62 protein-coding genes (1 of these 62 running past the window's edge) are annotated in these 55838 nt (G+C 68.4%); 59 read left to right on the forward strand and 3 right to left on the reverse strand.

The window, feature by feature from the left end; all coding sequences use genetic code 11:
• A partial coding sequence (locus AC3A3H_RS11290; RefSeq protein WP_487614659.1) for a 5-oxoprolinase subunit C family protein occupies positions 1 to 821 on the forward strand: 821 nt, incomplete at its 5' end.
• 21 nt (positions 822 to 842) lie between these two features.
• On the opposite strand, the gene AC3A3H_RS11295 is transcribed toward AC3A3H_RS11290, so the two are convergent.
• Complete coding sequence (locus AC3A3H_RS11295; protein ID WP_487614660.1) at positions 843 to 1718, reverse strand: spermidine synthase; 876 nt, start codon at positions 1716 to 1718, stop codon at positions 843 to 845.
• 166 nt (positions 1719 to 1884) lie between these two features.
• Here AC3A3H_RS11295 and AC3A3H_RS11300 point away from each other — a divergent pair, with 166 nt between their 5' ends.
• From AC3A3H_RS11300 to AC3A3H_RS11405, 22 genes are all read left to right on the forward strand, one after another.
• On the forward strand, positions 1885 to 2403 hold the full coding sequence (locus AC3A3H_RS11300) for a hypothetical protein (RefSeq protein ID WP_487614661.1): 519 nt from the start codon (positions 1885 to 1887) through the stop codon (positions 2401 to 2403).
• Between the two features lie 7 nt (positions 2404 to 2410).
• Positions 2411 to 3577 carry a sensor histidine kinase gene (locus AC3A3H_RS11305; RefSeq protein ID WP_487614662.1) on the forward strand — a complete coding sequence of 389 codons (1167 nt, stop codon included), beginning with the start codon at positions 2411 to 2413 and terminating at the stop codon, positions 3575 to 3577.
• Positions 3574 to 4248 (forward strand): response regulator, encoded by a 675-nt coding sequence (locus tag AC3A3H_RS11310; protein ID WP_487614663.1) that lies wholly within the window; start codon positions 3574 to 3576, stop codon positions 4246 to 4248. The genes AC3A3H_RS11305 and AC3A3H_RS11310 overlap by 4 nt, the downstream gene beginning before the upstream one ends.
• Before the next feature lie 43 nt (positions 4249 to 4291).
• Positions 4292 to 5323 carry an SDR family oxidoreductase gene (locus tag AC3A3H_RS11315; protein WP_487614664.1) on the forward strand — a complete coding sequence of 344 codons (1032 nt, stop codon included), beginning with the start codon at positions 4292 to 4294 and terminating at the stop codon, positions 5321 to 5323.
• A gap of 330 nt (positions 5324 to 5653) precedes the next feature.
• Positions 5654 to 9151, forward strand: coding sequence for a DNA-directed RNA polymerase subunit beta (rpoB, locus tag AC3A3H_RS11320; RefSeq protein ID WP_487614665.1), 3498 nt, complete (start codon positions 5654 to 5656; stop codon positions 9149 to 9151).
• Positions 9152 to 9201: 50 nt separating this feature from the next.
• Positions 9202 to 13077, forward strand: coding sequence for a DNA-directed RNA polymerase subunit beta' (rpoC, locus tag AC3A3H_RS11325; RefSeq protein ID WP_487614666.1), 3876 nt, complete (start codon positions 9202 to 9204; stop codon positions 13075 to 13077).
• Between the two features lie 89 nt (positions 13078 to 13166).
• Complete coding sequence (locus AC3A3H_RS11330) at positions 13167 to 13397, forward strand: hypothetical protein (RefSeq protein ID WP_487614667.1); 231 nt, start codon at positions 13167 to 13169, stop codon at positions 13395 to 13397.
• Between the two features lie 179 nt (positions 13398 to 13576).
• On the forward strand, positions 13577 to 15247 hold the full coding sequence (locus AC3A3H_RS11335) for a GspE/PulE family protein (RefSeq protein ID WP_487614668.1): 1671 nt from the start codon (positions 13577 to 13579) through the stop codon (positions 15245 to 15247).
• Between the two features lie 13 nt (positions 15248 to 15260).
• Positions 15261 to 17078 (forward strand): type IV pilus twitching motility protein PilT, encoded by a 1818-nt coding sequence (locus AC3A3H_RS11340; protein ID WP_487614669.1) that lies wholly within the window; start codon positions 15261 to 15263, stop codon positions 17076 to 17078.
• Entirely contained in the window at positions 17078 to 18307 is a 1230-nt protein-coding gene (locus AC3A3H_RS11345; RefSeq protein ID WP_487614670.1) for a type II secretion system F family protein, read from the forward strand. Before AC3A3H_RS11340 ends, AC3A3H_RS11345 begins: the two co-directional genes overlap by 1 nt.
• Positions 18308 to 18461: 154 nt before the next feature.
• On the forward strand, positions 18462 to 18953 hold the full coding sequence (locus tag AC3A3H_RS11350) for a type II secretion system protein (protein WP_487614671.1): 492 nt from the start codon (positions 18462 to 18464) through the stop codon (positions 18951 to 18953).
• Between the two features lie 234 nt (positions 18954 to 19187).
• Complete coding sequence (locus tag AC3A3H_RS11355; protein WP_487614672.1) at positions 19188 to 19673, forward strand: type II secretion system protein; 486 nt, start codon at positions 19188 to 19190, stop codon at positions 19671 to 19673.
• A gap of 114 nt (positions 19674 to 19787) precedes the next feature.
• Positions 19788 to 20207 (forward strand): prepilin-type N-terminal cleavage/methylation domain-containing protein, encoded by a 420-nt coding sequence (locus tag AC3A3H_RS11360; protein WP_487614673.1) that lies wholly within the window; start codon positions 19788 to 19790, stop codon positions 20205 to 20207.
• Entirely contained in the window at positions 20207 to 20818 is a 612-nt protein-coding gene (locus AC3A3H_RS11365) for a PulJ/GspJ family protein (protein ID WP_487614674.1), read from the forward strand. The genes AC3A3H_RS11360 and AC3A3H_RS11365 overlap by 1 nt, the downstream gene beginning before the upstream one ends.
• Positions 20809 to 22419 (forward strand): bactofilin family protein, encoded by a 1611-nt coding sequence (locus AC3A3H_RS11370; RefSeq protein WP_487614675.1) that lies wholly within the window; start codon positions 20809 to 20811, stop codon positions 22417 to 22419. The genes AC3A3H_RS11365 and AC3A3H_RS11370 overlap by 10 nt, the downstream gene beginning before the upstream one ends.
• 9 nt (positions 22420 to 22428) lie before the next feature.
• Positions 22429 to 23238, forward strand: coding sequence for a prepilin peptidase (locus tag AC3A3H_RS11375; RefSeq protein ID WP_487614676.1), 810 nt, complete (start codon positions 22429 to 22431; stop codon positions 23236 to 23238).
• A 24-nt stretch (positions 23239 to 23262) separates the two neighbouring features.
• Positions 23263 to 24315, forward strand: coding sequence for a type IV pilus assembly protein PilM (gene pilM / locus AC3A3H_RS11380; protein ID WP_487614677.1), 1053 nt, complete (start codon positions 23263 to 23265; stop codon positions 24313 to 24315).
• On the forward strand, positions 24312 to 25106 hold the full coding sequence (locus AC3A3H_RS11385) for a PilN domain-containing protein (RefSeq protein WP_487614678.1): 795 nt from the start codon (positions 24312 to 24314) through the stop codon (positions 25104 to 25106). Before pilM ends, AC3A3H_RS11385 begins: the two co-directional genes overlap by 4 nt.
• A gap of 1 nt (position 25107) precedes the next feature.
• Positions 25108 to 25857: a hypothetical protein gene (locus tag AC3A3H_RS11390; protein ID WP_487614679.1), complete on the forward strand. Its 750-nt coding sequence runs from the start codon at positions 25108 to 25110 to the stop codon at positions 25855 to 25857.
• 100 nt (positions 25858 to 25957) lie between these two features.
• Entirely contained in the window at positions 25958 to 27142 is a 1185-nt protein-coding gene (locus AC3A3H_RS11395) for a hypothetical protein (protein WP_487614680.1), read from the forward strand.
• 33 nt (positions 27143 to 27175) lie between these two features.
• On the forward strand, positions 27176 to 27667 hold the full coding sequence (locus AC3A3H_RS11400) for a DUF6121 family protein (RefSeq protein ID WP_487614681.1): 492 nt from the start codon (positions 27176 to 27178) through the stop codon (positions 27665 to 27667).
• An 80-nt stretch (positions 27668 to 27747) separates the two neighbouring features.
• The gene (locus AC3A3H_RS11405; RefSeq protein ID WP_487614682.1) at positions 27748 to 28806 is read left to right on the forward strand and encodes a hypothetical protein; all 1059 of its coding nucleotides are present in this window, start codon (positions 27748 to 27750) and stop codon (positions 28804 to 28806) included.
• Here the strand turns inward: AC3A3H_RS11405 and AC3A3H_RS11410 are convergent.
• Entirely contained in the window at positions 28791 to 29576 is a 786-nt protein-coding gene (locus AC3A3H_RS11410) for a WecB/TagA/CpsF family glycosyltransferase (protein WP_487614683.1), read from the reverse strand. The genes AC3A3H_RS11405 and AC3A3H_RS11410 overlap by 16 nt on opposite strands.
• A gap of 411 nt (positions 29577 to 29987) precedes the next feature.
• Here AC3A3H_RS11410 and rpsL point away from each other — a divergent pair, with 411 nt between their 5' ends.
• The 5 genes from rpsL to AC3A3H_RS11435 all read left to right on the forward strand — a co-directional run bounded on the left by rpsL (position 29988) and on the right by AC3A3H_RS11435 (position 36020).
• Complete coding sequence (rpsL, locus tag AC3A3H_RS11415; protein ID WP_055913929.1) at positions 29988 to 30362, forward strand: 30S ribosomal protein S12; 375 nt, start codon at positions 29988 to 29990, stop codon at positions 30360 to 30362.
• A complete protein-coding gene (gene rpsG, locus AC3A3H_RS11420; RefSeq protein WP_179604991.1) occupies positions 30362 to 30832 on the forward strand; it encodes a 30S ribosomal protein S7 in 471 nt (156 codons plus the stop codon). Before rpsL ends, rpsG begins: the two co-directional genes overlap by 1 nt.
• Before the next feature lie 87 nt (positions 30833 to 30919).
• Positions 30920 to 33034, forward strand: a complete 2115-nt coding sequence (gene fusA / locus AC3A3H_RS11425) for an elongation factor G (RefSeq protein ID WP_370054603.1) — start codon at positions 30920 to 30922, stop codon at positions 33032 to 33034.
• Positions 33035 to 33148: 114 nt separating this feature from the next.
• Positions 33149 to 34342, forward strand: coding sequence for an elongation factor Tu (tuf, locus tag AC3A3H_RS11430; protein ID WP_487614684.1), 1194 nt, complete (start codon positions 33149 to 33151; stop codon positions 34340 to 34342).
• A 202-nt stretch (positions 34343 to 34544) separates the two neighbouring features.
• Positions 34545 to 36020 carry a choice-of-anchor L domain-containing protein gene (locus tag AC3A3H_RS11435; protein ID WP_487614685.1) on the forward strand — a complete coding sequence of 492 codons (1476 nt, stop codon included), beginning with the start codon at positions 34545 to 34547 and terminating at the stop codon, positions 36018 to 36020.
• Positions 36021 to 36308: 288 nt separating this feature from the next.
• On the opposite strand, the gene AC3A3H_RS11440 is transcribed toward AC3A3H_RS11435, so the two are convergent.
• A complete protein-coding gene (locus AC3A3H_RS11440) occupies positions 36309 to 37154 on the reverse strand; it encodes a hypothetical protein (RefSeq protein ID WP_487614686.1) in 846 nt (281 codons plus the stop codon).
• Between the two features lie 216 nt (positions 37155 to 37370).
• Here AC3A3H_RS11440 and AC3A3H_RS11445 point away from each other — a divergent pair, with 216 nt between their 5' ends.
• The 31 genes from AC3A3H_RS11445 to AC3A3H_RS11595 form a co-directional block, all read left to right on the forward strand.
• A complete protein-coding gene (locus AC3A3H_RS11445; protein WP_487614687.1) occupies positions 37371 to 38372 on the forward strand; it encodes a glycosyltransferase family 2 protein in 1002 nt (333 codons plus the stop codon).
• Complete coding sequence (locus AC3A3H_RS11450) at positions 38369 to 39289, forward strand: glycosyltransferase family 2 protein (RefSeq protein WP_487614688.1); 921 nt, start codon at positions 38369 to 38371, stop codon at positions 39287 to 39289. The genes AC3A3H_RS11445 and AC3A3H_RS11450 overlap by 4 nt, the downstream gene beginning before the upstream one ends.
• Complete coding sequence (locus tag AC3A3H_RS11455; RefSeq protein ID WP_487614689.1) at positions 39286 to 40365, forward strand: glycosyltransferase; 1080 nt, start codon at positions 39286 to 39288, stop codon at positions 40363 to 40365. Before AC3A3H_RS11450 ends, AC3A3H_RS11455 begins: the two co-directional genes overlap by 4 nt.
• Before the next feature lie 351 nt (positions 40366 to 40716).
• Positions 40717 to 41025 (forward strand): 30S ribosomal protein S10, encoded by a 309-nt coding sequence (gene rpsJ, locus AC3A3H_RS11460; protein ID WP_005050520.1) that lies wholly within the window; start codon positions 40717 to 40719, stop codon positions 41023 to 41025.
• Between the two features lie 14 nt (positions 41026 to 41039).
• A complete protein-coding gene (rplC, locus tag AC3A3H_RS11465) occupies positions 41040 to 41699 on the forward strand; it encodes a 50S ribosomal protein L3 (RefSeq protein ID WP_055913953.1) in 660 nt (219 codons plus the stop codon).
• Between the two features lie 4 nt (positions 41700 to 41703).
• On the forward strand, positions 41704 to 42354 hold the full coding sequence (rplD, locus tag AC3A3H_RS11470; protein ID WP_487614690.1) for a 50S ribosomal protein L4: 651 nt from the start codon (positions 41704 to 41706) through the stop codon (positions 42352 to 42354).
• Complete coding sequence (rplW, locus tag AC3A3H_RS11475) at positions 42354 to 42653, forward strand: 50S ribosomal protein L23 (RefSeq protein WP_382459492.1); 300 nt, start codon at positions 42354 to 42356, stop codon at positions 42651 to 42653. The genes rplD and rplW overlap by 1 nt, the downstream gene beginning before the upstream one ends.
• 24 nt (positions 42654 to 42677) lie before the next feature.
• Entirely contained in the window at positions 42678 to 43517 is an 840-nt protein-coding gene (gene rplB / locus AC3A3H_RS11480; RefSeq protein ID WP_370054598.1) for a 50S ribosomal protein L2, read from the forward strand.
• Between the two features lie 12 nt (positions 43518 to 43529).
• Entirely contained in the window at positions 43530 to 43811 is a 282-nt protein-coding gene (gene rpsS, locus AC3A3H_RS11485; RefSeq protein WP_018191964.1) for a 30S ribosomal protein S19, read from the forward strand.
• A 24-nt stretch (positions 43812 to 43835) separates the two neighbouring features.
• Entirely contained in the window at positions 43836 to 44228 is a 393-nt protein-coding gene (gene rplV / locus AC3A3H_RS11490) for a 50S ribosomal protein L22 (protein ID WP_487614691.1), read from the forward strand.
• Positions 44228 to 45007: a 30S ribosomal protein S3 gene (rpsC, locus tag AC3A3H_RS11495; protein ID WP_487614692.1), complete on the forward strand. Its 780-nt coding sequence runs from the start codon at positions 44228 to 44230 to the stop codon at positions 45005 to 45007. The genes rplV and rpsC overlap by 1 nt, the downstream gene beginning before the upstream one ends.
• Positions 45008 to 45009: 2 nt before the next feature.
• Positions 45010 to 45429 carry a 50S ribosomal protein L16 gene (gene rplP, locus AC3A3H_RS11500; RefSeq protein WP_055894786.1) on the forward strand — a complete coding sequence of 140 codons (420 nt, stop codon included), beginning with the start codon at positions 45010 to 45012 and terminating at the stop codon, positions 45427 to 45429.
• Entirely contained in the window at positions 45429 to 45761 is a 333-nt protein-coding gene (gene rpmC, locus AC3A3H_RS11505; protein WP_208041273.1) for a 50S ribosomal protein L29, read from the forward strand. The genes rplP and rpmC overlap by 1 nt, the downstream gene beginning before the upstream one ends.
• Positions 45761 to 46066, forward strand: a complete 306-nt coding sequence (gene rpsQ, locus AC3A3H_RS11510) for a 30S ribosomal protein S17 (protein WP_487614693.1) — start codon at positions 45761 to 45763, stop codon at positions 46064 to 46066. The genes rpmC and rpsQ overlap by 1 nt, the downstream gene beginning before the upstream one ends.
• Complete coding sequence (rplN, locus tag AC3A3H_RS11515; RefSeq protein ID WP_018191958.1) at positions 46063 to 46431, forward strand: 50S ribosomal protein L14; 369 nt, start codon at positions 46063 to 46065, stop codon at positions 46429 to 46431. The genes rpsQ and rplN overlap by 4 nt, the downstream gene beginning before the upstream one ends.
• Positions 46432 to 46434: 3 nt before the next feature.
• Complete coding sequence (gene rplX, locus AC3A3H_RS11520) at positions 46435 to 46794, forward strand: 50S ribosomal protein L24 (protein WP_487614694.1); 360 nt, start codon at positions 46435 to 46437, stop codon at positions 46792 to 46794.
• The gene (gene rplE, locus AC3A3H_RS11525; protein ID WP_487614695.1) at positions 46794 to 47381 is read left to right on the forward strand and encodes a 50S ribosomal protein L5; all 588 of its coding nucleotides are present in this window, start codon (positions 46794 to 46796) and stop codon (positions 47379 to 47381) included. Before rplX ends, rplE begins: the two co-directional genes overlap by 1 nt.
• Positions 47382 to 47493: 112 nt before the next feature.
• Positions 47494 to 47892 (forward strand): 30S ribosomal protein S8, encoded by a 399-nt coding sequence (rpsH, locus tag AC3A3H_RS11530; protein ID WP_185276504.1) that lies wholly within the window; start codon positions 47494 to 47496, stop codon positions 47890 to 47892.
• Between the two features lie 7 nt (positions 47893 to 47899).
• Positions 47900 to 48436 (forward strand): 50S ribosomal protein L6, encoded by a 537-nt coding sequence (gene rplF, locus AC3A3H_RS11535; protein WP_487614696.1) that lies wholly within the window; start codon positions 47900 to 47902, stop codon positions 48434 to 48436.
• A gap of 2 nt (positions 48437 to 48438) precedes the next feature.
• Entirely contained in the window at positions 48439 to 48810 is a 372-nt protein-coding gene (rplR, locus tag AC3A3H_RS11540; protein ID WP_487614697.1) for a 50S ribosomal protein L18, read from the forward strand.
• Positions 48807 to 49526, forward strand: coding sequence for a 30S ribosomal protein S5 (gene rpsE / locus AC3A3H_RS11545; RefSeq protein WP_487614698.1), 720 nt, complete (start codon positions 48807 to 48809; stop codon positions 49524 to 49526). Before rplR ends, rpsE begins: the two co-directional genes overlap by 4 nt.
• On the forward strand, positions 49526 to 49711 hold the full coding sequence (gene rpmD / locus AC3A3H_RS11550) for a 50S ribosomal protein L30 (RefSeq protein WP_185276507.1): 186 nt from the start codon (positions 49526 to 49528) through the stop codon (positions 49709 to 49711). The genes rpsE and rpmD overlap by 1 nt, the downstream gene beginning before the upstream one ends.
• Positions 49711 to 50370: a 50S ribosomal protein L15 gene (gene rplO / locus AC3A3H_RS11555; protein ID WP_487614699.1), complete on the forward strand. Its 660-nt coding sequence runs from the start codon at positions 49711 to 49713 to the stop codon at positions 50368 to 50370. Before rpmD ends, rplO begins: the two co-directional genes overlap by 1 nt.
• Positions 50371 to 50449: 79 nt before the next feature.
• Positions 50450 to 51772, forward strand: a complete 1323-nt coding sequence (secY, locus tag AC3A3H_RS11560) for a preprotein translocase subunit SecY (protein ID WP_434318381.1) — start codon at positions 50450 to 50452, stop codon at positions 51770 to 51772.
• Complete coding sequence (locus AC3A3H_RS11565) at positions 51769 to 52377, forward strand: adenylate kinase (protein WP_487614700.1); 609 nt, start codon at positions 51769 to 51771, stop codon at positions 52375 to 52377. Before secY ends, AC3A3H_RS11565 begins: the two co-directional genes overlap by 4 nt.
• 7 nt (positions 52378 to 52384) lie before the next feature.
• Positions 52385 to 53215: a type I methionyl aminopeptidase gene (gene map, locus AC3A3H_RS11570; RefSeq protein ID WP_487614701.1), complete on the forward strand. Its 831-nt coding sequence runs from the start codon at positions 52385 to 52387 to the stop codon at positions 53213 to 53215.
• Between the two features lie 177 nt (positions 53216 to 53392).
• Positions 53393 to 53614 carry a translation initiation factor IF-1 gene (gene infA, locus AC3A3H_RS11575; RefSeq protein ID WP_011186713.1) on the forward strand — a complete coding sequence of 74 codons (222 nt, stop codon included), beginning with the start codon at positions 53393 to 53395 and terminating at the stop codon, positions 53612 to 53614.
• A gap of 79 nt (positions 53615 to 53693) precedes the next feature.
• A complete protein-coding gene (rpmJ, locus tag AC3A3H_RS11580; protein WP_021759549.1) occupies positions 53694 to 53807 on the forward strand; it encodes a 50S ribosomal protein L36 in 114 nt (37 codons plus the stop codon).
• Between the two features lie 141 nt (positions 53808 to 53948).
• Positions 53949 to 54323, forward strand: a complete 375-nt coding sequence (gene rpsM, locus AC3A3H_RS11585; RefSeq protein WP_055914002.1) for a 30S ribosomal protein S13 — start codon at positions 53949 to 53951, stop codon at positions 54321 to 54323.
• A gap of 29 nt (positions 54324 to 54352) precedes the next feature.
• Positions 54353 to 54751, forward strand: coding sequence for a 30S ribosomal protein S11 (rpsK, locus tag AC3A3H_RS11590; protein WP_018191944.1), 399 nt, complete (start codon positions 54353 to 54355; stop codon positions 54749 to 54751).
• 118 nt (positions 54752 to 54869) lie between these two features.
• Positions 54870 to 55838 carry the 5' portion of a DNA-directed RNA polymerase subunit alpha gene (locus AC3A3H_RS11595; RefSeq protein WP_345834060.1) on the forward strand. The gene runs 30 nt beyond the window's last position, so 969 of the gene's 999 nt are visible here — the first part of the coding sequence; the start codon lies at positions 54870 to 54872; the stop codon falls past the right edge of the window.

A 55838-nucleotide genomic window follows, 5' to 3' on the forward strand; every position in this document is an offset into this window, starting at 1 on the left:
GCCCGTCCGGCGCGCTCGACCGCGGCGCGCTCGGCCTCGCGAACCGGCTCGTCGGCAACGCCGCGGACGCCGCCGGGCTGGAGCTGCTGCTCGGCGGCTTCACGGCACGGTTCGAGTCGCCCGCCTGGTTCGCCGTGACGGGAGCGGCGTCCCGCGTCACCCTCGACGGCCACCCCGTCGACCCCGACACCGCGGTGCACGCATCCGGCGGTGCGGAGCTGCGGATCGCCGCGCCGGCCGCGGGCGTCCGCAGCTATCTCGCGGTGCGCGGCGGCTTCGCAGTGGAGGCCGTGCTCGGCTCCCGCTCGCGCGACACCCTGTCCGGCCTGGGCCCGGCGCCGCTCGCCGAGGGCGACCTCCTCCCGTTCGGCCCCGAGCCCTCCGCTCCGGTGCCCGCCGTGGACTTCGTGCCCGTCGCCGACCTCGGCGACGGCCCGATCGACGTCCGGGCCCACCGCGGGCCGCGTGCCGACTGGTTCACGCCCGCCGCGCTCGACGCCTTCTTCGCGGTGGAGTGGCGGGCCAGCGCCGACGGCGACCGGGTCGGAGTGCGGCTCGACCCTCCGCACCTCCCCGCGCACGCGCGCGGCGTGGACCCGGCGCCGCCGCTGCTGCTCGCGCGCGCCGTGCACGACGAGCTCCCGAGCGAGCCGATGGTCGCGGGCGCCGTGCAGGTCTCGCCGGACGGCCGCCCCACCGTGCTGCTCGCCGACCACCCGGTGACCGGGGGCTACCCCGTCATCGCCGTGGTCGCCGCCCGCTCCCTCGACGCCTTCGCGCAGCTCCGCCCCGGCCAGGCCGTCCACTTCCGGCACGCCTGACCCGCACGCGACAGTTGCACGTCAGTCGCGGCGGGTGCCCTGCTGGAAGATGCTGCGCGCGGGCGGCGGCGAGGGCACGCTCGTCGCGTCCGTGACGATCGGCGCGCCCGCGGCGAACGTGCGCAACTCCTCGCCGGCGACGGCCTTGGCGGGATGCGGCCCGCTCGCGAGCAGCCGCGGCAGCCACTCCAGCGGCAGCGGCGAGTCCGACCCGACCAGCACGACGTTCCCGAACCGGCGTCCCTTGAGCACCTGGGTCTCCGCGAGCGCCGCCACGTTCTCCACCACGGCGCCGAGCGTGGAGACCTGGCTGCGCGCGAACGTCAGCGGCGGCCCGTCGGCGACGTTCACGAGCACCACGCCGTCCGGCTTCAGCAGGGACACCGCCGAGCGGTAGAACTCCACGCTCGTCACGTGCGCCGGGGTGCGCGAACCGCTGAAGATGTCGATCACCAGCAGGTCGACCTCCCCGCGCAGGCCGGCCGGCAGCTTGCCGACGACCTCCCGGGCGTCGCCGTGCCGGATGCGGATCTGGGCGTAGCGCGGCAGCGGCAGGTTCTCGCGCACCAGGTCCACGAGCCGGCTCTCCAGCTCCACCACCTGCTGACGCGAGCCCGGCCGGGTGTGGGCGACGTAGCGCGGCAGTGTCAGCGCGCCGGCGCCCAGGTGGACGGCCGTGATGGGCTGACCCGGCTCGCCGATCAGGTCGATGACGTTGCCCATCCGCTGCACGTACTCGAAGAACAGCCGGCTCGGGTCGTCGAGGTCGACGTGCGATTGCGGTGTGCCGTCGACGATCAGCTGGAACGCCCCCGGCACGAACCGGTCGGGCTCGATGCTGGCGAGGTAGCCGCTCTCGGCGAGGACGACCGAGGGGAGCAGCGGGTTCTGTGGCACGGCGACCAGCGTAGCCGCGCCCGCCTCCGCCCGCTGAGGGCCACAGCCTCCACCCGATCTCCACCCGATCTCCACCCGGTCTCCGCCGCCGGGCGGTCCCGATCCGGCGGCCGTCCCGCGACGCTGGAGAAGTGGCCGGACGTCCCGGCCGGAAGGACTCGGACCCATGACCGTGCAGACGCTGACCAACGCCCTCCTCATCCTGCTGCTGATCTGCTGGGTGGGCTACCGGCAGCTGACCTGGCGGCCGGTGTCGATCGCCAAGATGTGGCGGTTCCCGGCGATCATGTCCGTGGTCGGCATCGTGCTGATCGTGCAGCAGGTGAAGCCGTCGGCGGTCACCCTGCTCGACATCGCCGTGGTGGCGGGCGAGCTCGTGCTCTCCCTCGCCGTGGGCGCGTGGATGGGTGCCATCGCGCACTTCCGTCCTCTGGAGTCCCCGGTCCAGCTGGGCAGCGACGCCCGCTACATCGCGAGTTACGAGTCGCGCACCGGCGTGCTCGGGATGGTGCTGTGGGTGCTCGTGATCGCCGTCCGCGTCGGTGTGGACGTGCTGGCCTCGATGGCCGGCTCGCACCTGGTGACCGCGACCGGCGTCATCTTCCTGGTCTTCGCCGCCAACCGCGCCGCCCGGACCGCCGTCTTCGCGGCGCGTCTCGATCGGCACGCCGCGCTCGCCGCATGATGGTCTCGTGGACTTCTGGACCAGACCGGGCCTGCTGGCGCTCGTACTGAACATTCTCGGTGCGGGCGCCGTCGGCCTGTCACTGCTGCGCACCCACACCCTGGAGCGTCCGGTGTGGGTGCTCGTCGTCGCGCTGTTCTCGGTCGCGGCGTGGCTCGCCCGGGCGTTCCTCTCCTTCGCGGGCCGGCGCCGCACGGCGCTCGTGCTGTGCGTGCTCTCGGCGGTCACCGGGGCCTTCACCGCCCCCGCCACCGAGGGGATCGCGATCGTGCCGGCGGCGGTGGCGGTGCTCTATCTGGTGGGGGACCCGGAGTGGCCGCTGCCGCTCGGCGGGGCGCTGGCGGCGGTCTCCGCAGCGCTGGTCGCCATCGGCGCCCTCCCGTTCGGCTCGCCCGTCGCCGCGGTGCTCGGCGAGATGGCCGGCATCGTGCTGGCGGCGTTCGCCGGTCTCAGCCGCCGGCAGTTCCGGTTCACCGAGGAGCAGAGCGCGCTGCTGCGGGAGCGGGAGCTCGCCATGCGCGAGGAGGCCGCGCGGGTGGCGATCGCGCGCGACCTCCACGACGTGCTCGCGCACAGCCTCGGCGGGCTGGTCATCCAGCTCGACGCGGTGGACGCGCTGCTGGAGGCCGGGGACGGCGAGGCCGCCCGGCAACGCGTCGTGGCGGCGCGCGGGCTCGCGGCCGACGGACTCGCCGAGGCACGGCGGGCGGTCGCCGCACTGCGCGATCCGGACGGCGCGCCGGGCACGACCACGGTAGCGCCGGTCGAGGTCGGCGCCACGCTCGACGCTCTCGTCGCCGCCCACCGCACGCTCGGCGGCAGCGCCGTGCTCCGGCAGACCGGCGAACCGAGGGCGCTCGGCTCCGCCCAGGCGACCGCCCTGCAGCGCGCTCTGCAGGAGGCGCTGAGCAACGCGCGCAAGCACGCGCCGGGCGAACCCGTCGACGCCGTGCTCTCCTGGCAGACTGATCGGGTGCTGCTCACCGTGTCCTCGCCACTGATCGAGCCGTCCGCCGCCGTCCCGGCGAACGCCGCCGAGCTGGCGACCTCCGGAGGCGGCCACGGCCTCGAGGGCATGCGCGAGCGGTTCGCCGCCCTGCCGCTCGGCGGCTCGGTGGCCACGAGCGCGGACGACGGCCGGTTCACCGTGACCGCCGAGGCGAGGCTGGCGTGAGCGCGGAGGCTGCGCAGGGGGACCGCATCCGCGTCGTCGTCGCCGACGACCAGGCGATCATCCGCGACGGCCTGGTCACGGTACTCGGCCTGCTGCCCGACGTGGAGGTCGTGGGCGCCGCGGCCGACGGAGCGGAGGCGGTCGCGCTCGCCGTGGCCGAGCGTCCCGACGTGGTGCTGATGGACCTGCGCATGCCCGTACTCGACGGCGTCGGCGCCACCGAGCGGATCGCGCGCGAGGCGCCGGGTTGCGCCGTGCTCGTGCTCACGACCTTCGCCGACGACGACTCGATCCTGACCGCGTTGCGCGCCGGCGCCCGCGGCTACCTCACCAAGGACGCCGGACGCGCCGAGCTGGCCTCCGCCGTGCGGGCGGTCGCGCGCGGCCAGGCGACGTTCGCACCGGAGGTCGGCGCCCGCATCATCGGTTCGCTGACCTCGGCCGCGCCGGTCACGCCGGAGGACCCCGCCGTCGCGCTCGTGGAGCGCTTCCCGACGCTGACCCGCCGGGAGGCCGAGGTGCTCCGCCTGGTGGCCGACGGCCTCAGCAACGGCGAGATCGCCGCCGCCCTGTTCGTCGGCGGCGCCACGGTGAAGACGCACATCAACGCGATCTTCGCCAAGCTCGGGGTCACCTCCCGCGCGCAGGCCATCGCGCTCGTCCGCCGCTAGCGGGCAGTCGCGTCATCGACCGCGGAGGGGGAGGATGGAGCGCATGAGCGATCGCGTACTCGTCACCGGCGGCTCGGGTTTCGTGGGGGCGCACTGCGTGCTCGCGCTGCTGGAGGCGGGCTACTCGGTCAGGACGACGATCCGCTCGCCGCAGCGCGCCGCGGACGTGCGGTCACAGCTGGCCGCCGGAGGAATCGAAGATGCGGGCGACCGCCTGGAGTTCGCCGTGGCCGACCTCCTGGACGACGCCGGCTGGGCGGACGCCGTCGCGGGCTGCCGGTACGTGCTGCACGTGGCGTCGCCGTTCCCGATGACCGAGCCGAAGGACCCGGACGAGCTGGTGCGGCCGGCGAGGGAGGGCGCCCTGCGCGTGCTCCGCGCTTCCCGCGACGCCGGTGTGGAGCGCGTCGTGCTGACCTCCTCGTTCGCCGCGATCGGCTACGGCCACGCCCCGAGCCGCCAGCCGTTCACCGAGGTGGACTGGACCGAGCTCGACAGCGGCCGCCCGATCAGCGCGTACGTCCGCTCGAAGACCCTCGCCGAGCATGCCGCCTGGGACTTCATCGCGAAGGAGGGCGGCGCCCTCCAGCTGGCCACCGTGAACCCCGTCGGCGTCCTCGGCCCGGTGCTCGGCCCCGACTATTCCAGCTCGGTCGAGCTGGTGCGGCTCGTGCGGGAGGGCCGCCTCCCGCGCCTGCCCGACGTCTACTTCGGAGTCGTGGACGTGCGCGACGTCGCCGGCCTCCACCTGCTCGCCATGACCCGCCCGGAGGCCGCGGGCGAGCGCTTCCTCGCCACCGCGGGCGACGCCCTCAGCGCATCGGAGCTCGCCCTCATCATCCGCGGCCACCTCGGCTCGCCGGCCGGCGACCGCGTGCGCACCGGCGTGATGCCGTCGTGGGTGCTGAAGGCCGCCGCCCCGTTCAGCCGCCGGGTGCGCGGATCCTTGCCGGACATCGGCGTCTACCGCAACGGCTCGTCGGCCAAGGCCCGAACGCTGCTCGGCTGGCGCCCGCGCTCCCGCGAGGAGGCCGTCACTGCGACGGTCGACTCGCTCCCGCCGCGGCTGCACTAGCCTGACAATCTCCCGCGAGAATCGGCCCGCGGATCAGCGCCGATAACCGGGAATACCTGCCGCTCCGCGCGGTTATACACCGAGACTGCGCCTCCGGTCAAGAAAAGACTGGACACGGCGCGTCAGTTTGACATATAGTGGTTCTTTGCGCTCCCACGCACACCCTTGCCTTCATATTGCGGTCGGCTCTGACTCAACTCGCGCGCGTCTGGGCCCGGTTCACCGGGTCAGATACGGCGGCACGCGACGTGTCTGGGAGTCCTCGTCCCTCACAAAACCACATCTCGACCGACAGTAACTGGCCCGACGGGGCCCACGGAGGTTATTTCCTTGGCTGCTGCGCGCAACGCAACCAACACTGACAAGACACCCAAGAACGGACGAGCCGCATCTCGTCTTTCGTTCGCCAAGATCACGGACACCCTCACTGTTCCCGATCTGCTCGCATTGCAGACGGAGAGCTTCGACTGGCTGGTCGGAAACGACGCGTGGAAGGCACGCGTCGTGGAGGCCGAGGCCCAGGGTCGCCAAGATCTGCCCGCCAACACGGGCCTCGAGGAGATCTTCGAGGAGATCTCGCCCATCGAGGACCTCGGCGAGACCATGCAGCTCTCATTCACGAACCCGTTCCTCGAGGAGAAGAAGTACTCGATCGACGAGTGCAAGGAGAAGGGCAAGACCTACGCGGCCCCGCTCTACGTCGAGGCCGAGTTCATGAACCACCTCACCGGTGAGATCAAGACCCAGACGGTCTTCATGGGCGACTTCCCGCTCATGACCGAGCGCGGAACCTTCATCATCAACGGCACCGAGCGTGTCGTCGTCTCCCAGCTCGTCCGCTCGCCGGGCGTCTACTTCGAGGCCGCCGCCGACAAGACCTCCGACAAGGACATCTACTCGGCGCGCATCATCCCGAGCCGCGGTGCGTGGCTCGAGTTCGAGATCGACAAGCGCGACCAGGTCGGCGTCCGCATCGACCGCAAGCGCAAGCAGTCCGTCACCGTGTTCCTGAAGGCCCTCGGGCTCACCAGCGAGGAGATCCTCGCCGAGTTCGCCGGCTTCCAGTCGATCGAGCTGACCCTCGAGAAGGACGCCATCCTCACCAAGGAGGAGGCGCTGAAGGACATCTACCGCAAGCTGCGTCCGGGCGAGCAGGTCGCCGCCGAGGCCGCGCGTGCGCTGCTGGACAACTTCTACTTCAACCCGAAGCGCTACGACCTCGCCAAGGTCGGCCGTTACAAGATCAACCGCAAGCTCGGCCTCGAGGCCCCGCTGTCGGACTCGGTGCTGACCGTCCAGGACATCATCGCGACGATCAAGTACCTGGTCTCCCTGCACGACGGCCAGACCACCTTCCGGGGCCTGCGCGGCGGCGTCGAGACCAACATCCGTCTCGACACCGACGACATCGACCACTTCGGCAACCGTCGCATCCGCGCCGTCGGCGAGCTCATCCAGAACCAGGTCCGCACGGGCCTGAGCCGCATGGAGCGCGTCGTCCGCGAGCGCATGACCACGCAGGACATCGAGGCGATCACCCCGCAGACCCTGATCAACGTGCGACCCGTCGTCGCGGCGATCAAGGAGTTCTTCGGCACCTCGCAGCTCTCGCAGTTCATGGACCAGAACAACCCGCTCGCGGGCCTGACCCACAAGCGCCGCCTGTCGGCGCTGGGCCCGGGTGGTCTGAGTCGTGAGCGCGCGGGCGTCGAGGTCCGTGACGTCCACCCGTCGCACTACGGCCGCATGTGCCCGATCGAGACGCCGGAAGGCCCGAACATCGGTCTGATCGGCTCTCTCGCGTCGTTCGCGCGGATCAACTCGTTCGGCTTCATCGAGACGCCGTACCGCAAGGTCGTCGAGGGCCGGGTCACCGACCAGATCGACTACCTGACCGCCTCCGAGGAGGACGACTTCGTCGTCGCGCAGGCCAACGCCCCGCTCGACCCGAGCGGCCACTTCACCGAGGAGCGCGTGCTCGCCCGTCAGAAGGGCGGCGAGGTCGACCTGATCCCCGCCGAGGAGATCGGCTACATGGACGTCTCCCCGCGCCAGATGGTCTCGGTGGGCACCTCGCTCATCCCGTTCCTCGAGCACGACGACGCCAACCGAGCCCTCATGGGTGCGAACATGCAGCGCCAGGCGGTGCCGCTGCTCCGCTCGGAGAGCCCGGTCGTCGGAACCGGTATGGAGGGCTACGCGGCCATCGACGCCGGTGACGTGGTCACCGCCGAGAAGTCCGGTGTGGTCACCGAGGTCTCCGCCGACGCCGTCACGGTCCAGGCCGACGACGGCACGGTCAAGTCCTACTACCTGCGCAAGTTCGACCGCTCCAACCAGGGCACGTCCTACAACCACCGCGTGGTCGTGGACGAGGGCGACCGCATCGAGGCCGGAGAGGTCGTCGCCGACGGCCCCGCCACCGAGAACGGCGAGCTCGCGCTCGGCAAGAACCTGCTCGTGGCGTTCATGCCGTGGGAGGGTCACAACTTCGAGGACGCGATCATCCTCAGCCAGAACCTGGTGAAGGACGACACCCTCTCCTCGATCCACATCGAGGAGTACGAGGTCGACGCCCGCGACACCAAGCTCGGCAAGGAGGAGATCACCCGCGACCTGCCGAACGTCAGCCCGGACCTCCTGGCCGACCTCGACGAGCGCGGCATCATCCGCATCGGCGCCGAGGTCCGCCCCGGCGACATCCTCGTCGGCAAGGTCACCCCGAAGGGCGAGACCGAGCTGTCGGCCGAGGAGCGCCTGCTCCGCGCGATCTTCAACGAGAAGAGCCGCGAGGTGCGCGACACCTCGCTCAAGGTTCCTCACGGTGAAGAGGGCACGATCATCGGCGTCAAGGTCTTCGACTCGCAGGACGGCGACGACGAGCTCGGCTCCGGCGTCAACCAGCGCGTCGTGGTCTACATCGCCCAGAAGCGCAAGATCACCGCGGGCGACAAGCTCGCCGGCCGTCACGGCAACAAGGGCGTCATCTCCAAGATCCTTCCGGTCGAGGACATGCCGTTCCTCGCGGACGGCACGCCGGTCGACGTCATCCTGAACCCGCTGGGTGTCCCCGGACGAATGAACTTCGGTCAGGTCCTGGAGATCCACCTCGGCTGGATCGCCAAGAACGGCTGGGAGATCAAGGGCAAGCCCAAGTGGGCCACCGACCTCCCCGAGGCCGCGTTCAGCGCCGCCCCGAACACCAAGGTCGCGACCCCGGTGTTCGACGGTGCGAAGGAGGAGGAGATCGCCGGCCTGCTCGACGCCACCCTCCCGACGCGCGACGGCGACCGCCTGATCGGCTCGTCCGGCAAGACGCAGCTGTTCGACGGCCGTTCCGGCGAGCCCTACCCGGACCCGGTGTCGGTCGGCTACATGTACATCCTGAAGCTGCACCACCTGGTCGACGACAAGATCCACGCGCGTTCGACCGGCCCGTACTCGATGATCACCCAGCAGCCGCTCGGTGGTAAGGCGCAGTTCGGTGGCCAGCGCTTCGGTGAGATGGAGGTGTGGGCCCTCGAGGCCTATGGAGCCGCGTACGCGCTCCAGGAGCTCCTGACCATCAAGTCGGATGACATCCTCGGTCGCGTCAAGGTCTACGAGGCCATCGTCAAGGGTGAGAACATCCAGGAGCCGGGCATCCCGGAGTCCTTCAAGGTCCTCATCAAGGAGATGCAGTCCCTCTGCCTGAACGTGGAGGTCCTCTCGGCCGACGGCCAGACGGTCAGTCTGCGCGACGCCGACGACGAGGCCTTCCGCGCTGCGGAAGAGCTCGGCATCAACATCTCCTCCCGGTTCGAGTCGTCGTCGATCGACGAGATCTGACCCGGTAGCCAGACCCAACTGACGAATCTTCTACAGGAGAGAGTGAAACATTGCTCGAATCGACAACTTTCGATGAGCTGCGTATCGGCCTGGCCACCGCCGACGACATCCGTCGCTGGAGCTACGGCGAGGTCAAGAAGCCCGAGACGATCAACTACCGCACGCTGAAGCCCGAGAAGGACGGCCTCTTCGGAGAGCAGATCTTCGGCCCGTCCCGCGACTGGGAGTGCTCGTGCGGCAAGTACAAGCGCGTCCGGTTCAAGGGCATCGTGTGCGAGCGCTGCGGCGTGGAGGTCACCAAGTCCTCCGTCCGCCGCGAGCGCATGGGCCACATCGAGCTGGCCGCGCCGGTCACGCACATCTGGTACTTCAAGGGTGTGCCCAGCCGTCTCGGCTACCTGCTCGACATGGCGCCGAAGGACCTCGAGAAGGTCATCTACTTCGCCGCCTACATGGTGATCGAGGTGGACGAGGACGGCCGTCACGCCGACCTCCCCGGCCTCGAGAACGAGCTGCGCCTGGAGATCAAGACGCTGGCCGACCAGCGCGACGCCCGCGTCGCCGAGCGTCTGCAGCGCCTGGAGACCGATCTCGCCGCCCTCGAGGAGGAAGGTGCCAAGGCCGACCAGAAGCGTCGCGTCAAGGACACCTCCGAGAAGGAGATGGGCCAGATCCGCAAGTCCTACGACGAGGACATCGCCCGCCTGGAGCGCGTGTGGGAGTCGTTCCGCACCCTCAAGGTCGGCGACCTCAAGCCGGAGGACGCGGACTTCAACGAGCTCGTGGACCGCTACGGGCTGTACTTCGAGGCGTTCATGGGCGCCGAGGCGATCAAGCGCCGCCTGCTGGCGTTCGACCTGACCGCTGAGGCCGAGCTGCTCCGCGAGCAGATCGCGAACGGCAAGGGCCAGAAGAAGATCCGCGCCATCAAGCGCCTGCGCGTGGTGTCGTCGTTCCTCGCGACCGGCAACTCGCCGGCCGCGATGGTCCTGGACGTCGTCCCGGTCATCCCGCCGGAGCTGCGCCCGATGGTCCAGCTCGACGGTGGCCGCTTCGCGACCTCCGACCTGAACGACCTCTACCGTCGTGTGATCAACCGCAACAACCGTCTCCGCCGCCTGCTCGACCTCGGTGCTCCCGAGATCATCGTGAACAACGAGAAGCGCATGCTCCAGGAGGCCGTCGACGCGCTGTTCGACAACGGTCGCCGCGGCCGCCCGGTCACGGGCACCGGCAACCGCGCGCTCAAGTCCCTCAGCGACATGCTGAAGGGCAAGCAGGGCCGGTTCCGCCAGAACCTGCTCGGCAAGCGCGTGGACTACTCGGGCCGTTCGGTCATCATCGTGGGTCCGCAGCTCAAGCTGCACCAGTGCGGTCTGCCCAAGCAGATGGCGCTGGAGCTGTTCAAGCCGTTCGTGATCAAGCGCCTGATCGACCTGAGCCACGCTCAGAACATCAAGGCCGCCAAGCGCATGGTGGAGCGTTCGCGCCCGCAGGTCTGGGACGTCCTCGAGGAGATCATCCGCGAGCGCCCCGTCCTGCTGAACCGCGCTCCCACCCTGCACCGTCTCGGCATCCAGGCCTTCGAGCCGCAGCTCGTCGAGGGCAAGGCCATCCAGCTCCACCCGCTGGTGTGCGCCGCCTTCAACGCGGACTTCGACGGCGACCAGATGGCCGTGCACCTTCCGCTGTCGGTGGAGGCCCAGGCCGAGGCCCGCATCCTGATGCTCGCCTCGAACAACATCCTGAAGCCGTCCGACGGCCGCCCGGTCACCCTGCCCTCGCAGGACATGATCATCGGTCTGCACCACCTCACCACCGTCCGCGAGGGCGCCGTGGGCGAGGGTCGCGCGTTCTCCTCGGTCTCCGAGGCGATCCTCGCGAAGGACCAGGGCTCGCTGCACCTCAACGCCAAGGTGAAGATCCGCCTGGACGACTACGTGCCGTCCGACGCGGCCGACACCGGCGCGCAGCCCGTCACCGCGATCGTGGAGACCACGCTCGGCCGCGCCCTCTTCAACGAGGCGCTGCCGGCGGACTACCCCTACGTGGAGGAGGTCGCCGACAAGGGCCAGATCTCGTCGATCGTCAACGCCCTGGCGGAGCGCTACCCGAAGGTGGAGGTCGCCGCGGCGCTCGACCGGATCAAGGACGCCGGCTTCTACTGGGGCACCCGCTCGGGCGTCACGGTGTCGCTGAGCGACATCCTGACCCCGCCGAACAAGGCGCAGATCGTGGCCGGCTACGAGAAGAAGGCAGCCAAGATCACGGCGGAGTTCGAGAAGGGTCTCACGACCGACCTCGAGCGTCGCCAGGAGCTGGTGAAGATCTGGACCGAGGCGACCAACGAGGTGGCCGAGGCCATGCGCGCCAACTTCCCGGCCGACAACACCATCAACCGCATGGTGACGTCGGGCGCCCGTGGTAACTGGCTGCAGGTGCGCAACATCGCCGGTATGCGTGGTCTGGTGAACAACCCGAAGGGTGAGATCATCCCGCGCCCGATCATCTCCTCGTACCGCGAGGGGCTGTCGGTGGCGGAGTACTTCATCGCGACGCACGGTGCCCGTAAGGGTCTGGCCGACACGGCTCTCCGTACGGCCGACTCGGGCTACCTGACCCGTCGTCTGGTGGACGTCTCGCAGGATGTCATCATCCGCGAGGACGACTGCGGCACGACCAAGGGCCTCGAACTGCCGATCGCGACCGTGGGCGCCGACGGCGTCCTCACCCGCGACCCGAACGTCGAGAACTCCGTGTTCGCGCGGACCCTCGCGTCCGAGGCGGTCGGTTCCGACGGCTCCGTCGTGGCGAACGCCGGCGAGGACGTGGGCGACGTGCTCATCGACAAGCTGGTGGCCGCCGGCGTGACCGACATCAAGGTCCGCTCGGTGCTCACCTGCGAGTCGGCGGTCGGCGTCTGCGCCGCCTGCTACGGCCGTTCGCTCGCGACCGGCAAGCTGGTGGACATCGGCGAGGCGGTCGGCATCATCGCCGCCCAGTCGATCGGTGAGCCCGGCACGCAGCTGACGATGCGTACCTTCCACACCGGTGGTTCGGCCTCCGCGGACGACATCACCCAGGGTCTGCCGCGCGTGCAGGAGCTGTTCGAGGCGCGCACCCCCAAGGGTGCGTCCCCGATCGCCGAGGCCGCCGGCCGCATCGTCATCGAGGAGACGGACAAGTCCCGCAAGGTCATCCTGACCCCGGACAGCGGCGACGAGCCGCACGTCTACCCGGTGCTGAAGCGCTCGACCCTCCTGGTGGAGGACGGCCAGCACGTCGAGCTCGGCCAGCAGCTGATCGTCGGCACCGTCGACCCGAAGGAGGTCCTCCGGGTCAAGGGCGTCCGCGAGGTGCAGAAGCACCTGGTGGGCGGCGTCCAGGGCGTCTACCGCTCGCAGGGCGTGCCGATCCACGACAAGCACATCGAGGTCATCGTCCGTCAGATGCTCCGCAAGGTCACCGTCGTCGACCACGGCGACACCGACCTGCTGCCGGGTGAGCTCGTCGACCGGTCGAAGTACAACGAGATCAACCGCGCTGCGCTGACCGAGGGCAAGAAGACGGCGTCCGCCCGTCAGGAGGTCATGGGTATCACCAAGGCCTCGCTGGCGACCGAGTCGTGGCTGTCGGCCGCGTCCTTCCAGGAGACCACCCGCGTCCTGACGCAGGCGGCCATGGAGGGCAAGTCCGACCCGCTGATCGGTCTCAAGGAGAACGTCATCATCGGTAAGCTCATCCCGGCCGGCACGGGCCTGTCCCGCTACCGGAACGTCTCGGTGGAGGCGACGGAGGAGGCCAAGGCGGAGCGGTACCCCAACCGCATCTTCGCCGACGACTCCGCGTTCAGCGAGAACGACCTGAGCTTCGTCGACTTCGACAGCTTCAGCTCGGACGACTACACCCCGGGCACCTACAACTGAGTTCGTAGGTAGTCCGTACCACGAAGGCCCCCGGCGCATGCCGGGGGCCTTCGTCGTTCCCGCGCTCACACGTACGCGACAATAGAACGGTGTGGAGACAGCTGCTGCAGTACACGGACACGGTCGGCCGTTCGATGGTCGGCTTCGCCGCCGTCGCGCTCGTCGTGGCCGTGGTGAGCTTCGTCGTCGGCATCGCGCAGGCCGTCTCCGGCCACGCCGCGGGCATGCTCCCGTTCTGGGCGACGACGATGGGCTGCGCCGTCCTGGCCGGCGTCCTCGTCTACCTGGCGAGCCGCCGCGGCGACCTCCGCCGGCGCTGATCCCGGCGCAGGGGCTCGGTGGCCCCCGTTGATGGGGCACCCGCAAGCGGGACTGTTGAGCGAGCCTCAGCGGAAGTTAGGGTGACAGGGCTTCGCCCCTTCCGGACTCTCGCCCGGGCGACGGCGACGCTCTGCCGGTGACCCGACATCGGTAGGCCTGCTATCCGAGGAGGTCCCCCGTGGCGTCCATGACCGAGATCCTCATCCTTCACGGCCACCTGCCCATCGAGTACCTCGACTCGGTGAGTGAGCCGGCGTCGGAGGAGTCCGTCGTGCGCGAGCTGATCGAGCGCGGCGCAATCACACCGCTCCAGCTCGCACGCGCCCGCGCGGCCCAGGCTGGTGCGCCCTTCGTCGAGCTGGTCGACTATCCCGTCGACCGTACGGCCGTCGCACTCGTGAACGGCGCGATCTGCAAGCGGCACAACGTGCTGCCGATCGGCGTCGTGGACGGGGCGCTGCTGCTGGCGTCCGCCGACCCCGGCGACGTGCTGGCGCTGGACGACGTCCGCGCCGCCGCCCGGATGCCCATCGTCGCTGTCGTGGCGGAGCCGGCCGACCTCGCCGCCGCCATCGACCGGTACATCCGGGCCGACGACGAGCTCAACGACCTGACCACGACGCTCGAGGACGAGGCCGCCCCCGAGGAGTTGAGCTCGGCGGCGATCACCGACGAGCTGGCCGACGACGAGGCGCCGATCGTGCGCTTCGTGAACCTGATCGTCAGCCAGGCCATCCAGGACCGCGCCTCCGACATCCACATCGAGCCGGGGGAGCACAGCCTCCGCGTGCGATACCGCATCGACGGTGTGCTGCACGAGATGCAGTCCGCGCCCAAGACCGTGCAGAACGGCGTCATCTCCCGCCTCAAGATCATGAGCGACATCGACATCGCCGAACGGCGGAAGCCGCAGGACGGCCGCATGTCGGTGGTACACGGCGGCCGCCAGATCGACCTGCGCGTCGCGACCCTCCCCACGGTGTGGGGCGAGAAGGTCGTCATGCGCATCCTCGACAACACCAACACCTCGCTCACGCTGCGGGACCTCAATCTGCTGGGCCGCAACCTGGAGACCTTCCAGACCGCGTACTCCAAGCCGTACGGGATGATCCTGGTCACCGGCCCCACGGGCTCCGGCAAGTCGACCACGCTGTACACGACGCTGAACGCCGTCTCCAAGCCGGAGATCAACGTCATCACCGTCGAGGACCCGGTCGAGTACCGGATGCCCGGGATCAACCAGGTGCAGGTGAACCCGAAGGCGGGTCTCACCTTCGCGAGCGCGCTGCGCAGCATCCTCCGCAGCGACCCGGACGTGGTGCTGCTGGGCGAGATCCGTGACCACGAGACGGCGCAGATCGCGATCGAGGCGTCGCTCACCGGCCACCTGGTGCTCTCCACCTTGCACACGAACGATGCTCCTAGCGCCGTGACCCGTCTCACCGAGATGGACATCGAGCCGTTCCTCGTCGGCTCGGCCCTCGACTGCGTGGTCGCCCAGCGCCTCGCGCGGCGGCTGTGCGAGCGCTGCAAGCAGCCGCTCGCCTACGAGACGGAGGACCTCGTCCGCATGCGCTTCGCCGTCGACGCCGACGCGGAGCCGCCGGTCATCTTCGGCCCGGTGGGCTGCCAGGCGTGCTCGAACACCGGTTACCGCGGACGGCTCGCCGTCCACGAGGTCATGGCCGTCAGCGAGGAGATCGAGCGGCTCACCGTCGAGCGCGCCTCGAGCGCCGAGATCGGCCGTGCCGCCCGCGAGCAGGGGATGTTGACCCTGCGCGAGGACGGCTGGGAGAAAGTCAGGCTCGGACAGACCTCGGTCGACGAGATTCTGCGTGTGGTCGCCTAGGGAAGGGGTTCAGATGGCAACGGACGCGACGAACGAGGGTTGGAACGCGGCGAAGGCCGCGGAGGGCCGCCCGATCTACGAGATCCCGGTGACTCCGCCGGAGGCGCCTGGCTGGGCGCGCCCGGTCTCCGGGCCGTTCGACGCGTTCTCGGACACCCTGCCGACCTCGTTCCTGCCCCCGCAGGCGACGCCGGCCGCCGCTGAACCCGCGTACGAGGCGCCAGCGCCCGCATACGAGTACACGCCCACCTCGGGGTACGAGTACACTCCGGCGCCAGCGGATCCGCCGGCCTACACGCCGCCGACGAGCGGGTACGAGTCGCCCTCGTACGAACCGCAGCCTCCGTCGTACCAGGCGCCCGCGGCTGCGTACGAGCCGCCCGCGGCATACGAGCCGCCCGTGGCCTACGAGCCGCCCGCCGCATACGAGCCGCCCGCGGCATACGAGCCGCCCGCCGCCGCGTATGAGCCACCGGCTGCCGCGTACGACGCGCCGCCCGCCGCGTACGAGACGCCCGCCTACCAGCCTGACGCGTCCTACCAGCCTGACGCGTCCTACCAGCCCCCGACCTCCCCACCGGTCGCGGTCTCGCCGCCCGCCCCCGGAGCGCCCACCCCTGCCGACGAGGCCGACGACGACCTCCACACTCTTACGCCCGCCGAGCGAGAGGCCCTGGCCGCGGCCGACCAGGAGCTGGTCGCCGCCCTGCGCGCGGTCGTCAACCTGCGCGCCTCCGACCTCCACGTGACGGTGGGAGCGCCGCCGATGGTCCGCATCGACGGCGCGCTCACCCCGGCCGGTGGCGCGCAGCCGTGGGGCCACGAGCGGACGAAGGAGGCCCTGTTCAGCCTCCTCGACGACCGGCAGAAGGTGACGTTCGAGCGGGAGCTCGAGCTCGACTTCGCGTTCACCATCTCGGCGAACTCCCGCTTCCGCGTCAACCTGTACCAGCAGCGCGGCGCGGTCGGCGCGGCCTTCCGTCTCATCCCGACCGAGATCAAGGGGCTGGACGAGCTCGGCATCCCGGAGAGCGTCTCCAAGCTCTCGCAGCTGCCGCGCGGCCTGGTGCTGGTCACCGGCCCGACTGGTTCCGGCAAGTCGACCACGCTGGCCGCGCTCATCGACCTCGTCAACACGACCCGCGCCGACCACATCGTGACGGTCGAGGACCCGATCGAGTTCATGCACACCCACAAGAAGGCGCTGGTCAACCAGCGCGAGGTGGGGCACGACACGCACAGCTTCAACAACGCCTTGAAGCACGTCCTGCGCCAGGACCCCGACGTCATCCTGATCGGTGAGCTCCGCGACCTGGAGACCATCTCGGTCGCCCTCACCGCCGCCGAGACCGGCCACCTGGTGTTCGCCACCCTGCACACGCAGGACGCGCCGCAGACCATCGACCGAGTGATCGACGTGTTCCCGCCGCACCAGCAGCAGCAGGTGCGCGCCCAGCTCGCCGCGACGCTCCAGGGCGTCATCTGTCAGACCCTCGTCAAGAAGGCGTCCGGCCGCGGCCGCGCCGTCGCGACCGAGGTCATGCTGACGACGCCGGCCATCGCGAACCTCATCCGCGAGGGCAAGACCTACCAGATCGGCTCCATGATGCAAGCGGGCCGCGACCTCGGGATGCACACCATGGACCAGCACCTCGCCGACCTCGTCGACTCGGGCCAGATAACGCGCGCCGCCGCGTTCGAGAAGGCGCACGACTCGCAGGGCCTCGACCGCCTCATCCAGCGCGTGGAGTCGCCGACGGCGGCCTCCGCGTGGGCCATCGCCGAGAGCGGCCCCGACTTCGGCGACCGCTACTCGGGGACGGTGCGCTGATGGTCGGCTCGGCGACCTTCGCGTACGCGGGCCGCACCACCGGGGGAAAGCTCGTCAAGGGCAAGCTCGACGCCCCCAGCGAGGGCGCCGTGGTCGTCCGCCTGCGCGCGATGGGCCTCAGCCCAGTCTCCATCCAGGAGTCCTCGGCCGGAACGGGACTCCAGAAGGAGCTCTCGATCCCGGGCTTCAAGAAGGTCGTGAAGCTGAAGGACCTCGCCGTGATGAGCCGCCAGATGGCGACCATGATCGGCTCGGGCCTGTCGCTGCTGCGCACGCTGAACATCCTGGCCGACCAGACCGACTCCAAGCGGCTGAAGGAGATCCTCGGCCAGGTGCGCGACGACGTGGAGGACGGCACGTCGCTGTCGGCGGCGATGGCCAAGCACGACGTGGACTTCCCACCGCTGATGATCAGCATGGTGCGGGCCGGTGAGACCGGCGGGTTCCTCGACAGCGCGCTGTCGTCGGTCGCGGAGAACTTCGAGAAGGAAGTGAAGCTCCGAGCCACGATCAAGTCGGCGATGACGTATCCGGTCGTCGTGCTGGTGATGTCGCTTGTCTCCGTCGTCATCATGTTGATCTTCATCGTCCCGATCTTCAAGAACATGTTCCAGAGCCTGGGCGGTCAGCTTCCGCTGCCGACACAGATCCTGGTGAACCTGTCCGCCGCGATGGTCTGGCTCGGCCCGCTGCTGGCCGTCCTTATCATCGGCAGCTGGATGTGGTGGCGCGTCAACAAGAACAACGAGAACGTCCGGAAGCACACCGACCCGATCCGGTTCCGGATCCCGGTGTTCGGCGCGCTCAATAAGAAGATCGCCATCGCGCGGTTCTCCAAGAACCTGTCGAACATGATCGGCGCGGGCGTGCCGATCCTGCAGGCCCTGCACATCGTCGGCGCGACTTCCGGCAACTGGGTCATCCAGAACGCCCTGGAGGAGGTCGCGGACTCCGTGCGCAAGGGCGAGTCCATCGCCAAGCCGATGTCGCGTGTCGACGTCTTCCCGCCGATGGTCACCCAGATGATCGCTGTGGGCGAGGATGCCGGTTCGCTGGAGACCATGCTGGACAAGATCGCGGTCTTCTACGACAACGAGGTCGAGTCCATGACCGAGGCGTTGACGTCTCTCATCGAGCCGCTTCTGATCGCCTTCTTGGGCGTCGTGATCGGCGGCATGATCATCGCGCTCTACATGCCGATCTTCCAGATCGCGACGCTCATCCACTAGGGCGCAGGGTGGATCTCCGCCCGAAAGCCCCTCAACTGGGGCCACAAGTATGATAAATACCCCCCACATGCGGGATTATCTTGCATCTTTCCTCAGAAATAGCATCGGGCTCGATCGGGAAGACTCCTAGCCCGGTCTCCCGACACCCGACCGAATGGACACTGCAATGTACTTCCGACTCATGGGCAAGCTGAACGACCGTCGTAAGGCCCTCCTGCAGGGCGAGGAGGCCGAGAAGGGCTTCACCCTCATCGAACTCCTCGTCGTCGTGATCATCATCGGCATCCTCGCCGCGATCGCGATCCCCGTGTACCTGGGCATCCAGGACAACGCCAAGGACGCGTCCGCGCAGTCCGACGTGGTCAACCTGAAGACCGCCGTCGTCAGCATGCAGACCAGCACGGGCTCGTTGCCAGCCGCAGGCACGGTCATCGCGAGCGGTGCTCCGACATCGGCGGCCTCGACCGCCGGTGCCAGCAAGAGCAACAACACCGTGAGTCTCAGCTACGCGTTCACCGGCAACGCCTTCTGCGTCGCAGCGAAGAGCGGCAGCTCCGGCAACACCGTCTTCTACGCGACCGACTCCTCCGGCGCGACCAAGGTGACGACGACCAACTCGCTCCCCAGCGGCTGCACCGCCCCGTAACACCGTCTGCCGGATGGATGGCTGCGTCTGCAGCCGTCCATCCGGTTTTCGCTGTCCTGGCCGCAGCGGGGCGATCCGACGCGCCGGTGCCAGCCCCTAACTGGGGTCAACGAAATACGAAATACCCCCCACTCGCGGGATTATCTTGTGAATTTGCCGCGAATTAGCATCAAAGCCGACCGGGCAGGACTCGCGGGCCTGGTCTCCCCGCCAATCCGACCGAATGGAACTGCAATGTACTTCCGACTCATGGGCAAGCTGAACGACCGCCGTAAGGCCCTCCTGCAGGGCGAGGAGGCCGAGAAGGGCTTCACCCTCATCGAACTCCTCGTCGTCGTGATCATCATCGGCATCCTCGCCGCGATCGCGATCCCCGTGTACCTGGGCATCCAGGACAACGCCAAGGACAGCTCGGCTCAGTCCGATGTCGTCAACCTGAAGACCGCCGTCGTCAGCATGCAGACGAGCACCGGCGCACTCCCGGCCGCGACCGACGTCGTCGTGAGTGGCGCTCCGACCGCGAACGCCAAGACGGCGGGCGCCAGCCAGAGCAACAACACCGCCAGCCTGAGCTACCTGCCCGCCTCCTCTGGAAGCGCGTTCTGCGTCGCAGCAAAGAGCACCAGCTCCGGCAACACCGTGTTCTACGCGACCGACTCCTCCGGCGCGACCAAGGTGACGACGACCAACCCGCTCCCCAACACCTGCACCGCCCCGTAACGCCCTCCCGGGTGGACGGCCGCGACTCGCTCGGCCGTCCACCCGGCATTCGCCTTTCTAGGCGCAACTCCTAGCCCCACCCCGAGAGACCCGAAATCGAAGGGAGGTGAACCCGTGAAGAAGCCTTTCCGCCTCGACCGAGACGACGCCGGATTCACACTGATCGAAGTGATGGTCGCCATGCTGCTGCTGGTCGTCGTCGCGCTGGCTCTGATCCCGGCGTTGGTCGCCCAGATGCGGGCCACCTCCACGAATACCACCATCGCGCTGGCGAGCCAGCTCGTCGGCCAGCAGGTCGACGACGCGCAGAGCCGCGCCTCTACCTGCGCGGCGCTCCAGGCCTACCAGTCCGAGACCGTCGCCCCGGTGGTCGACGCCCGCGGAGTGAGCCTCCAGCCGCGGCGCACCGTCAGCCTCCCGTGCCCCTCGACGTATCCCAGCACCATCCAGGTGCAGGTGACGGTGACGCAGACCGGGAGCTCGACCGTCCTCGCCTCGGCGACCACTATCGTCCTCCTCAAGGCCGCGTCATGATGCGGCGCGAGACTGAGCAGGCGGAGAGCGGCTTCACGCTGATCGAACTCATCGTCGCCTCGGCGCTCACGATCCTCGTCCTCGTCGCTGTCGGCGGCCTGCTCATCAGCTCCAACAAGGCGCAGGCCGGCACGAAGGCGGCCACGGCGTCGGCGACGCTCGGCCAGCTCGTCTCCCGCTCGGTGACCCAAGGCGTCGCGAACGCGACAGCGGTGACCGTGACCACGGACTCCGTCTCCGGCGCCCAGCTCCTGCAGGCGCGTGTGTACTCGATGACCGCGGCGAGCGACCCGACGCAGGCGAGCGCCTCCGTCGGCTGCGCCGCCTGGTACTACAACCCGGCAGGCGGTGGCGCCATCTACGTCAAGAAGGTCTTCCCGGCGGCGGCGATCACGATGCCGACAGGCACGCCCGACTCCACCTGGGAACTCATCGGCAGCGGCCTGGGCGCCAACGTCTCCGCCGCACAGGCGTCTACTGTCTTCGCCACTCCGAACGGCACCCGCGTGGACCTCAAGTTCGACGTGGTCAACGGCTCGCAGAAAGCCGTCCACATCGAGACGACCGTCCACATCCCGAACACGACCCCTGTGAGCGCGCCATGCTTCTGATCCGTCGCCTTGCTGTCCGCCTGCCCCGTCGTGGCGATGACCGGGGCGGCGCGCTCGTCGCCGTCGTCGGCCTGGCCGCTGTGCTCATGGCGTTCCTGCTGCTCGGCAGCAGCATGGTCGTGACCTCGTTCCGCTACAGCGACACGAGTCGCGCCGCGATCCAGGCGCAGGCGGCCGCTCAGGCAGGCGTCGCAGTCGTCGCGGCGCAGATGTCCCAAGGGAACTGCACGCTGCCCTACACCAGCAGCACCACGCCGAAGTATTCGGTGTCCCTCGCCTATCAGCGCACCATCACCGGCACGACCTGGATCACCGGCTGCCCCTCCAACGCCAGCGATGTCAACAAGGTCAAGATCGTCTCGGTGGGGAGTGCGTCGGCCTGGTCAGCAATCACCCGCACCGTCGAGACCATCTACAACTACATCCCGACCACGCCCGGACATTCGATCCAAGGGTCGGGCGCCGCAGTCTACGGCTACAGCGTCACCGACGGCACGATCACCAACCTGACGATCACCCAGAGCGGAACGACGAGCCCTGGTATCGAGTTCAAGACCGGCAGCGCGAGCTGCCAGACCGGCGGCTCCATCCAGGGCGACGTGATCCTGGGCTCCGGCATCTACCGCTCTCCCAGCGGCTGCACGATCAACGGCGACCTCTGGGCTTCCGCGACCGTGCAGGTCGGCAACAACAGTGTCATCACCGGCAACGTGCACGCCTCCGGCACCTCGTCGCCGGTCGTCACGATCTCCAACGGCGCGCAGGTCTACGGCAACGTCACGTCGAGCGGGCCGGTGAGCATCTCCGGGAGCGTCGGCGGAAGCGTGATCGCGGGCCCGACGGGCGGCGCATCCTCCGTGTCCGGAACCGTGGCGGGCACCTTCAAGACGACCGGCACCGTCTCCGTCTCCGGGTCGGGCCTGCCGGCGTCGCGCGTCTTCCAGAATCAGACCGGCATCGTCACCCCTGCGCCCCCCGTCGTCCCGAACTGGGTGGACTTCGCTTACAACCACGCGGACTGGACCAACGCCGACAACTCGCTCTGGCCCGAGACCGTCCCGGCCTCGTGCACGGGGTCCGTGGTCGCCGCCGCCATCAACGCCGCTCTCGTCCCGACCGTCGTCCGCGCGAACGCGACCTGCCCCGCCGGGATGGTGAGCCTGACCGGCAGCAACAGCAACATCACCTTGAAGAGCGATGTCGCGCTCATCGTCGACGCGTTCGACCTCAAGAACATGACAATCACCTCCGCAGCCGGCACCGGCACCCACCGGCTCTACATCATCACCCCGGACACGGTGGCGGACGCCGCACCGACCTGCCCGACTCAGAGCCTCACGACCAAGATCGAGAACCAGGTGAACGACGACGCAACGGCGCCCGTCATGATCTACACGCCGTGCGGTCTGAGCAACTCCGGAAGCACGTGGTGGGGCCAGATCTATTCGTCGAACATCTCGTTCAACAACAGCTACACGCTCAACTTCGTCTCGATGGGCCTCCCCGGCGTGAACTTCGACAACGGCACATACACCCCGCCGACGCCGCCCATCCCCGGACACCTCGACACAGTGTTCTCGACCAGGAATATCGCAGGGTAGGTGCCGCTCATGGTCGTCGTCGTCGCCGTGTTCGGCTCGCTCATCGGGTCGTTCCTCAACGTGGTCGTGTACCGCGTCCCCGCAGGGCTCTCGATCCTGCGGCCGGCCAGCGCGTGCCCGTCGTGCCATAGCGCCATCCGGCCGTACGACAACATCCCCGTGCTGTCGTGGTTGCTGCTGCGGGGCCGGTGCCGGGACTGCCGCGTGCGCATCCCGGTGCGGTATCCGCTGGTCGAGCTTGGCACCGCGCTCCTGTTCGCGGTGGTGGCCTTCGCCTTCCTCGGTCCGCTCCGCGTTCCGGGACGGCCACTCGCCGCGACCGTCCTCGAGTTGCTCGCCTACCTGTGGCTCGCGGCCGTGAGTGTCGCCCTCGCCATCATCGACGTGGAGACGCACCGCCTCCCCGACCGGATCGTCTACCCGACGGCCATCGCCGTCGTCGCGCTGCTCGCGTCGGCGGCGGTCGCCGACGGCGACGGGATGCGTCTCGTGCAGGCGGTGGTCGGCGGCGCCGCTCTCTTCAGCTTCTACTTGGTCCTCGCCCTGGTCCGGCCTGGCGGTATGGGCTTCGGCGACGTCAAACTCGCCGCCGTGCTCGGCTTCGCGCTCGCATGGACCGGCTGGGCGCAGCTCGTCGTCGGTGCTTTCGCCGCCTTCGTGCTCGGCGGGATCTTCAGCGTCGCCCTGCTCGCCGCGAAACGCGTGAAACGCTCCGGAGGCATCCCCTTCGGCCCGTGGATGCTCGCAGGCGCGTGGGTCGGAATCCTCTTCGGTGCGGCTGTGGTCGCGTCGTACTTCGCGATGATCGGCGTCCAGTGATGGCGTCGGAAGGGAGACAGCTCGATGGCTAAGACGATCGTGGGTGTGGACATCGGATCGACGATGATCCGCGCCGTCGAGCTCGGCGACCCCGGCAAGCCCCGGCCGACCCTGCTGCGCTACGCAGAGCTCCCGCTCTCCGAGGGCGCGGTCAGCCGCGGCGAGGTGCTGGAGCCGAACACCGTCGGCGGACTGCTCAAGCAGCTCTGGAGCATCGGCGGCTTCAAGACCCGCAAGGTGGTGCTCGGGATGGGCAACCAGCGGGTGCTCGCCCGCGACCTGAGTGTCCCCACGGCGTCGCGCCAGCGCATCCGGGAGTCCCTCCCGTTCGTCGCGCAGGAGATGCTCCCGGTGCCCGTGCAGGACGCGCTGCTCGACTTCTATCCCGTCTCCGAGTCGATGACCGAGAACGGACCGATGACGCACGGCCTGCTCATCGCGGCTGTCAAGGACGCCGTCGTCGGCAACGTCAAGGCGGTCCAAGCCGCGGGGCTCACCCCGGTGGAGGTCGACCTCATCCCGTTCGCGCTCGACAGGCTACTGCTCGCCCGACCCCGCGTACGGGGGACGATCGCCCTCGTGGACGTCGGCGCCAGCACGACTACGGTCGTCGTCGCAGCCGACGGCGTCCCGCAGTTCGTCCGGATCATAGCGGCGGGCGGCTCGGACCAGACGGCCGGCCTCGCGGCGAGGCTGGGCGTCACGCCGGAGGAGGCAGAGCGTCTGAAGCGCACGCACGGGATCGCACCGGACCCGTCCGCCGTCGAGGGCCAAGCGGTCGCCACCGTCCTGCTGGAGATCGTGTCCGACCTCCTCGTGAGCCTGCGGAACACGATCTCGTACTACTCCAACACCCGGCCGACCCATCCGGTCGCCGGAGTGATGCTCACTGGGGGCGGCTCCCAACTCGCCGGCTTCGCTTCCGCGGTGGCGGACTACACCCGGGTCCCGGCAGCTCTGGGCGACCCGTTCACTTCGGTCGCGCTCTCCCGCGGCCTCGACGCACAGCGACTGCGTCATGACCAGGCGGCGATCACCGTCGCCCTCGGACTGGCGATTGGAAGTGAGGCGGCATGACAACCGAACTGACGCGCCAGGGTGACTCGGCGCCCGAGCCCGAAGGCGGCAAGCGCGCCCGCCGGTCCACCAAGGCCACGGCGCCCTCCGGTGCCGCGCCCAAGCCGAAGGGCAGGGCCGCCGCGAAGGGCAGGGCCCCTGCCACGCCTCCGGGACCATCGGCTCTGCAGCGAGAGCCCAGGGTCGACCTTCTCCCTCCCGAAGTGAAGACCTCGCGGCGCCACGATGCGATCGCCCGCCGCCTGGTCCTTGCGCTAGTCATCGTGATGATCGTCGTCGCGGGAGCGATCGGTGGGAGCACCTTCATCGCAGTGCAGGCCAACGCCACTCTCGCTTCGGCGCAGCAGCAGACCACCGATCTGGCTGCCCAGCAGACGAAGTATGTCGGCGTCCGCCAGATTCAGAGCCAGATCGCGCTCGCGAAGGCCGGCCAAGAGGTCGGGGCGTCGACCGAGGTTGACTGGACCGCGTTCCTCACGAAGGTGCGGGGCACGATCGGCGGTGGCCTGTCGCTCACCGGCATCACGATCGACTCTGCATCCCCTCTGGCCGCCTACCTGCAGTCGACGGTCCCCCTCGAGGGCGCGCGAGTCGCCACGGTGACCATCGACGTGCGCTCCACAAACCTCGATGAGGTGTCGGCCTGGCTCGCCCGACTCGCCACCCTGCCGTCGGTCGCCGACGTCTCTCCGGGATCCATCACCCTCGACCAGTCGGGATACACGGCCTCGGCGATCATGCACCTGGACGAGTCGGCCTTCGACGGCCGCTTCGCACCGAAGGGAAAGTGACATGGACAAGCAGCGTCTCGTCATCGCGGGCGTCGGCCTCGCCATCGCGGTCGTGATCGGCCTCGGTTACCTCCTCGGGGTGCAGCCCCAGCTCACCGCCGCGGCGACAGCAGCCGGCCAGACCACACAGATCGCCTCGGCCAATCATGTGAGCGAGGTCCAGCTGCAGCAGCTCAAGAAGGACTACGCCAACATCGATCAGTTCAAGGGCCAGTTGGCGGACCTCCAGCAGTCGATCCCCTCGACACGATCGCTCGACATATTCGTGTCCGATCTCCACGCGCTTGCGGCGTCGACGGGCGAGACCATCTCGGGCGTCGACCCCTCCGACCCGGTCGCGTACACGCCGCCGGCGGCTCCGGTCGACGCGACGCCTCAAGCGACGAACACCTCCTCGCCCTCGCCGTCGCCGACGGCCACTCCCACGGCGGCCCCCGCGCCGGCCGCGCCACAGGCGCCGAAGACGACGACCAACTCTCTGATCACCGCCGGCAACTTCGTCGCCATTCCGATCACGATCAGCGTCAAGGGGACGACCGACGGCGCCATCGCGTTCCTCGGCGCGCTGCAGCACGGCAAGCGGCTCATTCTGGTCACGGGATTCTCCGGCAGCGAGGACAATCAGGCTCCCGCGGCGGCGGGCGGAGGGGCGGCCGCAACGGCGACGCAGGTGAGCTACACGATCAAGGGCCTTGTCTACGTCCTGGCCAACGCATCCCAGGCCACCCCCACCCCCACTCCCTCCAAGTAGCCGCCTACCCGCAGCACCTCCCTCGCCGCCGCGTTCCCCGTTGCTACAGTGGGCACCACATCGAGAGGTGCCCATCGGGGGCGCAGCGAGGAGTGCCAGCATGAGCGACACGACACCGGAACCCGCCGAGAAGCGGGACGACGCGGGGTCCGTCGCGCCGGGCACGGAACCGGGCGCGGAGCCGGCCACCGAGCCCGCCACCGCGCCTGCCGCGTCGGCTGCGGCCGAGCCGGCCGCTCAGCCCGAGGCCGCCGGGTCGTCGACCGGCGAGCCGCACGACACCGACCCCGACATGGAGGTGCCGCCGTCCGCGCCGGTGTCCGCTCGCGGTCACCTCAACCAGCCCGACGACGCGAACGCCGCCGAGCCCGCCGAGGAGCCCGCCGACGCCGCCACCCCGCCCGCCCCGGCCATCGAGCCCGAGCCCGTCACCTCCTCGCCCGACGACGTCGCGGCGGCCGTCGCGCGTTCGGCCGGTGAGCCCGGAGCCACCGCCGCCGGTGAGGCCACGGTCGACACCGCATCTCCCGTGGAGTCCGCCACGCCGGTCATCGTCGCGGGGGAGGCCGCCCAGCAGGCGACCGCGCAGCAGCAGGCCGCCGACCAGGCCGCGCAGCAGCAGGCCGCACCCCAGCCGGGCGAGGCCACCGCAGCGCCCGTGCAGCCCACACCGGTCCCGCCCCCATTCATCCCGCAGCCCGTCGCGCCGATCTTCCTGCAGCGCCCGGAGCCGCCCAAGCGAAAGAGCAACCGCGGCGTCGGCATCCTCATCGCCCTCGTCGGGACCGTGGCGTTCGCCGTCCTCTGGGCCGCGGCCCTGGTCGTCGTCGGCGCGATGCTGACGCCGAGCAGCGAGCTGCTGCCGGTCCTCACCCAGTACTTCACCTCGCAGCTGTCCGGCTGGGCGCCCATCGTCGCCTTCTTCGTCGGGATGGTCGTGCTCATCCAGATCATCAACCGGGCGCGCTGGTGGGGGTACATCCTCGGCGGCCTGGTCGTCGCGATCTTCGTCTACCTTGTCTACATCGGCGCCGGGCTCGTGGACGCCCGCTTCTGGCAGCGCAACGCGGACGAGCAGGCCCTCGTGCTGAGCCGCGCCTGGGTCAGCCCGTTCGCGGTCCTCGCCGGCGTCATAGCGCGGGAGATGTCGATCTGGACGGGTGCCTGGCTTGCCGGGCGCGGACGCAAGCTCAAGGCCCGCAACGCCGAGGCGCAGGCGGACTACGAGCAGCAGCTCGCGGACGTCCAGAACCAGGCCGCCAACGCGTACGCGCAGGTGTACTGACCGCAGGGCCAACGCCGAGTCGAGGAGGCTCGCATGCGTGAGGAGCGTGCCTACGCGATCGTCGTCGCGTGCTTCGCCGCCGGGCTCTACCTCGCGGTCCTCGTCGCCGCGTTCGGCCTGATCTCGCTCGGGACGGACACCGAGGTGATCCCCGATCGGTCCGCCGGGCCGCTGGTCGGGCCGATCATGGCGGGCGTCGCCGTCGCCGTGCTCCTCGTCCTCCTGATCCGCACCGGGATCCGCGTGCCGGGGGAGCAGCAGCGCATCGCACCGCTCAACGCGCTCGGCGCCGGTCTGGCGTGCTACCTCGCGTACTGCCTGACCGGGGGAGTGGCCGGCGCGCTCGCGACGGGCGACCTGCTCCACTTCGCCCTGTTCGCCGCCGGACAGCTCGCCAGCCTCTACGCCATCGCGGTGGGAGTCGCGGCCGTCGTCGTCATGCTGCTCTACCAGCTCGTGCTCGTCGGCCGCTTCCGCCAGCGCGGGCGGCCGCGCTGGCCGTGGGAGCAACCCGACGACGAGTGACTGACCGGGTGACCCGAACGGGTGGACGCGCCGGTCCACCCCCGGCCGATACACTGCGGGAGCCCGAAAGAGAGGTCCCGATGTCCGTCACTCCCGCCGACCGCCCGCGTTCGCATGCCACACGGTGGATCCTCGCCCTCGTCGCCGTCGTGACCCTCCTCGTCACTGCCGCCGGCGTCACGGTCTCGGTGTCGGCGGTGGTCGCGCTGCAGAACCTCCCGCGCACCCTGGTCGCGCAGTACCTGGGCGACCTCGAGCACGGCCGGGCCACGGCCGCGATGAAGCTGGCCGGCATCCGGGCGAACAGCGGCGACGTGCTGCTCAACGACACGGCGTATTCGAAGATCACCGACCGCATCAGCGCCTTCACGATCGAGTCGCCGGTCACCCGCGGCGCCACGACCACCGTTCAGGCCCAGATCACCCAGGGCGGCCGCAGCTACGATCGCTCGTTCGTGGTCGAGAAGGCCGGAGGCCTCCCCGGCCTGCCGTTCTGGCGCCTGGGTCGCATCGAGCCGGACACCGTGGACCTCATGGTCGAGGGGCCCGCCGGGATCACGTACACGGTCGCGGGGGTGAAGCCGGCGGACATGCCGCTGGCCACGGACGTCACCCTCCGCGCCCTCCCCGGCACCTATCCCGTCGAGCTCACATCGAAGAGCAAGAACTTCGACGTGCCGGTGAGTGACATCACGGCCACCCCGGCGGGACGCGCGATCACGCCCACGGTGTTCACCGCCCGGCTCAACGACGACGGCCAGTCGGCCGCGCGCACCGCGATCAACGCCTGGCTGGACGGGTGCGTCGCCTCACGGGACGCGGTGCCGGCCCATTGCCCGTTCGGCACCTTCGCCGACAGCCCGGGGGACGACATCAGCAACGTCCGCTGGCAGCTGCACACACGGCCGGACGTGTCGATCGACCCGGTGTGGGCGACGGGAGGCTGGGCGGTCGAGAGCACCTCCGGCAGCATCTCGGCGGAGGCGACGCTCACCCGAAGGTCCGACGGCGCGACGGGCGAGGGCTACACCGATCCGTGGAGCTTCGGCTACCGCGGCATCCTCACGTTCGACGGCGGCGGGGCGCTCTTCACCCCGCTGATCTCGGACGACGCCACCGGAGGTCAGGCCGGCGCCTGACGCCGGCCCGGCCGCGCACGACGGCTCCGCACCCGCTCGGCCAGCGCGATCGGGATCATCCCGACCAGCCACGGCAGGTCCTGCAGGAGGTAGCGCTTGACCAGGCGGGACGGGTCCTGGCCCATCCGCCACACCCACTCCAGCCCGAGCCGGCGCATCAGGTGCGGCGCCCGGGGGAAGTGCCCCGTGTTCATCTGCGCGGCCGCCCCGGCCCCGATGAAGACGATGCCGTGGCTGTGCCTGCTGCGCAGTTCGAGGATCAGGCGCTCCTGCTTGGGGAAGCCCAGGCAGACGAACAGCACGTGCGGCCGGACCCGCTCGATGAATGCGCTCGCTGCGTCGATCAGCGCGGGACTGCCCGGCTCGGCGAACGGGAGGTCGGCCCCATGCACGTGGGCGTGGCCGCTCCCACGGTAGAACCGCTGGGCCTCGACGGCGGCCGCGCCGATGATGCCGACGCGCAGGTCCGCCGCCGCGGGGTGCTCGATGACGGCGTTCATGAGGTCGGTGCCCGTGACGCGGGGGAACGGCCCCTTGCCGGCGATCCGCAGCAACCAGGTGAGCGGGACGCCGTCGACGGTCCAGAACGAGGTCTGCGCCTCCAGCTCCGGCAGGCCCACCGTGCGCAGGTGCCGCGAGATCGAGACGTTGGAGGTGACGACGATCCCGCCGTCCGCGCGTGCCAGGTCGATGACGTGGCGGCTGGACTGGTCGAGGTCCGCACGGTCGAGCTTGAGGCCGCCCAGGACGGCGCGTTCGAAGGTCTGCACCCCGCCACAGTGGCATATGTATAACGGATGTCAGCCGGAAGTCCGCGGCGCACCCCGGCGAGAATCACCCGAGGATTCGCCGACAGCGAGCCGCGGGGCCTTGGCCGTTTCGCCCTCCGCGGACAACGCGCTATCACGCCCCCGTTCATTTGACCGCCCACCGCGCGGACGATAGTATTTATCGGGTGTGCGCTCTGACGCGCGCTTGTTGTGTGCTCGCGAGAGCTGACACCGAGCGGGCCGGCACGTACTCATCCGATGGGCGGAGAGACCGCACGGAATCACCGCCCCCACGGCATATCGGCCATCGGTCCGATACTCCCAACTCCTCGATCGCCCGCGAAGCGGGTCGCTCGGGGTGCGGGAAAAAGCAACAACTGTCACCGTGCAGTCCATATAAGGAGAAGTTCAGTGCCAACCATTCAGCAGTTGGTTCGGAAGGGCCGGACGCCGAAGGTCACCAAGACCAAGGCCCCCGCCCTGAAGTCCAACCCCCAGCAGCGCGGCGTGTGCACCCGTGTCTACACCACCACCCCCAAGAAGCCGAACTCCGCGCTCCGCAAGGTCGCCCGCGTCAAGCTCTCGAACGGGACCGAGGTCACCGCGTACATCCCCGGTGAGGGCCACAACCTGCAGGAGCACTCGATGGTGCTCGTCCGCGGTGGCCGTGTGAAGGACCTGCCCGGCGTTCGTTACAAGATCGTCCGCGGCGCTCTGGACACCCAGGCCGTCAAGAACCGCAAGCAGGCTCGCAGCCGCTACGGCGCGAAGATGGAGAAGAAGTAATGCCTCGCAAGGGTCCCGCTCCGAAGCGCCCCGTCGTCGCCGACCCGGTGTACGGCTCGCCGGTCGTCAGCCAGCTCGTCAACAAGATCCTCCTCGACGGCAAGAAGGGCCTCGCCGAGCGCATCGTCTACGACGCGCTCGAGGGTGTCTCCACCAAGTCCGGCCAGGACGCCGTCGCGACGCTCAAGAAGGCGCTCGACAACATCCGCCCGACCCTCGAGGTCCGCAGCCGCCGCGTCGGTGGCTCGACCTACCAGGTGCCGGTCGAGGTCAAGCCGCACCGCGCCAACACGCTGGCGCTGCGCTGGCTCACCAGCTACGCCAAGGGCCGTCGTGAGAAGACGATGACCGAGCGTCTCACCAACGAGATCCTCGACGCGTCCAACGGTCTGGGCGCCGCGGTCAAGCGCCGCGAGGACACGCACAAGATGGCCGAGTCGAACAAGGCCTTCGCCCACTACCGCTGGTAACACTTTTCGTCGTCCGGGCGTTGCACTCTATGGAGTGCCGCGCCCGGGCGGCACCCCTTCCACTTTCTACTTTTCGGAGGAATCCCTGTGGCACAGGACGTGCTCACCGACCTCAACAAGGTCCGCAACATCGGCATCATGGCCCACATCGATGCCGGCAAGACCACCACGACCGAGCGCATCCTGTTCTACACGGGCGTCAACCACAAGATCGGTGAGACGCACGACGGCGCCTCGACCACCGACTGGATGGAGCAGGAGAAGGAGCGCGGCATCACCATCACGTCCGCCGCGGTCACCTGCTTCTGGAACAAGAACCAGATCAACATCATCGACACCCCGGGTCACGTCGACTTCACGGTCGAAGTGGAGCGCTCGCTCCGCGTCCTCGACGGTGCCGTCGCCGTCTTCGACGCGAAGGAGGGCGTCGAGCCCCAGTCGGAGACCGTGTGGCGTCAGGCCGACAAGTACGTCGTCCCGCGCATCTGCTTCGTCAACAAGATGGACAAGCTGGGCGCCGACTTCTACTTCACCGTCGACACCATCGTCTCCCGCCTCGGCGCCAAGCCGCTGGTGATGCAGCTCCCGATCGGCTCCGAGTCCGACTTCGTCGGCGTCGTCGACCTGGTCGAGATGCGCGCGCTGGTCTGGCCGGGCGACGCCAAGGGCGATGTGACCATGGGCGCCAAGTACGAGGTCCAGGAGATCCCCGCCGACCTTCAGGAGAAGGCCGAGGAGTACCGCAACCGTCTGCTCGAGACCGTCGCCGAGACCGACGACGCGCTGCTCGAGAAGTTCTTCGGTGGCGAAGAGATCACCATCCCGGAGATCAAGGCCGCCATCCGCAAGCTCACGGTCAACAACGAGATCTACCCGGTCCTCTGCGGCTCCGCGTTCAAGAACCGCGGTGTCCAGCCGATGCTCGACGCCGTGATCGACTACCTGCCGTCGCCGCTCGACGTGCCCGCCATCGAGGCGCACAACCCGCGCGACGAGGAGCAGGTCATCCTGCGCCACGCCGACGCCACCGAGCCGTTCTCGGCGCTCGCGTTCAAGGTCGCCGTGCACCCGTTCTTCGGTCGCCTGACCTACGTCCGCGTGTACTCGGGCCGCGTCGACTCCGGAGCCGGTGTCGTGAACTCGACCAAGGGCAAGAAGGAGCGCATCGGCAAGATCTTCCAGATGCACGCCAACAAGGAGAACCCGGTCGACTTCGTCACCGCCGGCAACATCTACGCGGTGATCGGCCTCAAGGACACCACCACCGGTGACACCCTGAGCGATCCGGACCACCAGGTCGTCCTCGAGTCGATGACCTTCCCGGAGCCCGTCATCGAGGTCGCCATCGAGCCGAAGACCAAGGCCGACCAGGAGAAGCTCGGCACGGCCATCCAGAAGCTCGCGGAGGAAGACCCGACGTTCCGCACCGAGCAGAACCAGGAGACCGGTCAGACGGTCATCAAGGGCATGGGCGAGCTGCACCTCGACATCCTCGTGGACCGCATGAAGCGCGAGTTCAACGTCGAGGCCAACGTCGGCAAGCCGCAGGTGGCCTACCGCGAGACCCTCCGCCGCACGGTGGAGAAGTACGACTACACCCACAAGAAGCAGACCGGTGGTTCCGGTCAGTTCGCTAAGGTGCAGATCACCCTGGAGCCGCTCGAGGTGACCCCGGAGACCTCGTACGAGTTCGTGAACGCCGTCACCGGTGGTCGCGTCCCGCGCGAGTACATCCCTTCGGTCGACGCGGGCATCCAGGACGCGATGCAGGTCGGCGTGCTCGCCGGCTTCCCGACGGTGGGGGTCAAGGCGATCCTCGTCGACGGCGCCTCGCACGACGTCGACTCCTCGGAGATGGCGTTCAAGATCGCCGGCTCGATGGCCTACAAGGAGGCTGCGCGCAAGGCGAACCCGGTGCTCCTCGAGCCGCTCATGGCGGTCGAGGTGCGTACGCCGGAGGAGTACATGGGCGACGTCATCGGCGACCTCAACTCCCGCCGTGGGCAGATCCAGTCCATGGAGGACGCGAGCGGCGTCAAGGTCGTCCGCGCCAACGTCCCGCTGTCCGAGATGTTCGGCTACATCGGCGACCTGCGGTCCAAGACCTCGGGCCGCGCGGTGTACTCGATGCAGTTCGACAGCTACGCGGAGGTCCCGAAGGCTGTGGCCGACGAGATCGTCCAGAAGAGCAAGGGCGAGTGACCTCGGTCACTGCTCCCAGGCAACATCCCGTAACATAAGAAACCAATCCCGTAGACCCTCCGGTCGAAATCCGTCGACCGGGGTGTCTGCACGAGAGTCCTGAGGAGGACCACAGTGGCTAAGGCCAAGTTCGAGCGGACTAAGCCGCACGTGAACATCGGAACCATCGGTCACGTCGACCACGGCAAGACGACGCTCACCGCGGCGATCTCCAAGGTGCTTGCAGACAAGTACCCGTCGGCGACCAACGTGCAGCGCGACTTCGCGTCGATCGACTCGGCTCCGGAAGAGCGTCAGCGTGGTATCACGATCAACATCTCGCACGTCGAGTACGAGACCCCGAAGCGCCACTACGCGCACGTTGACGCCCCGGGTCACGCCGACTACATCAAGAACATGATCACCGGTGCCGCTCAGATGGACGGCGCGATCCTCGTGGTCGCCGCCACCGACGGCCCGATGGCTCAGACCCGCGAGCACGTGCTCCTGGCCAAGCAGGTCGGCGTTCCGTACCTGCTCGTCGCGCTGAACAAGTCCGACATGGTCGACGACGAGGAGATCCTGGAGCTCGTCGAGCTCGAGGTCCGCGAGCTGCTCTCCAGCCAGAACTTCGACGGCGACAACGCTCCGGTCGTGCGCGTCTCGGGCCTCAAGGCTCTCGAGGGCGACGAGAAGTGGACCCAGTCCATCCTCGACCTCATGGAGGCCGTGGACGACTCGATCCCGGACCCGATCCGCGACAAGGACAAGCCGTTCCTGATGCCGATCGAGGACGTCTTCACGATCACCGGTCGTGGCACCGTCGTCACCGGTCGCGCCGAGCGTGGCACCCTCGCCATCAACTCCGAGGTCGAGATCGTCGGCATCCGCCCGACGCAGAAGACCACGGTCACTGGTATCGAGATGTTCCACAAGCAGCTCGACGAGGCCTGGGCCGGCGAGAACTGTGGTCTGCTCCTCCGCGGCACCAAGCGCGAGGACGTGGAGCGCGGCCAGGTCGTCGCGAAGCCGGGTTCTGTGACCCCTCACACCAACTTCGAGGGCACCGCCTACATCCTGTCCAAGGACGAGGGTGGCCGTCACAACCCTTTCTACACGAACTACCGCCCGCAGTTCTACTTCCGTACCACCGACGTCACCGGCGTCATCTCGCTGCCCGAGGGCACCGAGATGGTCATGCCCGGCGACACCACCGACATGTCGGTCGAGCTCATCCAGCCGATCGCCATGGAGGAGGGCCTCGGCTTCGCCATCCGTGAGGGTGGCCGCACCGTGGGCGCCGGTACGGTGACCAAGATCAACAAGTAAGTCCCCGCCCGGTCCACCGGGCAGGCATTTCGGCTGAGGGCCGGACCCGCGAGGGTCCGGCCCTTCGTCGTTTGGCGGTGCGGTGAAGATGTGATAAATATTGGGGGTTTCATCTCACACCTAAGGTAGTTCCCCTGTGTCTTCGAATCGCTCTCGCTCCTTTCCGACCCGTATCGCCGCCGCGATCGGAGGTCTCACGCTCGTGGCGGCGCCGCTCACGCTCGCCGGGCCGGCGGCGCTGGGTGAGCCGGCAGACAGGGTGACGGACGGGACGACGGCCTCGGTCGAGTCCTTCGTCGAGCAGCTCGTCGGCGAGGGCGTCACCACCTCGGGGATCCGGTTCACCGGTGACCCGCGCGCGATCGGCTCCGTCGCCGGGATGGACGCGCTCGGTCTCGCTTCGGTCGTCGCGCTCAGCACCGGTCAGGTCGCAGGGATTCCCGGCCCGCACGGGCGCAGCCTGTCGACGCGGCTGGACACCCCGGGAGACGAGGACGCCGCGGCCCTGGCAGCTGGCCGGACCCGGGACGCGGCCGTCCTGGAGTTCGATGTCGTACCGACGTCGGCATCCCTCTCGATCGACTACGTGTTCGGCTCGGCCGAATACAACGACTGGGTCGGCAAGGGCTTCAACGATGTGTTCGGCTTCTTCGTCAACGGGGCGAACTGCGCGGTCATCGGGGAGGCGCCGGTCAGTGTCGACTCGGTGAACGCGGGCAGCAACGCGGAACTGTTCGTCGACAACACGGCAGGTTCGGTCGACACGGCGCTCAACGGCTTCACCGTCCCGCTGCGCTGCGTCGCTCCGGTTGCGGCGCACGAGCAGAATCACGTCAAGCTCGTGATCGCGGATGTCTCGGACGCGATCCTCGACTCGGTCGTGCTCCTGGCCGTGGGCGGCGTCGTGTCGAACGATCCGCCGTCGGCGGCCGATCTCGCGTTCACCCTGGCGGCGGGGTCGTCCGCCTCGGTGGAGTTCCCCGGCACGGACCCGGACGGCGACGCGCTGACGTACGCGATCGTCGCCGAGCCGGCTCACGGCACGTTCCGCTCGTCCGGCCCCGGCGGCGTCTACAGCCCCGAAGCGGGTTTCACCGGGGCGGACGCCTTCGAGTACACGGTCAGCGACGGTCACTCCACCGCCGGCCCGTTCCGGGTGGACATCGAGGTGGTCGAGGACGCGTCGCTCACTCCGACCGTGCGGGACCTGCGTTACACCGCGTTCGCGGGGGAGGACACGCCGATAACGCTGGTCGCCTCCGCTGCAGACGGCTCTGCTCCGGAGGACGAGTCCGTACGGATCGACGTCGTGGCGGAGCCGTCCCACGGCGTCCTCAGCGGCGAGGGCGTGCACCGCAGCTACCGGAGCGACCCGGCGCATCTCGGAGCCGACTCATTCGTCTACACCGCGACCATCGAGGGCCGGACGAGCGCATCCGCCACCGTGACGCTGGACGTCGTCAGCCGGCCCGTGCCGGCCGTCGCCGGCCGCACTGTTCCGGTCTTCCCGCCGGGGCCGGTGGCTGTGACGGAGCGCTCGCGCGCTCTCGCCGGTACCGGCGCCACCGTCGACGTCGGCCCGCTTGCGTCGCTGGCGATCGGCGCCGCCGCCGCCGGTGCGGCGGTCCTCTGTCTCGGTCTCCTCGTGCGATCGCGACGCCCCCGTTCCTGTGCATGAGTTCGCCGGGGGTTTACCTCACGCCGAGTCGGGCGCACAATTGACGCACCGTTTCAACCGAACGGGTCCGTCGACGAAGGGAGACCGCCTATGGTGAGCATGGACCTCGCAAACCAGACCAAGCCGCTGACCGGAGCACGGACGAAGAGTTCGGACACCGCTTAGGCGGTCTGGAACCAACAGGACGATGGCGCGAGGCATCGCCCGGACGGGGTCGACACGACGTGCCGGCCCCGCTTCCATGTCCGGCAGCGCTTCGACCCGGGGACCGCCCGATGGCCCGGCGCATCACAACCCGAGCGCCGCGATCCTCCCCGCCCGATCGAGCGGTATCCCGTGGCGAACGAGGAGCTCGCTCATCTTGTCCACCCGACGGCCGGTAGCCCACTGCCAGCGCACGAATCGCCATCCGGCGGCTTCGACTCTGCGCTCGCGAGCTGCGCGTTCGGCGAGCAGCCCCCAGGCATCCCGACCGCGCCGGAACGCCGGATGATGCAGCTTCGCCGCGCCGTCCGCTTCTCCGGCGACTCCGAGCTCCGGCCAGGCGAAGTCCAGCCGTGCCGATGGCCCGAAGAGTGCCGGCACCGCCAGTTGGAGCGCGGGAGGAGGTGCGCCCGCCAGCGCGATCGTCGCCCGGCTCACGGACTCCAGTGCTGACTCGGCTCGCCCATCGGCGAAGCGCACCGACGCGACCGCCCGCCGACGCTCATGCGGATCGCGCACCGCTGACGCGGCCTCCTCCAGGTCCTGACGGGTGGCGAGGGGAGTGCGTTCGCCCCAGGTGCCGGTGGACAGAGCGGCGTCGGCGAGCGCCACACCCTGGAGGAACGAGGTGCGACCCGCGAGGTCGGCCACCGTCTTTGCGACACTCGTCGCGCGCAGGCCCTGCTTCACGACAGCGCACGATGGCTGGTCGCGCGCGTGCGTCACGACACCGGAGGCGGCCCCCTCGGTTCGACCTGCTGCCACGACGTGGATCGTGCCTGGCGGCGGCTCGAGCAGCGGAAGTCCATGGATGAGCGCCGCCGACCAGTAGGCGAAGACGGGCGGCCGCGCCCGGGTCGCCGCGAACATGCGCAGGCGTTCGAACTGATCGGCGCGCGTGCGACGGCGGCGAAGCTGCTCGGGCGTCACGTGACGGGTCGGCTCGACCGCGCGGAGGTGAACGTCGCGCACGTGGGCGGCGCGGGAGGTGTTGTGGATCGCTGTCATGTCATCCAGCTTGGAAGCCTGAGCCCGAGCTGTCCTGCGCTGGCGGAATCTGTGGAGAAGTCGAGGGCGAGCGCTGATTGGGGACGGACCACTTCACAGGAATCCATATGGAACAAGCTGTAGTATGTGTGTCTTACCATGTCTGACTGGCCGCAGTACTCGATCAGCATCGTCGTCTGCTTCCACAACGCCGGTGCGGCGATCGAGCGCACCCTCGAGTGGCTGGCACGCTTCGAGTCGGCGGCGCAGCTCATCCTGGTCGACGACGCTTCGAACGACGGGACGGCAGAGACCCTGCGGGAGTGGAGCGCGCCGCGCTCGCGCAGCACGGTGATCGCGCTGCCGGAGAACCGCGGACCGGCCCGGGCTCGCAACGCGGCCATGGCGCACGTGAGCGGGGACTACGTGTGGTTCGTCGACGACGACGACGAGCCTGCACCCGACGCGCTGGCCGCATTCGCCTACGCGATACGGGAGGCGCAGCCTGAGCTCGTGTTCGCGCGGGCCCGGTTCCGCTCCGCCGACGGCGCGGAGCGGTGGGCAGACGGTGTCGACGAGACTCGGGTCATCGGACGTCGCGAGGCGCTCGCACGCGTGCTCGAAGGCCAGGTGCAGGGCTTCCTCTGGAGCAAGCTGTTCCATCGCTCGGTCCTCGGCGACGAGCCCTTCGGGAGCGAATACCCGCAGGAGGACTTTCTCGGCGTCGTCGGCGCGATCTCGCGCAGCACACGCGTCGCACTCTCCCCGGCGCTCGTGTACACCTACGTCGAGAGGCCGGGCTCGATCAGCCGCGATCGCCGGCCCGAATTCTCGCGCTACGCGGCAGCGCGTGACGCCGCTGTGGACGCGGCCGGGCGCACGGGCGTCGACGCCGGCACCATCTCCTTCTTCCGGCTGTGGTTCTATGCCATCGCCGTCGCGTTCGTCCCCGTGCGCAGGAAGGCCGCGCCCGACGCTGTCCGTGAGGGCGTGCGCCTCGCCCGGGCGGAGCTCCGCGAGCTCGACCTCTCGTCCTGCGCGCGGCACAGCCGGGCCGCGGCGGCGCACGGGAGGGTCATCCTGCTGACCGGCCGTCTGTATCCACTCCTGCTCAGGCCAGCGCTGGTGGTCCACGACCTGCTCAGGAGGCTCCGCCGATGACAGCACCCGCCGCCGCGGTCTCGGTCGTCATCCCGACCATGAACACGCGGGACGCGCTCCAGGAGGCCGTGGACTCCGCCCTCTCCCAGCGCGGAGTGGACGTGGACGTGGTCGTCGCGGTGAACGGCGCCGGCCCCGACCCGCAGTTCGCCGATCCGCGCGTCCGCGTCGTCCGGTCGGACCCGGTCGACCGGGGCAACGGCGCGCGCATGGCGGGCATCAGAGCCGCCCGGCACGAACTGGTAGCCCTGCTGGACGACGACGACACCTGGGCGCCGGACAAACTGGCTGATCAGGTCGCCGCCCTGCGCGAGCGCGGGGTCGCGGGCGACAACTGGGTGCTGACGTGCTCGATCGCCGAATTCGACACCGTCACGAAGACCACGCGCATCGTGCCGACCGAGCCCGTGACGGAGGTGCCGAGCATCGCGGCGTACCTGCTGGCGCGTCCCCGGCTTCATTCGGTCTCCCCGCAGTTCGCCTCCTCGACGATGCTCTTCCCGCGTGAGCTGGCCCTGCGCGAGCCGTGGGACACGACTGTACGACTCCATCAGGATTGGGAGTGGCTGATCCGGCTCGAACGGAACCAGGGTACGCGGATGCTCTGCCTGCCGGAGCCGCTCGTGGTGCGCCCGGTCAGCCATTCGGACTCGCTGACCACGGCTCCGGACTGGCGCTCCAGCCTGGACTGGGGCGAGCGTCATCTGGCCGAGCATCCCGCCCGGATCCGGGGAGACTTCTTCCTGACCTACCCCGCCGATCGTGCCGGCCGAGCGGCCAGCGGGGAGGGCCTTCTCGCCTGCCTGCGAGCGGCCCTGCGCCAGGGCAGGCCCGGCTACGGGGCCTGGGCCTACTTCGGCGTGACGACGATGCGCGCGGCGCGCAACCGGCTGCGCGGGACGGAGGTTCGCCCGTGAAGGTCGGCTACGGCCGTGTGTGGGACACGTCCTATCCACGCAACGCCCGGATTCGGGCCTACCTGCGCGACAGGTTCGACGCGGAGGTCACGGTCAACCGGCGCTGGGAGGGCTCTCGCGTGCGCCGCATCCCGCATGACATCGGGTCCCTGCTCTTCGGCCTCCATGGGAAGCAGCTCTACATCCTCGCCGAGTTCTCCCTCCCGTACGCCGTCGTGCTCTGGGCCGTCGCGCGGCTCAACCGCGGCGTGTTCGTGGTGGACGGTTTCGTCGGGCAGTACGAGACCATGGTCGAGGACTGGAAGAAGGCGCGCCCCGGGACACTGCGAGCCGGCTGGTACGCACTAGTCGACAGACTGGCCCACCGCCTGGCCGATCTCGTGCTCATCGACACCCGCGTGCGGGCGCGGGCGCTCGCGGAGGCTCACCCGGGCACGCAGGTCATCTCACTGCCCGTCGGAGCGCCGGCGTGGGCCAGGCCGGTTGCGAGTGGTGGACCGCACACAGGGCCGGTCCGTATGCTCTACTACGGCAACTACATCCCGCTGCACGGCCTGCCCATCGCTCTGCGGGCCATCGCGTGTGCGACGCGATCCGTCGACCTGACGGTCACACTCATCGGAGACGGAGCACCGCGCGCGGAGATCGAAGCGCTGTCCAGCGCGCTCGGGATCGACGGGGTGTGCCGGTTCGTGGACCCGGTGCCCGAGGAGATGCTCGCCGGCCACCTCGCCGACGCCGATATCGTGCTCGGCATCTTCGGCGACTCGGACAAGGCGAGAAGCGTCATCGCCAACAAGGTCTGGCAGGGACTCGCTTCAGGCAAAGCGGTCGTCACGCGTGCCTCTCCTGCGCTCGCCGAGATCGCCGGCCCGTGCGGTGAGCAGCTGGTGCAGGTCGACGGGAGCGACGAGGAGCAACTCGTCGCAGCGCTTGCGGAGGCCCTCGTCGCACTGTCCGTACGACGGGCGGGCGCGGAGGCGGACACGGCCGCCGCCCTCGAAGCGTACGTCGCGTCCGAGTTCGACGTTTTCGGCCGTCGCGTCGAAGAATTGCTGGCCGCGCGTCGCCGCTGAACCACCCGCGACACGCCCGGGTTGCAGCATCGCTCCGGATCTGGCAAACTTGTGTGGTTCAACATTTCGGAACGAGCGTGCTGACGTGCGCTCCGGACGGATCACTGCCAGGCAGTGCATAGCCCGCCACGGGAGCCTTCGGGCCCGCGGTCAGAGGTTAGGCCGCAGGCAGCAGGACACGCTCACAATCGACACCTTCGAAAACACGGGGATTTCTCTGTGCCTCGGAGCAGGCGGTGAGTTGACAGAAGAATAGTGGCGTTTCCCACGCGTACGTCGCACTGCGTCCAATGCGAGCGCGGTTCGTAAGAACCGTCTCGTACGACGCCATAACAAGAGAGAGAGTCAGACATGGCGGGACAGAAGATCCGCATTCGGCTTAAGTCGTATGACCACGAGGTCATCGACACCTCGGCGCGCAAGATCGTCGACACGGTGACCCGTGCAGGCGCGACCGTCGTCGGCCCGGTGCCGCTTCCCACCGAGAAGAACGTGGTGTGCGTCATCCGTTCGCCCCACAAGTACAAGGACAGCCGTGAGCACTTCGAGATGCGCACGCACAAGCGGCTGATCGACATCATCGACCCGACGCCGAAGGCCGTCGACTCGCTCATGCGTCTCGACCTGCCCGCCGACGTCAACATCGAGATCAAGCTCTAAGGGGGAGTGCCGCTATGTCCAACATCGACACCAAGACCTCCAAGGGACTCCTCGGCAAGAAGCTCGGCATGACCCAGGTCTGGGACGAGAACAACAAGCTCATCCCCGTGACCGTCATCGAGATCACGCCGAACGTCGTGACCCAGGTCCGCACCCCCGAGGTCGACGGCTACAACGCCGTCCAGATCGCCTACGGCCAGATCGACCCGCGCAAGGTGAACAAGCCGGCCGCCGGCCACTTCGACAAGGCGGGCGTCACGCCGCGCCGTCACCTCACCGAGGTCCGCACCGCCGACGCCGCCGAGTACTCGGCCGGCCAGGAGCTCACCGTGGACGCCACCTTCGAGGCCGGCCAGCTGGTCGACGTCGTGGGCACCTCCAAGGGCAAGGGCTTCGCCGGTGTCATGAAGCGCCACAACTTCAAGGGCGTCTCCGCTTCGCACGGTGCGCACCGCAACCACCGCAAGCCGGGCTCCATCGGCGCCTCCTCGACCCCGAGCCGTGTCTTCAAGGGCATGCGCATGGCCGGTCGTATGGGTGGCGAGCGCGTGACCGTCCTGAACCTCAAGGTCCAGGCCGTCGACGCCGAGAAGGGCCTGCTGCTCGTCAAGGGCGCCGTCCCCGGCGCTCGTGGCCGCATCGTTTTCGTCCGCAACGCAGTGAAGGGGGCCTAAGCACATGGCTACCTCGATTGACGTCGTCGACCTCAAGGGCAAGAAGGCCGGCTCCATCGAGCTTCCGGACTCCCTGTTCGACGTTCAGACCAACATCCCGCTGATCCACCAGGTCGTGACCGCTCAGCTCGCCGCGGCGCGCCAGGGCACCCACAAGACCAAGGGTCGTGGCGAGGTCTCCGGCGCCGGCCGCAAGCCGTTCAAGCAGAAGGGCACCGGTCGCGCTCGTCAGGGCTCGATCCGCGCTCCTCAGATGACCGGTGGTGGCGTCGTCCACGGACCGAACCCGCGCGACTACTCGCAGCGCACCCCGAAGAAGATGATCGCCGCTGCTCTGCTCGGCGCCCTCTCGGACCGCGCCCGCGGCAGCCGCATCCACGCCGTGCAGGCGTTCACGACCGGCGAGGTCCCCTCGACCAAGGCCGTCGTGGAGCTGCTCAACGGCGTCGCGACCTCCCGCCACGTCCTCGTGGTGCTGGAGCGCGACGACGAGCTCGCTTTCAAGAGCGTGCGCAACGTCCCGTCCGTGCACGTGCTGACCTACGACCAGCTGAACGCCTACGACGTCCTGGTGAGCGACGACATCGTCTTCTCGCAGGCCGCGCTCGAGGGCTTCATCTCGTCCAAGAGCAAGAAGGAAGAGGTGAACGCGTAATGGCCGCCGTCAACAAGGACCCGCGCGACATCATCATCGCCCCGGTCGTCTCCGAGAAGAGCTACGGCCTGATCGACGAAGGCAAGTACACCTTCATCGTCGACCCGCGTTCGAACAAGACCGAGATCAAGCTCGCCATCGAGTCGATCTTCAAGGTCGAGGTCGCGTCGATCAACACCCTGAACCGTCAGGGCAAGACCCGCCGCACCAAGTTCGGCACCGGCAAGCGCAAGGACACCAAGCGTGCGATCGTCACGCTGAAGTCCGGTTCCATCGACATCTTCACGGCCGTCGGCTGAGCGAAGGACTAGAGGAAGACAGACATGGCAATTCGTAACTACAAGCCCACGACCCCCGGTCGTCGCGGCTCCTCGGTCGCCGACTTCGCCGAGATCACCCGCTCGACGCCGGAGAAGTCCCTTCTCCGTCCGCTGTCGAAGACCGGTGGCCGCAACAACCAGGGCCGCATCACGACCCGTCACATCGGTGGTGGCCACAAGCGCCAGTACCGCGTGATCGACTTCCGTCGCAACGACAAGGACGGCGTCAACGCGAAGGTCGCGCACATCGAGTACGACCCCAACCGCACCGCGCGCATCGCGCTGCTCCACTTCGTGGACGGCACCAAGCGCTACATCCTGGCTCCGGCCGGGCTGAAGCAGGGCGACGTGGTCGAGTCGGGCGCCGGCTCGGACATCAAGCCGGGCAACAACCTGCCGCTGCGCAACATCCCGACCGGTACCGTGATTCACGCCATCGAGCTGAAGCCGGGCGGCGGCGCCAAGATGGCCCGCTCCGCCGGCGCCTCGGTGCGTCTCGTCGCGAAGGACGGCCCCTACGCCCAGCTGCGCCTGCCCTCGGGCGAGGTCCGCAACGTCGACGTGCGCTGCCGCGCCACGATCGGCGAGGTCGGCAATGCCGAGCAGTCGAACATCAACTGGGGCAAGGCCGGCCGCATGCGCTGGAAGGGCGTCCGCCCGACCGTCCGCGGTGTCGCGATGAACCCGATCGACCACCCGCACGGTGGTGGTGAGGGCAAGACCTCCGGTGGTCGCCACCCGGTCAGCCCGTGGGGTCAGAAGGAAGGCCGCACGCGCCACCCCAACAAGGAAAGCGACAAGCTCATCGTCCGCCGTCGTAACGCCGGCAAGAAGCGTAAGTAGGAGTTCGAGAAGATGCCACGCAGTCTCAAGAAGGGCCCCTTCGTCGACGAGCACCTGTTTCGCAAGGTGGTCGCCGCGAACGAGGCAAACAGCAAGAACGTGATCAAGACCTGGTCGCGCCGCTCGATGATCGTCCCGGCCATGCTGGGTCACACCATCGCGGTGCACGACGGTCGCAAGCACATCCCGGTGTTCGTCACCGAGACCATGGTCGGTCACAAGCTGGGCGAGTTCGCGCCCACCCGTACCTTCCGTGGTCACGTGAAGGACGACAAGAAGGGTCGCCGCCGCTAACGCGGTGGCGTAAGGAGGAGAGAAATGGTGGAGTCGATCGCACGCGTGCGTCACATCCGCGTCACCCCCATGAAGGCCCGCCGCGTCGTCAACCTGATCCGCGGCAAGCAGGCCCAGGAGGCCCTGGCCATCCTGAAGTTCGCCCCGCAGAGCGCGAGCGAGCCGGTCTACAAGCTCGTCGCCTCGGCGATCGCCAACGCGCGCGTCAAGGCCGACCAGAGCAACACCTACCTGGACGAGCAGGACCTCTACGTGAGCAAGGCCTTCGTGGACGAAGGCACCACGCTCAAGCGGTTCCAGCCGCGTGCGCAGGGCCGTGCCTTCCGCATCAACAAGCGCACCAGCCACATCACGATCGTCCTCGCGACGCCCGATGAGGTTCAGGACGCCAAGGCTACGAAGAAGGCGAGCAACTAATGGGTCAGAAAGTCAACCCGTACGGCTTCCGTCTGGGAATCACCACCGACCACGTGTCGCGCTGGTTCTCCGACAGCACGAAGAAGGGTCAGCGTTACAGCGACTACCTCGCTGAGGACGTCAAGATCCGCACGCTGCTGAAGACCTCGCTCGACCGTGCCGGCGTGTCCCGCATCGAGATCGAGCGCACCCGCGACCGCGTCCGCGTCGACATCCACACCGCCCGTCCGGGCATCGTGATCGGTCGTCGTGGCGCCGAGGCCGAGCGCATCCGCGCCGACCTCGAGAAGCTCTCGGGCAAGCAGATCCAGCTGAACATCCTCGAGGTCAAGAACCCCGAGGCCGACGCCCAGCTCGTCGCCCAGGGCATCGCCGAGCAGCTCGCCGCCCGCGTGGCCTTCCGCCGCGCGATGCGCAAGGGCCTGCAGGGCGCTCAGCGCGCCGGCGCCAAGGGTGTCCGCATCCAGGTGTCGGGCCGCCTCGGCGGCGCCGAGATGAGCCGCTCGGAGTTCTACCGTGAGGGCCGTGTGCCGCTGCACACGCTCCGCGCGAACATCGACTACGGCTTCTACGAGGCCAAGACCACCTTCGGTCGCATCGGTGTCAAGGTGTGGATCTACAAGGGCGACATCACGAACAAGGAGCTTGCCCGCGAGCAGGCCAACCAGAAGCCGTCGCGCGAGCGCAACGACCGCGACCGTGGTCCGCGTCGCGGCGGTGGCCGGGGCAACGCACCCGCCGCCGAGGCAGCGCCGGCCGCAGCAGGAGTTGAGGCATAACCATGTTGATCCCACGCAGAGTCAAGCACCGCAAGCAGCACCACCCCGGCCGTAGCGGCCAGGCGACCGGTGGCACGAAGGTCTCCTTCGGCGAGTTCGGCATCCAGGCCCTGACCCCCGCTTATGTGACCAACCGTCAGATCGAGTCCGCTCGTATCGCCATGACGCGTCACATCAAGCGTGGCGGCAAGGTGTGGATCAACATCTACCCGGACCGTCCGCTCACGAAGAAGCCGGCCGAGACCCGAATGGGTTCCGGTAAGGGTTCCCCCGAGTGGTGGGTCGCGAACGTCAAGCCGGGTCGGGTCCTCTTCGAGGTCTCCGGCGTCTCCGAGGAACTCGCTCGTGAGGCCATGACCCGTGCAATCCACAAGCTGCCCCTCAAGGCACGCATCATCAAGCGCGAGGAGGGCGACGCGTAATGGCGATCGGCACCAAGGAGCTCGCTCCCAGCGAGCTCGACACTTTTGAAGACGAGCGTCTGATCGACGAGCTGAAGAAGGCCAAGGAAGAGCTGTTCAACCTGCGCTTCCAGTCGGCCACCGGTCAGCTCGAGAGCCACGGCCGCCTGCGTGCGGTCAAGCGCGACATCGCTCGTATCTACACCGTGATCCGCGAGCGCGAGCTCGGGATCCGGGCGACCCCGGCCCCGGCCGAGGTGGCGCCCGCCAAGGCAGAGAAGAAGAGCAAGGCGAAGAAGGAGGCCGCTGAGGCCCCCGAGGTCGCCGAGACCGAGACTGAGGAGGCCAAGTAATGGCTGAGACCACCAAGGCTGCGGCCGCGGAGTCGGCGGCCGACGAGGCCCTCGTCCGTGGATACCGCAAGGCCCGTCGCGGGTACGTCGTCAGCGACAAGATGGACAAGACCATCGTCGTCGAGGTCGAGGACCGCGTGAAGCACCCCCTGTACGGCAAGGTCCTCCGCCGCACCTCCAAGGTGAAGGCGCACGACGAGAACAACGCCGCCGGCATCGGCGACCTCGTTCTCATCAACGAGACCCGTCCGCTGAGCGCCTCCAAGCGGTGGCGCCTGGTTGAGATTCTGGAGAAGGCCAAGTGATTCAGCAGGAATCCCGACTCAAGGTCGCCGACAACACCGGCGCCAAGGAGCTTCTCGCCATTCGCGTCCTCGGCGGCTCCAGCCGTCGCTACGCCGGCCTGGGTGACGTCATCGTCGCCACGGTCAAGGACGCGATCCCCGGCGGCAACGTCAAGAAGGGCGATGTCGTCAAGGCCGTCGTCGTGCGCGTGCGGAAGAACACCCGCCGCCCGGACGGCTCCTACATCAAGTTCGACGAGAACGCCGCCGTGATCCTGAAGAACGACGGTGACCCCCGCGGCACCCGCATCTTCGGCCCGGTCGGCCGTGAGCTTCGCGACAAGAAGTTCATGAAGATCATCTCGCTGGCCCCGGAGGTGCTGTAACCCATGGCGAACATCAAGAAGGGCGACCTGGTCCAGGTCATCACCGGCCGCTCGCAGGAGCGCGGTGGCGACCGTGGCAAGCAGGGTCGCGTCATCGAGGTCCTCGTCGAGAAGAACCGCGTGATCGTCGAGGGTGTCAACTTCGTGACCAAGCACGTGCGCGTCGGCCAGACGCAGCGTGGCACGAAGACCGGCGGCATCGAGACCCACGAGGCCTCGATCCACGTCTCCAACGTGGCGCTCGTCGACCCCGAGACCAAGAAGCCGACCCGCGTCGGCTTCCGCAACGAGACCGTTACGAAGGACGGCGTCACCAAGACGGTCCGCGTTCGTTACGCCAAGAAGTCTGGTAAGGACCTGTAATGACGGACACTGCAACGAGTGCTGGCAAAATCCAGCCTCGCCTGAAGCAGAAGTACAAGACCGAGATCTCCGCTCAGCTCAAGGGCGACTTCGGCTTCACGAACGTGCACCAGGTGCCCGGCCTCGTGAAGATCGTGGTGAACATGGGCGTCGGCGAGGCTGCTCGTGACGGCAAGGTGATCGACGGTGCGATCAACGATCTCACCCTGATCACCGGCCAGAAGCCGCAGGTCACCAAGGCCCGCAAGTCCATCGCGCAGTTCAAGCTGCGCGAGGGCCAGCCGATCGGCGCGCACGTCACGCTGCGCGGCGACCGCATGTGGGAGTTCCTCGACCGTCTGCTCTCGCTCGCGCTGCCCCGTATCCGGGACTTCCGCGGCCTGAGCGACAAGCAGTTCGACGGAAACGGCAACTACACGTTCGGTCTCACGGAGCAGTCGATGTTCCACGAGATCAACCAGGACCGGATCGACCGTGTCCGCGGTATGGACATCACGGTCGTGACCACCGCCAAGAACGACGACGAGGGCCGCGCGCTGCTCAAGCAGCTCGGCTTCCCGTTCCGTTCGAACGAGGCGAGCAACTGACTCTAGTAGTCTTGTCTCTTTGTGGGCCGGCCACCCGGCCGGCCCACCTCCACCACAGGTCGTCAGTCGTGTAACGGCTGCACGAAACCTGGTGAACGAAGGAAAAACCGCAATGACGATGACAGATCCGGTCGCAGACATGCTGACCAGACTGCGCAACGCGAACTCGGCGCACCACGACACCGTGTCGATGCCGCACTCCAAGCTCAAGGCCCACATCGCCGAGATCCTCACCACCGAGGGCTACATCTCCGGCTGGGAGGTCTCCGACGCCCGTGTCGGCCAGACCCTGACGCTCAACCTCAAGTTCGGTCCGAACCGTGAGCGTTCCATCGCAGGCATCAAGCGCGTCTCCAAGCCCGGCCTCCGCGTCTACGCGAAGTCCACGGAGCTCCCCAAGGTCCTCGGCGGCCTCGGTGTCGCCATCCTGTCCACCTCCTCGGGGCTCCTCACGGACCGCCAGGCTGAGAAGAAGGGCGTGGGTGGGGAAGTCCTCGCCTACGTGTGGTGACCCTGCCATGTCGCGTATTGGAAGACTGCCCATCGACGTCCCCGCTGGGGTCGATGTGAAGATCGACGGCCAGACCGTCACTGTCAAGGGCCCGAAGGGCGAGCTCACGCTCACCGTCGCGAGCCCGATCGAGGCGAAGCTGGAGGAGGGCCAGGTCCTGGTCACCCGTCCGGACGACGAGCGCGCGTCGCGCTCGCTGCACGGCCTCACCCGCACGCTCATCAACAACAACATCATCGGCGTCACCCAGGGCTACTCGAAGGGCCTGGAGATCGTCGGCACCGGTTACCGCGTGGCGCAGAAGGGTGCGGGCGTCGAGTTCGCGCTCGGCTTCTCGCACCCGGTCAACGTCGAGCCGCCGGCCGGCATCACCTTCACGGTCGAGGGCAACAACAAGCTCACCGTGAGCGGGATCGACAAGCAGGCCGTCGGCGAGGTCGCCGCGAACATCCGCAAGATCCGCAAGCCCGAGCCGTACAAGGGCAAGGGTGTGCGTTACGCCGGCGAGGCCGTTCGTCGCAAGGCCGGAAAGGCTGGTAAGTAATCATGGCTCTGGGTACCAGAGGAAAGAGCAAGGCGGCCGCGCGCGACCGTCGTCACACCCGCCTTCGCAAGAAGATCGTGGGCACCGAGGTGCGTCCGCGCCTGGTCGTCACCCGTTCGGCCCGTCACGTCTTCGTGCAGGTCATCGACGACGCCAAGGGTCACACGCTGGCCTCCGCGTCGACCATGGAGGCCGACCTGCGCGGCTTCGACGGCGACAAGACCGCCAAGGCCCGCAAGGTGGGCGAGCTCGTGGCCGAGCGCGCGAAGACCGCCGGTGTCGAGGCCGTGGTCTTCGACCGTGGCGGCAGCAAGTACGCCGGTCGCGTTGCGGCCGTCGCCGAAGGCGCTCGTGAAGGTGGGCTGGACCTGTGAGCGACGAGAACAACAAGGAGCAGACCGTGGCCGCTGAGGTAACGGAGACCGCGCAGCCGGTCGAGACCGCTGCGTCGACCGACAACAACCGCGAGCGCGAGCCGCGCCGCGGTGGCCGGGAGCGCAACCCCAACCGCGATCGCGGCAGCCGTGACGCCGACAAGAGCCAGTTCCTGGAGCGCGTCGTCACCATCAACCGCGTCTCCAAGGTCGTGAAGGGTGGTCGTCGCTTCAGCTTCACCGCCCTCGTGGTCGTCGGCGACGGCAACGGCCTGGTGGGCGTCGGCTACGGCAAGGCCCGCGAGGTGCCGCTGGCGATCTCGAAGGGCGTCGAGGAGGCGAAGAAGAACTTCTTCCGCGTCCCGCGCGTCGGCGTCACCATCCCGCACCCGGTGCAGGGTGAGGCCGCCGCCGGCGTCGTCCTCCTGCGTCCGGCCGCCGCCGGTACCGGTGTCATCGCCGGTGGCCCGGTGCGCGCCGTCCTGGAGTGCGCCGGCATCCACGACGTCCTGAGCAAGTCGCTCGGCTCGTCCAACACGATCAACATCGTGCACGCGACCGTCGAGGCGCTGAAGCAGCTCGAGGAGCCCCGTGCCGTCGCAGCTCGCCGTGGTCTCGACTACGACCAGGTCGCGCCCGCGCGCCTGCTGCGTGCCGAGGCCGAGGCGGCCGAGGCCGCTGCTGCCGCCAAGAAGGCAGAGAGGGTAGGTGCCTGATGGCCGCGCGCCTGAAGATCACGCAGATCAAGTCGAAAGTGAGCGAGAAGCAGTACCAGCGCGACACGCTGCGCAGTCTGGGACTGAAGCGAATCGGTGACGTCACCGTCCGCGAGGACACCCCGCAGAACCGCGGGTACGTCAACACCGTCGCTCACCTGGTGAAGGTTGAGGAGATCGACTAATGGCTGACGACAAGCCGACCACTGAGGCCGCTGCCGAGAAGCCGGCCGCCAAGAAGAGCACCACCAAGGCTGCCGCCGCTAAGCCGGCCGCCGAGAAGGCTCCGGCCAAGAAGGCTCCGGCGAAGGCCGCTGCCGACAAGGCCGCCGCCTCCACCAAGGACGAGACCGTCGCCGCCCCGGCGAAGAAGGCCTCGGCCAAGAAGGACGTCGCGGAGCCCCGCGAGCAGGTCCTCAAGGTGCACCACCTCCGTCCCGCCGCGGGCGCCAAGAAGGACAAGACCCGCGTCGGACGCGGTGAGGGTTCCAAGGGCAAGACCGCGGGCCGTGGCACGAAGGGCACCAAGGCCCGCTACCAGGTCCGCCCGGGCTTCCAGGGCGGTCAGCTCCCGTTCCACATGCGTTCGCCGAAGCTGCGCGGGTTCAAGAACCCGTTCCGCGTCGAGTACCAGGTGGTCAACCTCGAGAAGCTGGCCGAGCTGTACCCGTCCGGAGGTGAGGTCACCATCGCCGACCTCGTCGCCAAGGGCGCCGTTCGCAAGAACGAGAAGGTCAAGGTTCTCGGTAACGGGGACATTGCGGTTAAGCTGAACGTTGCGGTCGACAAGGTCTCCGGCTCTGCGGAGCAGAAGATCGTCGCCGCTGGTGGCTCCGTCAAGTAGCCGCCCGTAAAGCAGCGCAGTCGGGTGGCCGGAAACTCCGGTCACCCGACTGACTCTTACAGGAAAGCAGGACGCACTTTTGTTTAGCGCCGTCGCGCGGATCTTCCGCACCCCGGACCTCCGCCGGAAGATCTTCTTCACGCTGGGGATCATCGCCCTGTTCCGGCTGGGCTCGTTCATCCCCGCGCCGTTCGTCGACTTCGGCAACGTGCAGACCTGTCTGAACGCCAACCAGGACACCTCCGGGCTCTACTCGCTGGTCAACCTCTTCTCGGGCGGCGCTCTCCTCAAACTCTCGATCTTCGCGCTCGGCATCATGCCGTACATCACCGCGTCGATCATCGTGCAGCTCCTCCGCGTGGTCATCCCGCGCTTCGAGACCCTCTACAAGGAGGGCCAGGCCGGCCAGGCGAAGCTCACGCAGTACACGCGCTATCTCACGATCGCGCTGGGCGTCCTCCAGTCGACGACCCTCATCACCGTCGCCCGTTCCGGCGCCCTCTTCGGCACCACGGCGGTCTCGCAGTGCACGCAGCTGATCACGGACGACTCCTGGTACGCCATCATGCTCATGGTCGTCACGATGACCGCCGGCACCGGCCTCATCATGTGGATGGGCGAGCTCGTCACCGAGCGCGGCATCGGCAACGGCATGTCCCTCCTGATCTTCACCTCGATCGCCGCGCAGTTCCCGAGCTCCCTGTGGGCGATCGGCCAGTCGCAGAGCATCGAGGTCATGCTGGTCGTGATCGCGATCGGCCTCCTGATCGTCGCCGCGGTGGTGTTCGTCGAGCAGTCGCAACGCCGCATCCCCGTGCAGTACGCCAAACGCATGGTCGGCCGCCGCACGTACGGCGGGAACAACACGTACATCCCGATCAAGGTGAACATGGCGGGTGTCGTGCCGGTCATCTTCGCGTCGTCGCTGCTGTACCTGCCGGCCCTGATCGCCCAGTTCAACCAGCCCGCCGCGGGCAAGGCCCCGGCCCCCTGGGTGACGTGGATCACGAACTACCTGACCAAGGGCGACCACCCGCTCTACATGCTGCTGTACTTCCTCCTGATCGTCGGCTTCACGTACTTCTACGTCGCGATCACCTTCAACCCGGAGGAGGTCGCCGACAACATGAAGAAGTACGGCGGCTTCATCCCCGGTATCCGTGCGGGTCGCCCGACCGCCGAGTACCTCGACTACGTGCTGACGCGTGTGACGCTGCCCGGCTCGATCTACCTCGGTATCATCGCGCTGATCCCGCTCATCGCATTCGCCTTGCTCGGCGCCAGCCAGAACTTCATGTTCGGCGGCACGTCCATCCTCATCATCGTCGGTGTGGGACTCGAGACGGTCAAGCAGATCGACTCCCAGCTCCAGCAGCGGCACTACGAAGGGCTTCTGCGTTGACCCGTATGTTGATCGTCGGACCTCCCGGAGCGGGCAAGGGCACTCAGGCCTCCCGCATCACGAGTGCGTACGGGATCCCCGACATCTCCACGGGCGACATCTTCCGGGCCAACATCAAGAACGAGACCCCGCTCGGCCAGCAGGTCAAGGCGATCGTCGACGCGGGCGACTACGTTCCGGACAGCCTCACCAACCAGCTCGTCACCGACCGCCTGGCCGAGGACGACGCGCAGGACGGCTTCCTCCTGGACGGCTACCCGCGCACGCTGGAGCAGGTGACGTACCTCGACGACCTGCTGGCCTCCAAGGGCCAGGAGCTCGCCGCGGTGATCCAGCTGGTCGCAGACCAGGACGAGATCGTCGCGCGCCTCACCAAGCGCGCGCAGGAGCAGGGCCGCGCCGACGACTCCGAGGACGCCATCCGGCACCGCCAGGAGGTCTACCTGCGTGAGACGTCCCCGCTGATCGACGTGTACCGCCAGCGCGGTCTGCTCGTCGAGGTGGACGGGCTCGGCGCGATGGACGACGTCGCTTCGCGCATCCGCTCGGCTCTGGCGGAGCGCGGCATCCAGCCGCTGGAGGGCGCCGGCGAGCCGGTCGCGTAACACCCGCATGGCTTTCCGACGGTCGTTCTACAAGACGCCCGCCCAGCTCCGACTGATGGTCGCGCCCGGGCAGGCGACCGCGGCGTCCCTCGACGCCGTCGCGGCCGCCGTTGCCGCGGGGGTCGCCACGATCCAGCTCGACCGGATCGCGGAGACGGCGATCGAGGCGGCCGGCGGCAAGTCCAACTTCAAGCTGGAGGCCGGCTACCACCACACGATCTGCGCGTCGGTCAACGACGAGGTCGTGCACGGCATCCCCGGCTCGCGCATCCTGCAGCCGGGCGACATCCTCTCGGTCGACAGCGGCGCAATCCAGTCGGGCTGGAACGGCGACGCAGCGCGCACGTTCGTGCTGCCCGACCCCGCGCACCCGGAACGGGTGGCCGAGCGGCAGAAGCTCTCCGATGTCACCGAGCAGTCCCTGTGGCACGGGATCGCGCGGCTCTCGACCGCCCGGCACCTCAACGAGGTGGGCGAGGCGATCGAAGATCACATCATGTCGCAGGGCGACTATGGCATCCTCACCGACTACATCGGCCACGGCATCGGCCGCCGGATGCACGAGGAGCCGCCGGTGTTCAACTACCGGGTGCGCTCGAAGGGCCCGGAGGTGCGCCCCGGGCTCGTGGTCGCGATCGAGCCGATGGTGGTGCTGGGGGACCAGGACACCTACGTGAAGGACGACGGCTGGACCGTCGCCACCGAAGACGGCTCCGCCGCCGCACACTGGGAGCACAGCGTGGCGGTGCACGCCGACGGCATCTGGGTTCTGACGGCGGCCGACGGGGGAGCGGCCGGGCTCGCGCCGTTCGGGATCACCCCGACGCCGATTCCGTGAGCGCGCGGACTCCCGGCGGCTGTTCGCTGACAGCGGTCGCGGATGATAGCCCAGAATTGGCGAAATGCGCCGGTATCCCATAAGATTGATCCTTGGTGTCTTAGGCGTGCTTGCTGCATGCCTTTCACCGGTGCAATCGCACGACCAGCAATCCATCAACTACTAGCGACAGAGGCTATGGCCAAAAAAGACGGTGTCATCGAGATCGAAGGATCTGTGATCGAGGCGCTCCCCAATGCGATGTTCCGCGTGGAGCTCACCAACGGTCACAAGGTTCTTGCCCACATCTCCGGCAAGATGCGCCAGCACTACATCCGCATCCTCCCCGAGGACCGCGTGATCGTGGAGCTGAGCCCCTACGATCTGACCCGCGGCCGGATCGTCTATCGCTACAAGTAACGGACTGCTGTAAGTAACGGCCACGCCACCGGGTAGCCCCTGGCGAGGTACGAGGACAGCGAACAAAGGTAACAGCACAATGAAGGTCAAACCCTCCGTCAAGAAGATCTGCGACAAGTGCAAGGTCATCCGTCGCAACGGCCGGGTCATGGTCATCTGCGAGAACCCGCGCCACAAGCAGCGCCAGGGCTGATCGCGGCAGCACGACTCAATTGAATAACGAAGCGATCCCAGAACCCGCATCCGTCTAGCGCGGATGCGGGGGACACCCTCGGAGGAGGCCGGGGCACCGGGACCGCTGAAGACCTCCACTCATCACAGGAGAAGCCACACCATGGCACGTCTAGCAGGCGTCGACATCCCGCGCGAGAAGCGCGTGGAGGTCGCACTCACCTACATCTACGGCGTCGGGCGCACGCGTGCGCTGCAGACCCTTCGCGAGACCGAGATCTCGGGCGACATCCGCGTCAAGGATCTGACCGACGACCAGCTCGTCGCACTTCGCGACTACATCGAGGGCAACTTCAAGGTCGAGGGTGACCTCCGCCGTGAGGTCGCCGCCGACATCCGCCGCAAGGTCGAGATCGGTAGCTACGAGGGCATCCGCCACCGCAAGGGCCTCCCGGTCCGCGGCCAGCGAACCAAGACCAACGCGCGCACCCGCAAGGGACCGAAGCGCACGGTCGCCGGTAAGAAGAAGGCTCGCTAGGCCGACAACAGGACTGAAGGAGAAACAAAATGGCAGCACCCAAGTCGGCCGCTCGCAAGCCGCGCAAGAAGGAAAAGAAGAACATCGCTGTGGGCCAGGCCCACATCAAGAGCACCTTCAACAACACCATCGTCTCGATCACCGACACCACCGGTGCGGTCATCTCGTGGGCGTCTTCCGGTGGAGTTGGCTTCAAGGGCTCGCGCAAGTCCACCCCGTTCGCCGCGCAGCTGGCAGCCGAGTCGGCCGCCCGCCAGGCGCAGGAGCACGGGATGAAGAAGGTCGACGTCTTCGTCAAGGGCCCGGGCTCCGGCCGCGAGACCGCGATCCGCTCGCTCCAGGCCGCAGGCCTCGAGGTGGGCTCGATCAACGACGTCACCCCGCAGGCGCACAACGGCTGCCGCCCGCCGAAGCGTCGCCGCGTCTAGTTCTCTTCACGTCCGCCCAGGCGGCGGTCCTTCCCGGGCCGCCGCCTGACGGCGTGACGAACCCCACCTCACTCACGCGAGTGTCATATAGCGGACACTCAGCCGAAAGGAATCAATAGTGCTCATTGCACAGCGTCCTACGCTCACTGAAGAGAACATCTCCGAGTTCCGCTCGCGGTTCGTCATCGAGCCGCTCGAGCCGGGCTTCGGCTACACCCTCGGCAACTCGCTGCGTCGCACCCTGCTCTCCTCCATCCCGGGCGCGGCCGTCACTAGCATCCGCATCGACGGCGTGCTGCACGAGTTCAGCACCGTCCCGGGTGTGAAAGAGGATGTCACCGAGATCATCCTGAACATCAAGGGCCTGGTCGTCTCCAGCGAGCACGACGAGCCGATCACCGCCTACCTCCGCAAGACCGGCTCCGGCCAGGTCACCGCGGCCGACATCTCGGCTCCGGCGGGCGTGGAGATCCACAACCCCGAGCTGGTCATCGCGACGCTGAACGACAAGGCGAAGTTCGAGGTCGAGCTGACCATCGAGCGCGGCCGCGGCTACGTCTCGGCCCAGCAGAACCGCAACGAGTACAGCGAGGCGGGCCAGATCCCGATCGACTCGATCTACTCCCCGGTCCTCAAGGTCACCTACCGCGTCGAGGCCACCCGTGCCGGCGAGCGCACCGACTTCGACCGCCTCGTGGTCGACGTCGAGACGAAGCCGGCCATCAGCCCGCGCGACGCCATCGCGTCCGCCGGCCGCACGCTGACCGAGCTGTTCGGTCTCGCCCGCGAGCTCAACAGCGCGGCCGAGGGCATCGAGATCGGCCCCGCGCCGGTCGACCAGGTGCTCAGCTCCGAGCTGTCGATGCCGATCGAGGACCTCGATCTGTCGGTCCGCTCGTACAACTGCCTCAAGCGCGAGGGCATCAACACGGTCAGCGAGCTCGTCTCGCTGTCGGAGACGCAGCTCATGAACATCCGCAACTTCGGTCAGAAGTCGGTGGATGAGGTCAAGGACAAGCTGACGGAGATGGGCCTGTCGCTGAAGGACTCGGTCCCCGGGTTCGACGGCGCCCACTTCTACAGCGGG

It is taken from the genome of Leifsonia sp. Soil_N53, assembly GCF_057655165.1.

Bases quoted from the DNA above. Each gene is read 5' to 3' on its own strand.
- rpmC (WP_208041273.1), top strand. From the start codon at position 45,429: ATGGCGATCGGCACCAAGGAGCTCGCTCCCAGCGAGCTCGACACTTTT.
- AC3A3H_RS11445 (WP_487614687.1), top strand. From the start codon at position 37,371: ATGTCTGACTGGCCGCAGTACTCGATCAGCATCGTCGTCTGCTTCCAC.
- AC3A3H_RS11385 (WP_487614678.1), top strand. From the start codon at position 24,312: ATGACAACCGAACTGACGCGCCAGGGTGACTCGGCGCCCGAGCCCGAA.
- AC3A3H_RS11350 (WP_487614671.1), top strand. From the start codon at position 18,462: ATGGACACTGCAATGTACTTCCGACTCATGGGCAAGCTGAACGACCGT.
- rpsJ (WP_005050520.1), top strand. From the start codon at position 40,717: ATGGCGGGACAGAAGATCCGCATTCGGCTTAAGTCGTATGACCACGAG.
- AC3A3H_RS11300 (WP_487614661.1), top strand. From the start codon at position 1,885: ATGACCGTGCAGACGCTGACCAACGCCCTCCTCATCCTGCTGCTGATC.
- AC3A3H_RS11345 (WP_487614670.1), top strand. From the start codon at position 17,078: ATGGTCGGCTCGGCGACCTTCGCGTACGCGGGCCGCACCACCGGGGGA.
- rplO (WP_487614699.1), top strand. From the start codon at position 49,711: ATGGCTGACGACAAGCCGACCACTGAGGCCGCTGCCGAGAAGCCGGCC.
- AC3A3H_RS11365 (WP_487614674.1), top strand. From the start codon at position 20,207: ATGCGGCGCGAGACTGAGCAGGCGGAGAGCGGCTTCACGCTGATCGAA.
- rpsQ (WP_487614693.1), top strand. From the start codon at position 45,761: ATGGCTGAGACCACCAAGGCTGCGGCCGCGGAGTCGGCGGCCGACGAG.
- rpsC (WP_487614692.1), top strand. From the start codon at position 44,228: ATGGGTCAGAAAGTCAACCCGTACGGCTTCCGTCTGGGAATCACCACC.
- rplE (WP_487614695.1), top strand. From the start codon at position 46,794: ATGACGGACACTGCAACGAGTGCTGGCAAAATCCAGCCTCGCCTGAAG.
- rplB (WP_370054598.1), top strand. From the start codon at position 42,678: ATGGCAATTCGTAACTACAAGCCCACGACCCCCGGTCGTCGCGGCTCC.
- AC3A3H_RS11375 (WP_487614676.1), top strand. From the start codon at position 22,429: ATGGTCGTCGTCGTCGCCGTGTTCGGCTCGCTCATCGGGTCGTTCCTC.
- infA (WP_011186713.1), top strand. From the start codon at position 53,393: ATGGCCAAAAAAGACGGTGTCATCGAGATCGAAGGATCTGTGATCGAG.
- rplR (WP_487614697.1), top strand. From the start codon at position 48,439: ATGGCTCTGGGTACCAGAGGAAAGAGCAAGGCGGCCGCGCGCGACCGT.
- pilM (WP_487614677.1), top strand. From the start codon at position 23,263: ATGGCTAAGACGATCGTGGGTGTGGACATCGGATCGACGATGATCCGC.
- AC3A3H_RS11450 (WP_487614688.1), top strand. From the start codon at position 38,369: ATGACAGCACCCGCCGCCGCGGTCTCGGTCGTCATCCCGACCATGAAC.
- rplP (WP_055894786.1), top strand. From the start codon at position 45,010: ATGTTGATCCCACGCAGAGTCAAGCACCGCAAGCAGCACCACCCCGGC.
- rpsH (WP_185276504.1), top strand. From the start codon at position 47,494: ATGACGATGACAGATCCGGTCGCAGACATGCTGACCAGACTGCGCAAC.
- rplD (WP_487614690.1), top strand. From the start codon at position 41,704: ATGGCTACCTCGATTGACGTCGTCGACCTCAAGGGCAAGAAGGCCGGC.
- AC3A3H_RS11370 (WP_487614675.1), top strand. From the start codon at position 20,809: ATGCTTCTGATCCGTCGCCTTGCTGTCCGCCTGCCCCGTCGTGGCGAT.
- rpmJ (WP_021759549.1), top strand. From the start codon at position 53,694: ATGAAGGTCAAACCCTCCGTCAAGAAGATCTGCGACAAGTGCAAGGTC.
- rpsM (WP_055914002.1), top strand. From the start codon at position 53,949: ATGGCACGTCTAGCAGGCGTCGACATCCCGCGCGAGAAGCGCGTGGAG.
- AC3A3H_RS11315 (WP_487614664.1), top strand. From the start codon at position 4,292: ATGAGCGATCGCGTACTCGTCACCGGCGGCTCGGGTTTCGTGGGGGCG.
- rplX (WP_487614694.1), top strand. From the start codon at position 46,435: ATGGCGAACATCAAGAAGGGCGACCTGGTCCAGGTCATCACCGGCCGC.
- AC3A3H_RS11400 (WP_487614681.1), top strand. From the start codon at position 27,176: ATGCGTGAGGAGCGTGCCTACGCGATCGTCGTCGCGTGCTTCGCCGCC.
- AC3A3H_RS11395 (WP_487614680.1), top strand. From the start codon at position 25,958: ATGAGCGACACGACACCGGAACCCGCCGAGAAGCGGGACGACGCGGGG.
- AC3A3H_RS11405 (WP_487614682.1), top strand. From the start codon at position 27,748: ATGTCCGTCACTCCCGCCGACCGCCCGCGTTCGCATGCCACACGGTGG.
- rpmD (WP_185276507.1), top strand. From the start codon at position 49,526: ATGGCCGCGCGCCTGAAGATCACGCAGATCAAGTCGAAAGTGAGCGAG.
- rpsS (WP_018191964.1), top strand. From the start codon at position 43,530: ATGCCACGCAGTCTCAAGAAGGGCCCCTTCGTCGACGAGCACCTGTTT.
- AC3A3H_RS11390 (WP_487614679.1), top strand. From the start codon at position 25,108: ATGGACAAGCAGCGTCTCGTCATCGCGGGCGTCGGCCTCGCCATCGCG.
- AC3A3H_RS11355 (WP_487614672.1), top strand. From the start codon at position 19,188: ATGTACTTCCGACTCATGGGCAAGCTGAACGACCGCCGTAAGGCCCTC.
- AC3A3H_RS11340 (WP_487614669.1), top strand. From the start codon at position 15,261: ATGGCAACGGACGCGACGAACGAGGGTTGGAACGCGGCGAAGGCCGCG.
- map (WP_487614701.1), top strand. From the start codon at position 52,385: ATGGCTTTCCGACGGTCGTTCTACAAGACGCCCGCCCAGCTCCGACTG.
- rpsK (WP_018191944.1), top strand. From the start codon at position 54,353: ATGGCAGCACCCAAGTCGGCCGCTCGCAAGCCGCGCAAGAAGGAAAAG.
- rplV (WP_487614691.1), top strand. From the start codon at position 43,836: ATGGTGGAGTCGATCGCACGCGTGCGTCACATCCGCGTCACCCCCATG.
- rplC (WP_055913953.1), top strand. From the start codon at position 41,040: ATGTCCAACATCGACACCAAGACCTCCAAGGGACTCCTCGGCAAGAAG.
- rpsG (WP_179604991.1), top strand. From the start codon at position 30,362: ATGCCTCGCAAGGGTCCCGCTCCGAAGCGCCCCGTCGTCGCCGACCCG.
- rplW (WP_382459492.1), top strand. From the start codon at position 42,354: ATGGCCGCCGTCAACAAGGACCCGCGCGACATCATCATCGCCCCGGTC.
- rplF (WP_487614696.1), top strand. From the start codon at position 47,900: ATGTCGCGTATTGGAAGACTGCCCATCGACGTCCCCGCTGGGGTCGAT.